The following is a 57671-nucleotide window of genomic DNA, read 5'->3' as shown; positions in this document are numbered from 1 at the left end:
ATGCAGAATAGTAAACCCTTGATAATCAGCACACTTAGGATCAGCGCCCTGCTTGATTAACATTTTAAGAGCATCCAGATTATCCGCGTAAGCTGCCGAAAGCAGAGGTGTTCTGCCTTCACTATCCAGACAATTGATATTGGGGGTAGCTTCACAGCAAGATTGTACCATTGCGGCGGTACCGTAGCGCGCAGCATAGTGTAAAGGAAGACAAGCATGCCCATCGGCCAATTCAGATACGCCTTTTATAGAAAGCAATGTGTTAAGCGCGTCTGTTTGACGATTCAAAATCGCGGTGTGCACAGGGTAAACAAAGGCACGATTTTTAATAAAAGCAAGTTCAGGATTGGAAGCCACTATTTGATCCAGCAATTGCTTAAAGCAGTTAATAGCCAAAAGATGCAAGATCGTATTTCCGTCAGCATCCGACAGGCTAAAAATTTCTGGCGTTAGCGGCAAAAGTTCTCTGGCTATTTTTTCCTTGTTCTTCATTAAGTGTTCATCATGCAGTATAGGAACAAACAAAGCGTTCTGAATAGCTAATTGCTTTTGTTCATTGAGGTTATGAGGATTTGCTCCTTTAGATAAGAGAGCCTTGACTGTATGAACATGTCCCTTGGTAGCAGCTTTATGCAAGGGGGTCATGCCGTATTGTGCGGCATCATTAATTGCCGATTCAGAGGTTCGCGGCAAAGCAGCAATAAAACGATCATATCCTTGTTGGGCGGCATAATGAATAGCGTTTAAATTGCCATAAGCTGGTACCGGTTTTGCCAGATCCTCGGGTAAGTGGGCGCTAAAATTAGCAAGATAATTTTCAACAAAAGCTAAATATTTACTATAGATTACCGCAGCACTGCCTTTAAAATGTGCGTCTTGAGAAATATGTTCACGACACCAGGTTTTGATTGTGTCAAGATTTGATTCCTGTTCGTAAGAGCTCGGTAAATTCAGTTCATTACAAAGATCTTTAAAACTGATAGTCATAATTTTTCCTCACTGGTATCTGTTTCTAATTATTGCTTGAATTGATTTGTGATTCATGCTCAGGTTTTTTCACATATTCTGGAGATTTTATCACATTCAGTATTCCATTAAATAATACTAAGTGTTGCAATGTTAATTTTAGACCAAATCAATGCTTTATTTATTTCTTGTTTGCTGTTGCAAGGGTATGTATCAAATGGCACTTACTTAAGCTGTTTTTGTAGCCCGGTCTGCTTGCAGCTGTCTCTATGATCAATGATCACTTCTTTNCCATTCCCCGATCTACGTCGTCCTGAGCGCGTCTTTTTGCGCGAAGGATCTCCAAATATTGGCACTATGCCGCTTTCAGGAGATCCTTCGCGCAAAAAGACGCGCTCAGGACGACGAGGATCTGTTAGTGAGGAACGAGTTTTGGATGTAGCACAATGCCGTAGCCCGGTCTGCTTGCAGCCGGGATCGAAATGGAACGATGCCGGCGCAAGCAGACCGGGCTACGGCTTTATTTAATCAGGAAAAGTACGCAATTATCCGACAAGATAATTGCGTATTTTAGGTTATATATCTATATTTTCTGCATCAAGAGCGTTGGTTTCAATAAAATCTCTTCTAGGCTCTACATGATCGCCCATAAGAGTAGTAAAGATTTCATCTGCAGCCACAGCGTCCTCAATACTTACCTGGAGCATACGTCTTGCCTCAGGATCCATAGTCGTTTCCCATAATTGATCCGGGTTCATTTCACCAAGACCTTTATAACGCTGTATGGTTTGACCTTTTTTAGCTTCATCCATCAGCCAATTCAATGCTTGCTCAAAATTTTCTACAGCGCATGTCTTTTCACCCCGCTGAACATAAGCTCCTTCATCTACTAAGCCAGATAATTTAGAACCTAAAGCAACCATTTCTTTATAATCCTTGGAATAGAAGAACTCGGCATTCATAGGAATATAATGATCCATACCGTGTTGAGTAACAATAATTCTTGGTATATACAGATTGGATTCAGGAAGCTCATGTATTTCTACTGAATATTGTTCAGTTTTACTGTCCACTTGTTGCAGACTTAAATCCAGTTGCTTACACCAGGCAGCGATTTTATCCTTTTGATTTAAATCATCATTTTGAATCACTGGTAAGTAAGCCACTCGTTTCAAAATGTCCGTAGGATATCTGCGCTTATAGCGTTTGGTAATCTTTTCTACCCTTCTGAATTGATGTACCAACTCTTCTAAAGCCATAGAAGTAATTGCTGGCGCATCTTTGGCTGGATAAAAAGCAGCACCATCCAAAGCACTTTGTGTCAAGTAATCAAACAGAGCTTCATCGTCTTTAACATATTGCTCTTGCTTGCCTCTTTTCACTTTATATAAAGGAGGTTGAGCAATATAAATGTAACCTCGTTCAACCAACTCTCGAGTTTGTCTGTAGAAGAAAGTTAATAGCAGAGTTCTGATATGTGAACCGTCCACGTCCGCATCGGTCATGATAATGATCCGATGATAACGGACTTTATCCGGATCATATTCATCAGGCCCTATGCCACAACCCAATGCTGTAATTAATGTCGCTACTTCCTGTGAACCAAGCATTTTGTCAAAACGTGCTTTTTCAACGTTTAATATTTTACCTTTGAGCGGTAAAATAGCCTGGAATTTTCTATCACGCCCCTGTTTCGCAGAGCCTCCCGCAGAATCTCCCTCCACCAGGTATAATTCTGATAAAGCAGGATCTTTTTCCTGACAGTCTGCCAGTTTTCCAGGTAAGCCAGCAATATCCAAAGCACCTTTTCTACGCGTCATTTCCCGTGCACGTCGTGCTGCTTCTCGGGCTCGGGCTGCATCAATTATTTTTGCTACTATTGCTTTTGCAGCAGCTGGATTTTCCAGAAGAAAATCATTGAATTTTTCAGCTACACTTGATTCAACTACAGATTTTACTTCGGAAGAAACTAATTTATCCTTGGTCTGTGAAGAAAACTTGGGATCAGGAACTTTAACTGAAAGAACAGCGGTTAATCCTTCACGAGCATCATCTCCAGTTGGAGATACTTTTGCTTTTTTGGCATAGCCTTCATTCTCAATATAACCGTTCAGAGTTCTGGTTAGAGCAGCCCTGAATCCAGCCATGTGAGTACCACCATCACGTTGGGGTATGTTGTTAGTGAAGCAGAATAATGTTTCCTGATAAGAATCATTCCATTGCATGGACAGTTCAACAGTAATTCCATCTTTTTCAGCATTCATTGAGAATACTTGCGGAATAATTGGCGTTTTGTTTTTATTCAAATGCTCAACAAACGCAGTGATTCCACCTTCATAATGGAAAGTATCTCCTTTCTGAGTACGTTCATCAAATAAATGGATGCACACACCCGAGTTCAAATAGGAGAGTTCTCTTAATCGTTTTGCCAGGATATCGTAATGAAATTCGATATTGGAAAAAGTAGCGGCACTGGGCTTAAACCAGATTTGCGTGCCTGTTGAAGTCGCATCACCTGTTTCAGCGATGGGCGCATCTGGAACCCCATGGCGATAATGCTGTTCATGTATTTTTCCATGCCTGCGAATCAGCAGGTGAAGCTCTTCTGATAAAGCATTAACAACCGAGACGCCCACACCATGTAGTCCACCAGATACTTTATACGAATTATCATCGAATTTTCCACCGGCGTGCAAAATAGTCATAATAACTTCTGCAGCAGATCGGCCTTCTTCTTTATGAATATCTACAGGAATTCCTCGTCCATCATCTTTAACTGTAATGGACTCATCAGTATGGATAGTAACAAAAATTTCTTTACAGTGACCGGCCAAAGCCTCATCTATAGAGTTATCGACTACCTCAAAGACCATGTGGTGAAGCCCAGTACCATCGTCTGTATCACCGATATACATTCCAGGTCTTTTTCTTACTGCATCTAACCCCTTTAGGACCTTAATATTATTTGAATCATAACTGGCGTCAACGCTCATTGGGACCCTCTTTACCCTATTGTGGTATTTTTTGAATGGCTCTAGTATAGCATCATTTGCCGCGGGTTTATATCCACTTGAGGAACTTTGGACTTACAGCATATTCAGCATGTTTTACTTCGATTTATTTGTTTCACGTGAAACATTTTACAGCGTAATCAAGGTTTTCATGCAGCAAGGCCAAGAAGCCACGTCAGAAAACCTTGATTACGCTGTCGCTCTGAGTGATCCTCTCATAATTTTAACCTGTAAAAAGATGCAAATAAGCAGGATGATCAGCGCAAGTAGCCCCTCCACCTCCGGGGGAGGGTGCCCGACAGGGCGGGTGGGGGGATCAAAAAGAGAACTCATTTAAGGTAGAAAGCTCTAAAACAAAATGGTCTATTTGATAGAAACTCCTTTTTTGATCCCCCCATCCGCCCTGTCGGGCACCTTCCCCCGGAGAGGGGAAGGCGATCCTGCATAGTTCTGAGGGGTACTCAATATGAGAGGATCACTCAGCGCTGTCGCTACATCAAGGCTACAGTTTTTTAATATACTCATTTTTGAATCATTCTTGACTCACAATCCCGTCGTGTATGTTAAATAAGGTAAATGCTTTATTAAGATCATAATCATCTTCATTTATAGGGTTAATGCTGGTAATCACATATTGGCCTTTGTGTTGCATTAAATAGTTGAGTAGCTTCTTAAGATGGATGTTATCCAGTTCTGCGGATAAATCATCAAAAAGATACAGACAATTACTGCTTAGCAAATTGCCCTGTGCTAATTTTAATGCGATCAAAATTATTTTTTGCTGTCCGCGAGATAAGATATTTTTTGCTTTATTTTCATTACTCTCTATGTATATATCAGCCTGATGAGAACCATACTGTGTGTATTGCTTTTGCTTATCACTCGGAAATGAATCTTCCAGAATTTTTAGCAGATCCTTTCCGGTATTACGCTTATCCCAACCTTTAAAGTATTCTATAGCACAGCTAATTTCAGACAATTGGCTTAATACCTTGTAAAATTCTTCTTTCCAGCATTTAAAATACTCTTCACGTAAATAATCCAACTGTGTTGCCAATTCACACAGTTGCTTATCCCAAGGAATAAAGTGCGAATAAGGTGAGTTTGTTTTGAGTAATGCGTTTCTCTGCTTAAGTACTCTTTTGTATTCTTTCCAAAGAACAAGATACTCAGGTTTCACGTGAAACAATCCCCAATCAAGAACACTTCTACGAATGGATGGACCTGCATCTATAATCTGGAAAATATCTGAATAAAAAATTTGGCAAGGTAGGGCATAAGCCAATTGGCTTGTGGTAGAACAAGGTAAATTATCTAATCGTATTTGAGTTGGACTAGAAGATGACTTTTGAATACTAATCGTTTTTTGCGACAGGGATCTGGCAAAAACAGTCAATGTATCCTGATCATGGGAAACAATAGGACTAATCTCACGAGATCGAAATGAATGACCGCAACTTAATAAATAAATAGCTTCAAGAACAGACGTTTTACCGCTACCGTTGGTACCGATAATAAAATTAAATCTGGGGTGCAGAGATAATTGCGCGAAAGCTATATTCCTCAAATGATGAATTTTTAAATCGGATAAAATCATAGCTGCCACTTGAGATGATAAGATAGAATAGCAATCGAGCACTTAAAAACCAAATTGGCTCAAAAAGCACCCACATACAAAATTAAATATCAAAATAAACAATTAAAATTAGATCTTCATGGGCATAATAATGTACTGGTAATTCTCATTATTCAAAGATTCAATAAGGATACTACTGTCAGTAGTCGACATTGACAATCTTATCTGACCATCACCAAAATGATTTAATACATCCAGCAAATAAGTGGCATTTAAACCAATTTTCAATTCGTCTCCCTGAGTTTCAGCAACCAAGGTTTCCACGGCTTCTTCCTGCTCGTTATTATTAGCAATTAAAGTCAATTGATCGGGCTGCAAATGCAACATGACCGCTTTGGACTTTTCATGGGCTAAAATAACAATTCTGGCTAAAGAGCGCTTAAAAGTAGCACAATCAATAGTGATTTGCTTATCCTGTTCTCTGGGAATTGCTTTTGCATAAGGGGGAAAACGCGCTTCAATTAATTTTGAAAGAAAAACAAACTGACTACTGATTAATTTGAAATGAGATTTACCCGCGGCAAGCAACACATGTTCATCATTAATGCAATTGAGCAGCCTTAACAGTTCCTGAACTCCCTTTTTAGGCAACAAAAGTTTATTTTGACTGGTGTTGTCACAGGAATAGCGCGAAATAGCCATTCTATGACCATCAGTAGCAACTGCTGAAATAAGATTAGGTTCAAACTCAAGAAACAAACCATTAAGAAAGACACGAACATCTTGCTGAGACATGGCAAAATGAGTAGATTGCAGCAATTGCAATAGAACCAATCTTGGAATGCTCAGTTCCACATCATTGCACTCATCTTCACTCAAAGGATAATTTTCAGCCGGTAACGTGGTGAGTTTAAAAGAGCTTCGTCCTTGTTTTATGGTAACTATACCTTTATCAAAGACTATATTAGGGCTGGTATTGTCATCAAGAGAACGAATAATATCAATAAATTTTTTAGCAGGAACAGTGATACTTCCAGAGGTTTGAGTTGATTCGCAAGCTACCTGAGCAGAAATTTCTATTTCCAGATCAGTCGCTGTAATAAACAATAGTCCATCGGCTAATTTCAATAAAAAATTAGACAAGATTGCCAGGGACTGTTTTTTATCAACAGCACCAGCAACAGTAAGTAAAGGAGCAATTAAATCTTCCTTTTTTATGGCTAACTCAAACAAGACAAACTCCTAATTAAGAAGACAAAATTCGCATTAAGTTCTTATAATCTTCAGCAAAATCACTATCATCCTGTACTAATTCTTTAACCTTGCGGCATGCATGAATCACCGTGGTATGATCCCGACCACCAAAATGGTCTCCAATTTCAGGTAAACTGTGATTGGTAAGTTCCTTACTTAAGGCCATAGCCATTTGGCGAGGTCTGGCAATAGAGCGACTACGGCGCTTGGATAAAATATCCGCTACCTTCACTTTATAATATTCAGCAACCGTTTTCTGAATATTTTCTATAGTAACCAGTTTATCCTGCAAAGCCAAAAGATCACGCAATGCTTCATGAACAAATTCAATAGTAATGGGCTTACCCGTGAAATGGGCATTAGCTATAACACGACGTAATGCTCCTTCAAGTTCTCTCACATTAGAACGAATACGTTTCGCAATGAAGAAAGCTACTTCATAAGGTAATTCAATATTGGATTGCTCTGCTTTACTGATAAGAATGGCAACGCGTGTTTCTAACTCTGGTGGCTCTACTGCTACAGTTAATCCCCAGCCAAAACGGGATTTAAGCCGCTCTTCCATCCCTTCAATTTCTTTAGGATAGCGATCACTGGTAAGAATGATTTGTTGCTGTCCTTCAAGTAAGGCATTGAATGTATGAAAGAACTCTTCTTGAGAACGATCCTTTCCAGCAAAAAACTGAATATCATCAATCAATAAGGCATTTAAAGAACGATAAAAACGTTTAAATTCATTTATAGAGTTAGTTTGCAAGGCTTTAACCATATCCGCAACAAATCGTTCTGAATGTAAATAAAGTACTTTCGCTTCAGGATTATTTTTAAGTATATTGTTTCCAATCGCATGCATTAAATGCGTTTTACCCAAGCCTACGCCGCCATAAATAAAGAGCGGGTTGTAAGCATCGCCTGGACGCTCAGCCACTTGCATGGAGGCAGCCCGTGCTAACTGGTTTGAATTTCCTTCAACAAAGCTATCAAATATAAATTTCTTATTCAGATGGCTGCTTTTATAATCAACAGTTTTTTTGTTTACAACTTTACTACTGGCAGCAGGACTCGAAACAGACGTTGGAGACTCAACAGTCGCAGGAACAGATTCAATAGCCTTTGTACCAATTTCTATAGATACAGACTGAATATCATCACCACAAAATTGGTTGATCAGTTCCTCTATTCGAGTGAAAAAATGCTTTTTAACCCAATCGACAACGAAACGATTAGGGGCTAATAAAACCAAACGCCGCTCATCAGTATGAGCCTGTAAAGGACGCAACCAGGTATTGAATTGTTGAGCAGAATATTCATCTTGCAACAAACCCAGACATTTTTGCCAAACAGTTGCTGACACAACAAAACTCCTCATATAACTAAGGGTGGAAAAAAGATTGTTACAACTAATTATCCACGGCTATAAATAGTGCCATTGAAAGCACCTGGACAGCAAGATAATTGTATAGAATTAATTAAGAATAAATAAATGTAAAAATTTACAACAAAACAAGACAGAACAATCTTTTACCATTCAAAAGGCAGATGATTATACTCAGGCTTCCAGGAAACGCCAAGTTATCCACACAAAAAAATAAAAGGGATCAATTCATTTTGGTCAGATTAGGGTCTGACAGAAAAATAAAAGCTATGGATAACTTGCATTAAAACACGGGTATAAGATGATTATAACCACTAGCACAAATAAACTTAGAAACATACAAACAAGCTAATCACACTTTAAAAGACGAGTTACCAACACTTTTAAAAACAAGATATCTTATTGATATATAAAACAAAAATAAATTTATCAACAGACATTTGCTTACCATATAATAAGAATAAGTTTTTAAATATATATAAAACTATATTTATTAGCGAAAACCATTTATCCATTTTTAAAAACATTTTTGTCTTGCAATAAACCAAATGAAAGGTATCAAACCAAAAATAAAAGATGTGTATAAACACCTTAAAACACATATATATTAAAGTGGATAAAACGAAGAAAAAGAAAGAGGCATTAATTTATTAACAATAAAAATACGAGATCTACCTGAGTTTTATACACGTTTCAAAACATATAACTTATTGATTTAAATATTTAATTTAAAATTATAAACAGACTTTTAAAAGCTAATAATAAATAAAAAATAAATATCTTAAATATTTAAATATAATTACTCAGCCAGCACATTTAAAAAATTAAACAAAAAATAATCAACTATCTAAATTGACAGTAGAAAGAAAGTTAACTATCATTGCCAGCCTCATAAATTTATAAACAGGTTCATCATGAAACGCACCTTTCAACCAAGTAATTTAAAACGTAAACGCGATCATGGTTTTCGTGAGCGTATGGCTACACGTGCAGGTCGATTAGTTATTAAACGTCGTCGTGCCAAAGGACGTAAGCGTTTATCTGCATAAGTGTTTGCTTTTAAAAAAACACAACGATTATTGACCAAAATTGAATATGATCTTGTGTTCCAACAAGCAAAAAAAATTGTAACAACCGAATTTATTCTTCTTTTCAGAGAAAATAACTTAGGTCATGCGCGTCTGGGGCTTGCGTTATCAAAAAAAATGATAGCTAAAGCCCATGACAGAAACCGCATTAAGCGGTTGATGCGTGAAGGTTTTCGGCAAGCGCAGTTACCTGCTGTAGACATGATTTTTTTAGCTCGGCAAGGTATAGCAAAGCAAACAAATTCAGGTCTAACCACCCAATTGAGTAAAACATGGGAAAAATTAACCTCATGCTTCGAGAAATAGCTTGCTTCCCAATAAAAATATATCAATATTTGATTAGCCCATTGATTAAACCATGCTGTCGCTATTATCCTAGTTGTTCACAATACGCTGAAAGTGCAATTAAACAATATGGCATAGCCAAAGGTTTATGGATGGCTTTAAAAAGATTGTTACGCTGCCACCCATGGTCGCGTGGCGGTTATGATCCCGTACTCCCTAACGATGAGAAGCTTTGATGGATATACGACGCATTATATTATATACAGCCCTTGCCCTGGTTGGTTTATCACTATGGAATAATTGGCAGGCAGATTATCCTGCTACTCAACCTATAGCACAACAACCAGTAAGCCAGTTAAATAATGATGGGCATTTATTACCTGATATAGCACCTGTAAATACTGGCTCTGATGAGACCAACATACCTACTGATGCTGGTCAGTCGCAAATGGTTGCTACCAATCCTTCTCAATTAATCCAGGTAAAAACAGATGTCCTGGATGTCGCTATTGATTTGAAGCAAGGTGATGTTGTTTCGGGCTTGTTGCTTGACTATCCCCTTAGTGTAGAAGATAAAGGCAAACCATTCCCTCTTTTACAAAATGATGCAAAAGAACGTTATGTGGCAAACAGCAGTCTTGTTGTGGCTAAAGGTCCATCTGTTCAATCATTGAACTTCGGATTTACATCAGACAAGCTGGAATATCAATTAGAACCTAATCAAGACCAACTGATAGTTACTCTTGATGGTAAAAATGCAGATGGGTTAGATGTTAAAAAAGAATTTATTTTTACCAAGGGCAGTTATTTAATCCATGTTAATTATAAAGTATTAAATAATGGCGATACTCCCTGGAAAGGATATTTAAACACACAATTGCTGAGAAGCTCCCCTAAAGAGGATAAATCAAGTGTGTTTCATGTAGGTTCCTACACCGGTGCATCCTATTCAAATCCTGGCGTACATCGTTATCAAAAAGTAAGCTTTAGCGATATGAGTAAATCCAATCTTAATGTGGATGCAAAAGGTGGCTGGATCGCCATGCAACAACATTATTTTCTCAGTGCCTGGGTTCCTGATGCGACAAGTGACAATAAATTTTATACTTTGGCTAATCAGGGGGATTACACAGTAGGTGCAATGAGCCAGCCTCTTTCCGTTGAACCCGGACAGCAAAAAGAAATTGGATCCAGATTGTATATAGGTCCTGAAATTACCAGTGTTTTAAAAGAAATATCTCCTTCCCTGGATTTAACCGTAGACTATGGAATCTTATGGTTCCTGTCTTCTTTGTTATTTTCCTTAATGAAGGCTATTTATAATTTTGTTGGTAACTGGGGTTGGTCAATCGTTTTAGTGACGGTACTCATTAAACTTGCCTTTTATCGCTTGTCAGCGACCAGTTACAAATCAATGGCTGGTATGCGTAAATTGCAACCTAAATTACAGGCCCTGAGAGAGCGCTATGGTGATGATAAGGCGAAAATAAGCCAAGCCACTATGGAACTTTATAAGCAGGAAAAGGTCAATCCTTTAGGTGGTTGTTTGCCTATAGTGATTCAGATTCCAGTATTTATTGCTCTTTATTGGGTTTTATTAGAAAGCGTTGAATTAAGACAAGCACCGTTTATATTCTGGATTAAAGATTTGGCATCTCCAGATCCATACCATGTGTTGCCTTTAATCATGGGTGCGACCATGTTGATTCAACAAAAATTAAACCCTGCTCCACCAGATCCTATGCAAGCCAAGATAATGATGTTTTTACCGATATTATTTACTGCTTTGTTTTGGAATTTCCCATCCGGCCTGGTGTTGTACTGGATAGTGAACAATACGCTGTCCATCATGCAGCAATGGTACATTACCCGTAAATATTCTGATGACAAGCCGGTTAAAAAACTGGTAGCAACAGCAAAGTAAATGTCTGAAGATACTATAGTCGCCATAGCTACCCCACCAGGAAGAGGTGGGGTAGGCATTATCCGAATATCAGGGCCTAAAGCTTATGCAATAGCTTTTGAACTGAATTGCCAAAAAGAATTGAAGCCACGTGTTGCATCTTATTGCAGTTTTTACAATGCAGATAAAGAACTCATTGATCAGGGGTTAATGCTTTATTTTAAAGCACCTCACTCGTTTACTGGGGAAGATGTCATTGAGATTCAGGGGCATGGTTCCCCTGTTGTCCTCGATATATTAACCAGGGAATGTGTCGCTTTAGGCGCTCGATTAGCACGTCCAGGAGAGTTTTCCGAACGGGCGTTTCTTAATGATAAAATTGATTTAACCCAGGCTGAAGCCATTGCAGATTTAATTAATTCCAGCTCTCAAACGGCAGCCCGGATGGCGCTAAGATCTTTGCAGGGTGATTTCTCTGCCAAAATCAATCAGCTGAATGAAGAGTTGATTTATTTACGCCTCTATGTAGAAGCAGCCATAGATTTTCCTGAAGAAGAAATCGATTTTTTAAATGATGGGAAAGTAGCCCATTTACTGCAAGCTATTCTCGACAAGCTAAACGAAATCAGGGCTCAGGCTAATCAGGGTGTGCTTTTGCGTGAAGGACTGTCTTTAGTGATTGCTGGCAGGCCTAATGCAGGTAAATCTACCTTAATCAACAATCTTGCGGGTAAAGAAATAGCCATCGTCACTGAAATAGCCGGCACCACCCGTGATGTAATGCGCGAACATATTTTACTTGATGATATTCCTTTGCACATCATTGATACAGCCGGATTACGTGAAAGTGATGATCCTGTGGAAAAAGAAGGCATCAGGAGAGCATGGCTTGAATTGAACCATGCTGATTGTGTTTTGCTGGTTGTTGATGTGAATGAGCCAGAGCAACAAAATAGTTTAACTAAAGAAATAAGGGAAGCATTACCCGATGAGGTTCCTATCATTACTGTCTTTAATAAAATTGATACTTTAAATCTTCCTGCGAAAGCAGAACATCATAATGTCTATGTTTCGGCAAAATCCGGTTTGGGAATTACTGAGCTTAAATCCACGATAAAACAATTAGTAGGTTATCAGCCGAATGAAGGGCAGTTTTTGGCGCGCCGGAGACATTTACAGGCTTTAGACGAGGCAAAACATCTGTTAATTACAGGTCAAACCCAATTAGCAGAACACAGGGCTGGTGAACTTTTAGCAGAAGATCTGCGTTTGGCTCATCAGGTACTTTGCGAGATTACAGGTGAATTTACCTCTGATGATTTATTAGGAAAGATCTTTTCAAGTTTTTGTATTGGAAAATAGCATTTTCCTGTAGCTGTAACCCGTTTTAGTGAAGCGTAATACGAGATCACCTACCCTAGGAACCACTGCCATTAAGTTAAGCGCTACTCCGCCGTCCCGCGGCTTGTCCGAGCGTAGATCCCTGGATCCCGCGGACAAGCCGCGGGACGGCGGAACTCCTTAACTTAACGTGATTTTCGGATAAGAAGCTTGTTTTATCCAGTCGTTACTTCGATGCCGTTCGGGCTGAGGAGAGGCGGTAGCCTCGTCTCGAAGCCTTAGCACCATGCCAAGGCTTCGAGACAGCGCTATCGCGCTTCCTCAGCCCGAACGGCATCGAAGTAACGACTGGCTCAAACAACTTTCTTATCCATAACTCACGTTAACTTGATGGCAGTGATTTCAGGAACTTACCCCTCTGTTCAATATGTAAAAAAAGAAAGCAATATATCTTGTCAAATTCAAAATCAAATGATAACGTACTACAAATAAAACTTCCTGTTCATTTTTTGTGAGTTGTAATTATGGAATATGCAAGTCAAACAGCAGCCTTTCGTCGTGATAAACATCAATTTTTTGCTCAAATTTCTTCTGTTAAGAGTAAAGAAGACAAAGTTAAAATGGCGGATGACCGAGCAGCAACCACTGGATATTCCTTTCTTTTAGAAAATCAAAAAAATATCGAAACTGAATTTACAGAACTATTTGACATATTACAAAAACAGGATGATGAAAATAAAGAAGCATTTTGGTTGTATTGCTACTACTGCGCTTCGCTGCTTGAGGCTTACCACAGAGCTTATTCACAAAGTGCTAATGATTTTCAGGCGGCAAAGGAAAAAGAATACGCTAAATCAAAATTACGTATTAAAGATCGTTTGAACGGTATAAAGAAACAAAATGATCCTGATGAGCCCTTTATCGATTCTTTGTATCATTCTTTTATTGGCGGATTTAATAATCTGTTTACCTCCCCCCTTCATATATCCAAAGTCAGGGATTATGTAGCTTACGCCAATTTATGCCGTATTTACGCAACCTTTTGCCGCCTGACTTTGACCACTGGTTTTACCTTAGCCAAAGAGCTTGAAATTATAGATAAACTGGAAGCGCTTCTTGGTACACATATAGATGTGGATAAAATAGTATCGGTCTTGCAGGCACCTGTAGGAGTATTCAATTATTTAAGTGTTGGCTTCTTCCTTGCCCGCTTTGTTATTGATGCCGGGCTATTGATTAAACATACTTTTTTCCCAACGGAATTAGAACAAGGTGCTGTAAATGGTTGTGACCTAAGTAAACTGGACTATTTGCCTGGGGCTGCATCAATTGAAGCATATCGTAATTCTTACATCCTGATTCAAAATGAGGAAAGCAATGAACTGGAATTATATTATGTTCCACGAAATGGCACGATAGAACGCTTGAATATCGAGAAATACAATGCATTTAAAACTAATTTGCTCAAGAGAATGAATAAAGTGCAATCGGTGCGATTATCTGCTCAGGAAGTCAATGATTACATTACTGCATATACACAGCATGTCCCTGAAGTGACTACTGCCTATGACCGCTTTAAACAGGAGTTTTATAAAAGGCACTGTAATTTTGCCAATGACCTGGTGTGGGCAACGGTTAATGGCTTATGCAATTTTAATTATTTATTTAATATTTCTGCTCCTGTCGCTGGATACATCACTTCTGTCTTTTTAACCTTTGATGTGTGCATGACCTTGTATAAATGCCATTTGGCAGAACAGGAATATTTGACTAAAAAAGCGCAATACCTGCAGGAAAGGAACGATTACAATAATCCTGACCTGTTTGGCAAGATGACCAGTGAGCAACGTCGCTTACACATCGAAATGCTGGACAAGCAACTTGTTGAATTGGAAATTAACTGGCAGACCAATCAATCCACTTTTTATTTTGTTGCTGCCGCAGCTGTATTATTGGCAATGGGTTTCACTGCTGCAACGCTGGTGAGTCCTCCTTTACTGGTTCTTGCTTCTTTCTTTGTATGTACGGTTGCGGTAGCGATGTATCTTTCTACCGATGCTTACTCCAAGTACAAAGAAAAGGAACTTTATCTGGAGCATGCTCAGTTAACTAAAAAAGATCTTCCTGTCTCTCTGAGAGAATACGATGTAGCTCTGAAAGAATATGAATATGCGCGCAATGATTTTATTTTTACTATGGTAAAAAATACAGTGATGCCCATTATATTAATCACTACTTTTGCTATTTGCTGGCCGGCAGCACTGGTATTAACAGCAATGTACGTGGGTTATGAGATTTATCATGCACACAGCCAGCATTCAGATAATCTTGCTACCAAGCAGTTAGCTCTGTGCGCTCCGGAAGATGATGCAAGATTGTTACCATGTGCTTGTTGAACCTTGATTACATCGTAAACATTTGTGCACCCAACTGTTCCGCTCCCTCACGGTCGCGGCTCGGATTCCTTTAAATAACGTGAGTTCGGGCTGAGGAAGCGCGATAGTTTGTAGCCTGTATTAGCGGAGCGTAATACAGGATCGAAGTGATACTTTCCCGTATTACGCTTCGCTAATACGGGCTACGACGCCGTACCACGCCCCTGATTCTACGTCGTCCTGAACGCGTCTTTTTGCGCGAAGGATCTTCAGATGCTGGCACAATGCTGACTGCAGGTTTTTACTAAGTTTCAGGATACATTGCCCTGATCGCAGCGATATCCTTTTCACTTAATTGCACACGCTGTCCTATTTCTACACCTTCAACCAAAGGAATAATGGTCTTTTCGCCATTCCTGGAAAAAGCATACTGACCGTAATGCATTATGGATTTGAAATCATACTCACCAAAATCTTTACCATCCGTCAGGTGTTGATCAAAATTATGCTTATGATCTTCCTCTATATTTTCCCAGGCAATACGAACGAAAGAGTTTCTGTCTGCTCTTGATTGTTCATGCCATAAGCCCAGAGCATGTCCTATTTCATGAACTGTATTCATTGTAGTACAGCGTGGTGCCAGATTGATTTCTTGCATGCCCCCTTTTCTTCCTACATAAGAAGCACAAGTTGTTCCTTCCGCATGAATAAACGAAATATAATCACGATGGTCATAGCGATTTTTTGAATTCAATTCAACAAACTCTATATTACTGTGCTTTTGCCAATGATCTATGGCCTGATATATAGCTAATTTATTGATAAAAGGTAAATCTTCAGACACCTCGTAAGGAACAACACCATTAGGCCAGCGTGTACCACCTACTTTGGGGGTAATTACAGCCCCTGGGTTATTCAGGTTTGCTACCTTTCCAATGATAATATCGCCCTCTGCAACCGCAAATTCATCCATTTGTTCATAGACTACCGTACGGCTTCCCATTACCGGATCTGCTACAGTGACATGGCCCAAGGTTGTTGCATTGGAAGAAGATAAAAATAATGCAGAATAAAGCAATCCCGCAGTTTTTAAAGCTGTTTTCATTGAAAAATCCTTAATTTTAGAAAAAACTGACAGTCCTTTTCTAATGACCTATGTTTCAAAAAATGTCATTAGAAAAAAGAGTGTATAAAAAGACTGATAAAATTTCTATGGCGAATTATAAAGAGTATGAGCCGTATATCATTTCTCAATGATTACACGGCCACTGCTTCCTTTTCACAATGGTGCTGGTATTCTTGCATTGCTTTCAGACGCTTTCTGTATTCAATTACGCGCTTATCCATTACCGCTTTCCATAAGGGAGGAAACAAAGCCAGAACCATCATTCCCAGATAACCGGACGGGAGCTGAGGGCTTTGGTCCATATGCCGTAACACCTGATAAGGCCGTGCGCCGTAAGTATGGTGATCTGAATGGCGCTGTAAATGAAAGAGGATGCTATTACTTAACCAATGATTGGCATTCCATGAATGGTAAGGATTCACTTTTTCATATTCCCCATTGGGCAGTTTTCTTCTTTCAAGGCCATAGTGTTCAATATAATTGACTATTTCCAGCGTCAATATAGCGACCAAAGATTGCAACAGGAAAAAACCTAAAGCATTTAAGCCGCCCAAAATAAAACAAAGTGATGCTATAGCCACAGGAACAGTGATAATCCACCAGAAATGATTGCGTATATTCAACAGAGAGATACCTTTGCGATGTAAGCGTTTCGTTTCAAGATGCCAGGCAGATTTAAAAGAGCCTGTTATTGTTTTAGGCAAAAAATCATAAAGGCTTTCACCTAATTGCGCTGTTGCAGGATCTTCCGGTGTAGCTACGCGGACATGGTGTCCTTTAACATGCTCTATGAGAAAATGGCCATAACACACACTGACCAGCAATGTTTTACTTAGAAATTGCTGGAGTTTACTGTTTTTATGCATCATTTCATGCGACAAATTAATTCCTACACCGCCAGTTACCAGCCCTATAGACATGGTAAAACCAAGCCATTCATTCCATGACAGGGAATGAGTACTGACAACATAAGCGCCATAAGCAATTAATGCCAGTTGCATCGGGACATAAGCATAAGTGATGTATTTGAAAAAATTATCTTTAATGAGAACTGATTCCTGTTCCTTGGATGGATTAAGCGTATCACGGATAAATGCATCGATTAGAGGTACCAGGGCAAATACTATCATAAAGGGGATAAAGCTAAGCCATCCTCCCAATTGCAAAGCAAATATGGGCATCAAAACCAGTAAATACGCCATCAAAAAACAGTACTTTTTCACCAAGCTCATAATCAAATCCCTATTTTGACTAACATATATACAATATATAGGATATTTACCAGGTTTTGCTTGGCTTCAGGGGACATAAAAAAGTGATTAGAGGACAATTTTGCTCATAAAGCAGCTTTTAGTCTTAAAGCAGCCTCATAAAGGTCGTTTTTGTTCCCATTTGTTATTTTACAGGCCAAAGAAACGGCTTGTTTCAAAGGCAACTCCTGCAACAAAATGGAGAGCAGTTCTGTATGAGGATTTTTATCCACAGGATCGGAGCATGGCGGGATTATTAAAACAAATTCTCCCTTAATATGTCCGGGATCGGAGAGTAACCAGTCTTTAACCTCAGATACGGTTCCGGAAATAAAACGTTCAAAAGTTTTGGTCAATTCTTTTGCCAAAACAATGTGGCAGTCTGATCCATAAACCTCAGCAACATCATCAAGGCATTCAACAATCCGGTGTGTGGATTCATAAAAAACCAAAGTGTGTGATTGTTCTTGCAAAGAGGTCAGTTTGCTTTTTCGCGCAGCGTGTTTGGCAGGAAGGAAACCCGAAAAAATAAATGAGTCACAAGGTACTCCTGCGGCACTTAAGGCCGTAATTAAAGCGCTGGCTCCCGGGATAGGAACAACAGGAATCTGGTTCATTCTGGCAAGCTTGACCAGAGGAAATCCCGGATCGCTGATCAATGGTGTGCCAGCGTCACTGATTAAGGCTATGGATTTTCCAGCCAGAATTTGTTCAATGATGTGCTTGCTTTTATCTCCTTCATTGTGTGCATGAAGAGAGCTTAAATTGTTTTTAATTCCCAAAGCAGTCAATAATTGCAAGGAGTGACGGGTGTCTTCAGCGAGAATCATATCAACAGATTTTAACGTAGCCAAAGCCCTTAAAGTGATGTCATCCTTATTCCCTATTGGTGTCGCAACGATATAGAGAGTTCCTATGCCTGTTGCTAGTGAGTTTGTCATAGTTTATCCTCTTGCGTTATTGCGTAAATGGCGAATTCACATGTTAATAAAAATAATTAAATTTCGCGTCTTGTTTTTGCTGGCCTCCAGCCTTTTTCTTTGCCAGTGCACCACAGCAGTTAATTCATCTGAACCTGTTGCTTTGGCTCCCGTTAAAAAGAAAGCAACCAATCCTTATCCCTTACCTACGGCAACTTATCTTGCTTTGGCTAAAAAACAGGATGGCGCGGAACAACAAAATTCATTAATTTTAGCCGCAGGCCGGGTGATTTCGGAAGGACAATGGCGCCAAGGTTCAGCCATTTTAGCACAGACCAGTGATTTATCTGATGCTCAGGCAGATGAAAAAAATTTATTGTTAGCCCAAATAGGCGTATTACGTAATAACCCTAAAGAGGCCTTGGCAAAATTGGCTTTAATTAAAGAGGTTGCGCAACTACCTCCCCACTCCCGGATTCAATATCATGAACTATTGGCACAGTCTTATCGTCTGACGGACAATATTACCTTTTCGGTGCTGGAACGAATTAAATTAGAACCTCTGCTGGTTGACGAAGAAAGCCAAATGAAAAACAGAAGGACTTTATGGCTTACTTTAATCAATTTACCTACACCAGAGTTAAATACAATTGCCGTGGAAAACACAAATAAGCCTGAATTATCGGGTTGGGTACAATTAGCGATTATTTCCCGCAAATATCATGATAACTCCCAGTCATTGCTCGCAGCACTGGATCAATGGCAATCGCAATTTGCCAATCACCCGGCAAATCAGATTTTACCTAATCCTTTAGACAGTATCATCAACAAGATGTTTGCAAAGCCCAAAAAAATAGCGCTCTTGCTTCCCTTAAGTGGCGGCCTTTCTGGGCCTGGTAATGCCATACGAGAAGGATTTATGGCAGCATATAAAACAAATGGCAGCTCAGATACAGAAATTAAGACCTATGATACAAACAAAGGCGATATCAGTGAGAATTATCTCCAGGCCATTAAAGATGGGGCCGAATATGTAGTTGGCCCATTAACCAAAAGTCATGTAGCTACAATTGCCGCAATGGAGCATCCTGTCCCGACTTTGTTACTCAATGATTCTGATGTAAGCCTGCAGAATAATTCGTATCTGTTTGGGCTCTCGCCTGCCTATGAGGCTACTCAGGTTGCGATAAAGGCAAAGAGTAAGGGCTATAAACGTGCCTTGATTATTGCCCCTCAAAATGAATGGGGCGTAGAAGTAACCAAAGCCTTCGCCAACCAATGGAAAGAAAGTGGCGGACAGGTTGTTGATACTTTTTCATATGGGGCTAATGGCGATCTGAATAAAGGCATGAAAGAGTTCCTGCGTATTACAGAAAGTCAGGCAAGAGAAAAGCAATTAAAAGAAGTGATTGGTTATAACGTGCAATTTACCACCAGCCGCAGGCAGGATTTTGATATGATATTCTTGTTGGCTTATCCTTCCAAAGCCAGGCAAATCATGCCTTTGTTAAAGTATTATTATGCCGGTGATGTGCCTGTATATGCTACTTCCAATGTTTACGCCGGTAACGCCAATGCATTGAAAGATAAAGATTTGGATGGGTTGATTTTTTGCGACATTCCCTGGGTTTTTTCTCACCAGATGGGGGCAAGAAACTGGCCAGAACAATTTAACAGTTACAATAGATTATACGCTTTGGGTATGGACAGTTATGCTTTGGCCACTCAGCTCAATCAATTAATACTCTTTCCTGCAGACGGCAGTAGAAACAGTAATGGAACTTTATATTTAAAACCGTCACAACAGGTGGCCCGGATTCTTGAATGGGGACAGTTCAGACAAGGGCTAGCTCATTCTTTAGGCAATACAGTATAGGATAGACAATTGATTACGCAGCAAGCAGGGCAGCAGGCCGAGCAAAAAGCATTACACTATTTACTGGGACAAGGTCTGAAGTTGGTCACCAGAAATTACAGTTGCCGCATGGGTGAAATTGATCTCATTATGAAGGATGGCGCTCATTTGGTATTTATTGAGGTTCGCTCTCGCTCAAATATGAATTTTGGTGATGGTGCGATGAGTATTACTTATGCAAAAAGACAAAAAATAATAAAAACAACTTCGTTTTATATGATAAAGCATAATATACAAGAGAAATTTCCTATCCGTTTTGACGTGATTGCGATTAATGGAAAATCCGGAGCAATGAGCTGGATAAAAGATGCGTTTAATGTTGATTATTAATTATGAAAGTAACCATTCACCAGGATTTTGTATCTTCTCCTGGCACGTCGTCCTGAGGCGTCTTTTTGCCGAAGGATCTCCTGAATGTGGCACAATCCAGGATCTTGCCACATTCAGGTCCTTCGGCAAAAAGACGCCTCAGGACGACGTACCAAGAGGACGTGCCAAGAGGAGATACAAAATCCTGGTGAATGGTCACTTATGAAATAAAAAAGGTTAAAAAATGGTTCAAATGGAAGAAAGGGTAAGGCACCTTTTTGGTGTTAATATTGAAACAAAAATTGCAGTTGCGGATGCCTTGTCTGATGCTATTGCACGGGCTGGTCAGCGATTGGTAAACTGTTTGCTTAATGAAGGTAGAATTCTGATTTGCGGTAACGGCGGCTCAAGCGCTAATTGCATGCATTTCGCAAGCTCCATGCTGAATCATTTTGAAGTGGAAAGGCCTCCCCTTCCTGTGTTTAACTTAAGTGCTGATCCGACGTGTCTGGGTTCTTTTGCTAATGAACACCATTATGCCCAGGTGTTTGCACGCCAGATTCAGGCACTGGGGAGAGAACAGGACGTCTTGTTGCTTTTAACTACTTCAGGTAATTCAGACAGCATGTTGTATGCCTTGCACGCAGCGAATGAACAAGGTATGGACACTATCGCGCTTAGCGGGCGTGATGGAGGAGTTCTGGCTAACCATTTAGGGCCAGAAGATATAGAATTGCGAGTGGCTTCCGACAGTGCGGCCAGAATAAGAGAATTACACTTGTTCATATTACACTGTTTTTGTGATTTAATTGATCAGTCGTTGTTTGGTCAGGTTTTAGGGTAATAAAAATGAAAATAAATTCCAGAATTAAAGCCATTGCCGTGTTATTGGCAAGCACTATATTAACGGGCTGTGTGGTCGCGGTTGTTGCGGGAGCTGCAGCTGGTCTTGTTTACGATCGCCGCAGCGTTACCACTTTAGAGGCAGATGCCCGTCTCTTTCATGTCATCCATAAAGGAATCGTGTCTAATCCCCAGTTCAGGGACTCACGGATACTGGTCACCAGTTTTAACCGTGTTGTATTACTTGTAGGGCAAACACCGACTGCATCCCTTCGTGTTGTTGCCGAGCGAATTGCTCAAAGCGCCCCTGGAGTTAAACGAGTTTATGATGAAATCAGTGTGGATAACCCTCTGCCCCTGACCCAGCGTAGTAAAGACAGTTGGATCACAGGCCAGGTAAGAAGCAATATGCTGACCAGAAAAGGTCTGGAATCTGGTTCCATTCGAATAGTCACTGAAAATGGGGTGGTGTATCTTATGGGTATAGTGACTCAGGAACAGGCCTCTCTCTCAGTTGATGTTGCCCGTCGGATTAACGGGGTGAGAAAAGTCGTTAAAATATTCCAATACATTCGTTAATATGCTGAAACAAGGACGTCTTATTGCAACATATATCAGCTGTTGCCTTTCTAAAATGAAATGGCAACAGGCTCTGCTTGTTGTTTTACTCGCTTATGGCTTGTCGGCCTGTGTGGGTAGTCTCTGGACTGGGGCTTCTTTGGTTTATGATCGGCACGATGTCTATAAAAAATTAAATGACTATCACTTATTAGTGCAGGTTAATGATGTTCTGGCAGTAAACCGAACGTTTAATCAGTCAAGTTGCGTCCTGGATATTGCCGTATTTAATGGCGACATTTTGATAGCCGGGCATGTTCCTGATGACACTCTGTTTGATGAATTACGAAATCGACTTGCCAAATTGCGGGGTTATCGCCGCCTGTTTAATGAGGTCAAAGTGAAGGCTGTGCCATCAAATAATATGCAGGATACCTGGATAACGACTCAAATAAGAAGCCGGATTTTTGCTGATGCCTCTATAGACCCTAATGCATTCAAAGTAATTACTTCCGATCGAATCGTTTATTTAATGGGTGATGTAAAACCAGACGAAGCAGAAAAAGTAGTTACTATGGCAAGATATACGAAAGGTGTGGATAAAGTAGTCAAAGTAATGAAATATTTTACCTACCAAAACTGATAAAATCCTTTTAGAATATGGCCTGATAAGAATCAGGCCATTAGCCGCACGTCCAATCCAGGAAGTGGCTAACCTGGGAGGATTAACATATACTTTATCAATGGATTCGTCCTTTATCCAGTCGTTTACGCATTTTTCTTAATTTAAATTCACGTAATAGTCCAGTCGACCCGTTTAAAACAGATTCTTCGTCTTTTCCATTACTTTGATTACATGGGTGTGATCTACAATGTTTCCGGTATGAAAGGTGATTCTTGTTGTGTTTATGGTCTAATCCATCGCTGTAACGATTGATCATTTTTTCGCGCATGCTAGCTGCGGTAAGTTGTATTCTCTCAGACATATTTCATTTCCTTTGCGAGGTTTAACTAAAGCTACTTAAGCATCTAAATAAAATGTTAAGCCCTACATCTTATATTATAGCCTGTTAAAATGAATCTCGCCGTTGATTATTCAAAATGTTTGATTTATACTTCGCGCGGTGAAAGTTAGGTGAATATGTGAACAAACAGCTGAATAAGCGCGGAATCATGCGATTGTGGCTGGTACAGACAGGCATTACAATGTCTCTTGCTGTGCTTTGCGCGGTTGCATTTAATATAAATGCGGGGATTTCAGCATTACTTGGTGGTGCGGTATGTATTATTCCAAATGCATATTTTGCCAGCAAGCTATTTAAATATCAGGGTGCGCGCGCCGCAAAGCAGATAGTAAACAGCTTTTATAAAGGCGAGGCACTGAAAATAATTTTGTCCATATTCCTGTTCACAGCGGTATTTTTATTATACAGGATTACACCGCTTGCGTTCTTTTTATCGTATATTTTGGTACTCATGACGCATTGGTTTGCCCCATGGATAATTGTTAATAAACAGAATAGGCCCGAAAGTGACTGAAATGGTATCTAGCACAAACTATATCAAGCATCATCTAACGTACCTCACCTACAATGTGAGCGATATGACTCTGGGTTCATCCGGTGGTTTCTGGACCCTTAATCTCGATACGTTATTCTTTTCCATAGTATCAGGAATATTCGTTGCCTCCTTAATGTATTTTGGAGCTCGGAGAGTAACAACTGGTGTGCCTGGAAAATTACAGAATTTTGCCGAACTCATGCTTGAGTTTGCCGATAATCAGGTAAAAGATTGCTTCCATGGCAAAAATAATCTGATAGGTCCTCTGGCGTTGACTATATTCCTATGGGTATTCGTAATGAACTTCATGGATATTGTACCGGTCGATATTCTGCCTATGCTGGCTCAGGCTGGTGGTGTTCATTACCTCAAAGTAGTACCTACCAATGACCTGAACATGACTTTTGGCTTGTCCTTGTCAGTGTTTTTACTCATTATTTTTTATAGTATCAAAATAAAAGGGGCTAAAGGGTTTGTAAAAGAACTCACTTTGCAACCTTTTAATCACCCAGCGTTTATTCCATTTAACCTGTTGCTGGAATTGGTAGGCCTGATAGCCAAACCTATTTCCCTTGCGTTACGGTTGTTTGGAAACTTATATGCTGGCGAATTAATCTTTATTTTGATAGCGTTACTCACCTTAAATGCGGCAACTTCTTCACTGTTAAGTACGGCGACTTTAGGCATAGCACAGTTTTTACTGTCACTTGCCTGGTCAATTTTCCATATTTTGGTGATTACACTGCAAGCATTTATTTTCATGGTCCTGACTATTGTGTATTTAAGTCTGGCACACGAAGAACACTAACCGATTTATTTTTCATCATCCATTTTAAAGGGGATAAATATGCAAGCTGCTGAGTTAATAGCACAAGTTCAAAGTATGACCGTTATTGCGGTTGCGTTGTTAATAGGTCTAGGTGCATTAGGTACCGCGATAGGCTTCGGTTTGCTTGGCGGCAAATTCCTTGAAGGCTCTGCTCGTCAACCTGAAATGGTTCCTATGTTGCAAGTAAAAATGTTTATCGTTGCTGGTCTTTTAGACGCTGTAACCATGATTGGTGTTGGTATCGCATTATTCTTTACCTTTGCTAACCCTTTCCTTAGCAGCCTGGGTTCTTGATAACACTTAAACGGGGCGCGCCAATGCGCCCTAATTGTTACAGGAGATATTACTTTGGATATTAATTTAACATTAGTAGTACAAATGCTGGTTTTCGCAGCTTTTGTTCTGTTTACTATGAAATTAGTCTGGCCTCCACTAGCTAAAGCTTTGGAAGAGCGTCAGGAAAAAATTGCGGATGGTTTGTCTGCTGCTGAGCGTGGCCGCAGAGAACTGGAGCTGGCTCAACATCGTGTTAAAGATGATTTAAAACAAGCAAAGGCTCAGTCTGCTGATATTATTGATAAAGCGAACAAACGTGCCTCTCAAATTATTGAAGAAGCGAAAGAAGCAGCGAAACGTGAAGCTCAAATTCAGGCAAAACTTGCTCATGAGCAGTTAGCGCAGCAAGTGAACCATGCCAAAGAAGAACTTCGCAAGCAAGTCGCTACATTGGCTATATCTGGCGCAGAAAAAATTCTTATGCGTGAAGTGGATGCCAAAGCGAACAGCGCACTGTTAGATAACCTGATAGAAGAGATTTAAAATGTCTGATAGCACCACTATAGCCAGACCTTACGCTAAAGCAATTTTCGAGCATGCACTTGCCGAAAAGAATCTGGCGCAATGGTCTGAACATCTGTCACTGCTCGCACAAGTCGTATTAAATCCTCAGGCATCACAATTTATCGGAAACCCGTCCTCAACTGAAGAGCAACAAATTGAGTTGCTGCAATCTGCATGTGGTGGGAAAGATAATAAGTCATTAAACAATTTAATTACTTTATTAGCTTCTAATAAACGACTGATGTTACTGCCTGAAATTAAAGCACTTTATGAAGTGCACCGAGCAGAGCAGGAAAAGACGCTTGATGTAGATGTAATCAGCTTTTCTACAGTATCAGCGGCACAACAACAGCAATTAATTGATTCTTTAAGTAAACGATTACAACGTAAAGTGTCATTAAATATAAGTATTGATCCCTCCTTGCTTGGTGGTGCAGTGATTCGAGCAGGCGATTTAGTTATCGATGGTTCAGTTCGGGGCAAGCTTAATAAACTTAGCACCGGCTTGGCCGCTTAATTTAGAGGATAGTTTTCATGTCAGAACAAGTAGCGTTAAATCCTTCTGAAATCAGCGAATTAATCAGAAAAAAAATTGATCAGTTCAGCGTGGTATCTGAAGCGCGTAATGAAGGTACAATTGTAAGTTTGAAAGACGGTATCGTTCGTTTACATGGCCTGGCCGATGCAATGGCTGGCGAGATGATTGAATTTCCTGGCGGAGTTTACGGTTTAGCACTTAACCTGGAAAGAGATTCTGTTGGTGCGGTAATCCTTGGTGATTCTTCTACTCTGGCTGAAGGTCAAAAAGGTAAATGTACTGGACGTATTCTTGAAGTACCTGTTGGTAAAAATCTATTAGGTCGTGTTGTTGATGCATTGGGTAACCCTATTGATGGTAAAGGCCCTATTGATGCTGATGGCATGTCACCAATTGAAAAAGTGGCTCCTGGTGTTATTTCTCGTAAATCAGTAGATCAACCTGTGCAGACCGGTTTGAAAGCAGTTGATGCGATGATCCCCGTAGGACGTGGCCAGCGTGAATTAATCATTGGCGACCGTCAGACAGGTAAAACAGCTATTGCTATTGATGCGATTATCAACCAGAAAGGTACTGGAGTTAAATGCGTTTACGTAGCGATTGGACAAAAAGCTTCTTCAGTTGCTTCTATCGTCCGCAAGCTGGAAGAGCACGGCGCACTTGAGCACACTATTGTTGTAGTGGCTGGTGCTTCTGACTCTGCTGCATTACAGTTCATTGCCCCCTACTCTGGTTGCACCATGGGTGAATACTTCATGGAACGCGGTGAAGATGCGCTGATTGTTTATGATGATTTAACCAAACAAGCATGGGCTTATCGTCAAATTTCATTGTTGTTACGCAGACCGCCAGGTCGTGAAGCTTATCCTGGGGATATTTTCTATTTGCACTCACGTCTTCTGGAAAGGGCTGCTCGAATCAATGCGGAAGAAGTTGAGCGTTTAACTAATGGTGAAGTAAAAGGTAAAACAGGTTCATTAACTGCTTTGCCAATTATTGAAACACAAGCCGGTGACGTATCTGCATTCGTACCAACGAACGTAATTTCTATTACTGACGGACAGATTTTCCTTGATGTTGACTTATTCAACTCAGGCGTAAGACCAGCAATTAACTCTGGTTTATCTGTATCGCGGGTAGGTGGTGCGGCGCAAACCAAAATCATGAAAAAACTTGGTGGTGGTACTCGTCTGGCTTTAGCGCAGTTTCGTGAGTTGGAAGCCTTCTCCCAATTCGCTTCTGATCTTGATGACGCAACCCGTAAGCAGTTAGAGCGTGGTCAACGTATTACCGAACTCATGAAGCAGAAACAATATTCACCTTTCTCTGTTGCAGAAATGGGTATTAGTCTGTTTGTTGTTGAAAAAGGTTATTTAGATGACATTCCTGTGAACGAAGTCAGTGCATTTGAAGCGTCTCTTCATGACTACATGCGCAGCTCTCATGCAGCGTTATTACATGCAATAAATGAAGCCGGTGCTTACGATAACGATATCGAAGCAAAATTGAAAAAAGCTGTAGAAGAATTCAAACGTACGGCTAGTTGGTAAGTTATTGTTTCCTGGAAGTAATTCCAGTGAGATAAGGTCATCCCAATTCATGGGATGACCTGAAAACTCAATTTAAAGGCGAAGTAAGATATGGCTGGAGCAAAAGAAATCCGTACGAAAATTTCGAGTATTAATAAAACTCGAAAGATTACCCGTGCGATGGAAATGGTGGCAGCAAGTAAAATGCGTAAAACGCAAGACAGAATGCGTGCATCTAAACCGTATGCCAATAAAATTTATGATGTAGTAAAGCATATTGCTCGCGCGAATTCAGAATACAGACATCCGTTCATCAGTGAACGTGAAGTGAAGCGCATTGGAGTAATTGTTGTTACTTCTGACCGAGGACTCTGTGGCGGTTTAAATTCGAATTTGCTTCGTGAAACCATTCGCAGTATCCGTTCCTGGAAAGAACAGGGCAAAGAAGTTGATGTAGCTGTAATCGGCCGAAAAGGTCTGGCGTTCTTTAAACGTGTCGGTGGAACTATTCTGGGTTCTATCGAACATTTAGGAGATACACCTGGTATCAACGATTTTATTGGTATCGTTAAAGTAATGATTGATTCATATTACAACGGCAGCATTGATGCCTTGCATATTGTATACAATGAATTCGTTAACACCATGACGCAAAAGCCGACGGTAAAACAATTACTTCCCCTGCCAAAATCGGAAGATGACAGCAGTACCATGGGTCATCATTGGGATTATATTTACGAACCTGATGCTAAAGATTTACTTGATGATCTTCTGGAGCGCTACATTGAGTTGCAGGTATATCAAGGGGTTGTTGAGAACATTGCCTGCGAGCAAGCTGCAAAAATGATTGCGATGAAAAACGCAACAGACAACGCAGGTGAATTAATTAAAGAATTTCAATTGGCTTATAACAAAGCACGACAAGCTGCAATTACTCAGGAATTAGCAGAGATTGTCGGTGGCGCAGCCGCTTTATAAGAGGGTATATAATGAGCTTAGGAACTGTAGTAGAAGTAATTGGTCCAGTAGTGGACGTTGAGTTTCCCCGTGATGGTGTGCCAAAGGTTAATGATGCATTGACTCTGGTTGATGGGGATTTGGTATTTGAAGTCCAGCAGCAGTTAGGTGATGGCGTTGTCCGTACTATTGCGATGGGTACAACAGACGGCCTGAAGCGCGGATTAAAAGCGAATAACACCGGCAAACCGATTCAGGTTCCAGTAGGTACTAAAACTCTGGGCCGTATTATGGATGTTTTGGGTCGTCCTGTAGATGATGCTGGCCCAATTGGTGCTGAAGAGCACTGGTCTATTCACCGTAAAGCACCAAGCTATGAAGAACAGGCTGGTGGCCAGGAACTTCTTGAGACAGGTATTAAAGTTATTGACTTGCTTTGCCCCTTTGCCAAAGGTGGTAAAGTCGGTCTGTTCGGTGGTGCCGGTGTGGGTAAAACCGTAAACATGATGGAATTGATTCGTAATATTGCGATTGAGCATAGTGGTTACTCAGTATTTGCCGGAGTGGGTGAGCGTACTCGTGAAGGTAACGACTTCTATCATGAAATGAAAGATTCTAACGTACTGGATAAAGTATCTCTGGTTTACGGTCAGATGAATGAGCCACCAGGAAACCGTTTACGTGTTGCTTTGACTGGCTTGACCATGGCTGAAAAATTCCGTGATGAAGGTCGTGACGTACTGTTGTTTATCGATAACATCTACCGTTATACACTGGCAGGGGTTGAAGTATCAGCGTTATTAGGCCGTATGCCTTCAGCGGTGGGTTACCAGCCTACTCTTGCTGAAGAAATGGGGATGCTGCAAGAGCGTATTACGTCAACCAAGACTGGTTCTATTACTTCTATCCAGGCAGTTTACGTACCAGCGGATGACTTGACGGATCCATCACCTGCAACTACCTTCGCTCACTTGGATGCGACCGTTGTATTGTCACGTCAAATTGCCGAGTTGGGTATTTATCCTGCGGTTGATCCTCTGGATTCTACTTCTCGCCAATTAGACCCATTAGTTGTGGGCCAAGAGCATTACGATACTGCCCGTCGTGTACAGCAAACCTTACAACGATACAAAGAATTGAAAGACATTATCGCGATTCTGGGTATGGATGAGTTATCTGAAGAAGACAAACGTGTTGTAACACGTGCACGTAAGATTCAACGTTTCTTATCTCAACCTTTCTTTGTTGCTGAAGTCTTTACTGGCTCTCCAGGAAAATACGTATCCCTTAAAGATACAATTAAAGGCTTCCAGGGCATCCTTGCTGGCGAATATGATGATTTACCTGAACAGGCATTTTACATGGTCGGAAGCATCGAGGAAGCTGTTGCTAAAGCGAAAACCTTATGAGGCAAGCAGACATGGCTATAACAACGCACCTGGATATTGTTAGTGCGGAACATGAAATATTCTCCGGTTTGGTTGAGATGGTTGTTGCTACCGGAGAGTTAGGTGAAGTGGGTATAACACCTGGTCATGCTCCTTTGTTAACATTATTAAAGCCTGGTGAAATCAGAGTCACATTGCCAGGTGGCAATTTGGAAATCTATTACGTTCAGGGCGGTATGCTAGAGGTTCAGCCTCATTGCGTGACCATACTTGCAGACGTAGTAGAACGAGCAGATCATCTGGACGAAGCTGCTGCTTTGGCTGCTAAAGCTCAGGCTGAGGCCGCAATGGCGAACAAAGGTGGCGACATAGATTATTCTGTTGCTGCCGTTGAATTAGCTCGTGCTGTCGCTCAAATCCGCGCCATTCAAAAAACAAGAAAAAGCATTAAATAACATAAGTAATCCTGATACCTTTGTAGCCCGGCCTGCTTGCAGCCGGGAACAAAGCATGCTTATTAACCCGGCTACAATCCGTTGACTCTTCTACACATCGTACGTCGTCCTGAGCGCGCCAAAAGACGCGCTCAGGACGACGTGAATTGGCTAATGGCAAAGATGTGATCAAGAGTCAGTGTCGTAGCCCGTATTAGCGGAGCGTAATACGGGACATTGCCACTTCGATCCTGTATTACGCTCCGCTAATACAGGCTACAAACTGTGTTACCATGCACAGATCAACAAATTGTGGCGGATTTACAAGAAGTTATACAACTTATTCTATGTTCATGCACAAAGTTATCCACAAGGAAAATTAATGTAAAATAAATTGGCATAAAATTTTTTGTTATATTTCAATAAGTTAAAAAAATAATTGCCGTCAGGAAAAAATAAGTAAAAAGTTATTCACAATCTGATGATGCATCTCTTTCTAACATTATGAATATTTTGTTAAAATTGCTTTGCAGTATTTACCTTTATTGCACTACGATGATTAAATAGTGATAAAACCACAATGAATAAACCAACCATGAATGAAGCAACTGAGCGAAAGCCACTTACCGAATTTACTGAGAAAGCTTATCTTGACTACTCTATGTATGTCATTTTGGATCGGGCCTTACCTAATATTGCAGATGGCCTGAAGCCAGTTCAACGCCGCATTGTTTATGCTATGTCAGAGTTGGGCTTAAAGGCTACAGCGAAATATAAAAAGTCAGCGCGAACGGTAGGGGATGTATTAGGTAAGTTTCATCCTCATGGTGACAGTGCATGTTACGAAGCTATGGTTCTAATGGCACAACCCTTCTCCTATCGCTATCCATTTATTGATGGACAGGGAAACTGGGGTTCCCCGGATGATCCCAAGTCCTTTGCTGCCATGCGTTATACTGAATCGAGATTATCTCCTTATGCTGAAGTGCTTTTAGGGGAATTATTACAGGGAACAGTCGATTGGGTTGATAACTTTGACGGCACCTTACAGGAACCGGCCTTACTCCCTGCCCGTTTACCTAATATTTTATTAAACGGTGCTACAGGTATTGCGGTCGGTATGGCCTCTGATATCTTGCCCCACAATTTAACCGAAGTTGCTAATGCTTGTATCCATTTACTGGACAATCCCTCTGCAGATCTGGCGGCACTGCGCGAACATGTTAAAGGTCCAGACTTTCCAACTTCTGCAGAAATAATTACACCTCAGGAAGCAATTACCTCAATGTATGAAACCGGTAATGGCTCTGTCAAAATGCGGGCCATTTACAATCAGGAAAAGCAAAACATCGTCATAACAGCTCTGCCCTATCAGGTTTCTGGTGCGAAGGTTATTGAGCAAATCGCATTACAAATGCAACAGAAAAAATTACCCATGGTCGAAGATTTACGCGATGAGTCTGACCATGAGCATCCAACCCGTCTGGTCATTATTCCGCGCTCTAACCGCGTTGATGTGGAATCATTGATGTCCCATTTATTCGCAACAACAGATTTGGAGCGTAGTTACAGGGTTAACTTTAATATGATAGGCCTTGATGGCAAACCACGAGTCAAAGGATTGGTTCAAATTCTGACCGAATGGCTTGTCTACCGGGTTGCAACCGTCAGAAGGCGTCTGGAATACAGATTAGCAAAAGTATTAGAACGCATCCATGTTTTGGAAGGCTTGTTAATTGCATACCTTAATATTGATGAAGTAATTGCTATTATCAGAGAGCATGAAAATCCCAAACAAGGATTAATTGCCCGTTTTGATTTAAGTGAACGGCAGGCCGAAGCAATTCTTGAAATGAAATTGCGCCATTTGGCAAAGCTTGAAGAAATTAAAATACGTGGTGAGTTGGACGAGTTAAGTGATGAGCGCGACTCCATTCAGAAAACACTTGCCAGTGAAACCCGTTTAAGAGCTTTAGTGAAACAAGAAATTATTAAAGACAGGGATGAGTTTGGTGATGTGCGCCGATCTCCAATTATAAGCCGCCAGGAAGCACAGGCTTTAAAAGAAGAAGACATATTACCTAACGAACCGATCACTGTGGTTTTATCTAAAAACGGTTGGGTCAGAGCAGCTAAGGGCCATGATGTAGTGGGTACTGAATTAAGTTATAAGGCTGGTGATGAATTTAAGGCACAAGCCTTAGGGCGCTCTAACCAGCAAATCATTTTTATTGATAGTGAAGGAAAGGTCTACTCTTTACCTGGACATGCCCTGCCTTCTGCTCGAGGCCAGGGTGAACCACTGACTGGCAAGCTAAATCCGGCAGAAGGTATGCACTTTGAAGCAATGGTTGGAGGGGAGCCGGAACAGAAAGTATTATTGGCCAGTGATGCGGGTTATGGCTTTGTCGCCAAGGTGGGTGATTTGTATGTCAAAAACCGTAACGGAAAAGCCTGTATCAAATTGTCACCAAATAGCCGCATCCTTCCGCCGCGGCTGATGTCTGTCAGTGAGGGAGTTTTTGTCGCCTGTGCTACCAGTGTGGGTCGATTGCTCGTTTTTCCTATTAGCGAATTGCCAGAGCTATCTCGTGGCAAAGGTAATAAATTAATCAGTATTCCCTCGGCCAAAGCAGCATCAAGAGAAGAATACATCATTGATTTACAAGTTTTAACCGACGCAGACTCCCTAACGGTCCATGCAGGAAAACGCCACTTTACCCTTAAAGGTGCAGATTTGGATCATTACAAAGGCGAAAGAGGACGCAGAGGAAACCGTTTACCAAGAGGCTTGCAAAACGTAACCCATTTACAGGTAACAGCAGCGGCAGAATCTAACCCAGGTTAAACAAGCAGGGGCTGTAGCCCGGTCTGCTCGCAATTGATCTTTGCCATGCCCCGATCTACGTCGTCCTGCGTCTTTTTGCGCGAAGGATCTCCAAATACTGGCACCATGCCGCTTTTAGGAGATCCTTCGCGCCAAAAGACGCGCTCAGGACGACGTAGATCGGAGTGTAGTAAGAGACAGCACGTGTAGCCCGTATTAGGCGCCAGCCGTAATACGGGATCGAAGTGGTAATGAATTCATTCCATATACAGCCTTGTAGCCCGGTCTGCTTGCAGCCGGGATCGTGCCCATTCGATCCCGGCTGCAAGCAGACCGGGCTACAAATACCGTTATTGAGATGTTTCCCGTGAAACAATCATTACTGCCCAAATAAATTGGCGATATCTTGCTTCTGTTCTTCACTTAACGACGTAATAGGCAAGGTAGCTAAACCAGCCGCCTTATATAAATTATTCACCACTGGATCCCCTATTGCCTGCAGATGCAAAGCAAGTGTTGCTATATCCCCTCTCATTAATGGGCCTGTAAGTGCATCCCTAAGATCTTGAGCCTGTTGCATATTATCAAGATTACCCTGCATCAGATGACACATCATTGACCGCGCCTGTTGCTGGCTTATTCCCGCTTGCTCTAACAAGGCCTCGCTGCATGAAGCTAAGGTAATTAAATAATTTGAAGCAATGACAGCCGCCGCATGATAAATAACTTTTGCCTCCGGCTTAATGCGAATCACATTAGCGCCTAATTGTTTCAATGCAAAATCCAGCCAATCACAGACAGCAGCATCACCCTCCATCACACAATCAACCTGCAGGAGCGCATCTGCTGATAAATAACCTGTTTTAAATGCTTTCAAGGGATGGCAGCTGGCTACAAGGCAGCCCTGCTTTTTCAGAGGGGCGAGTATGGCTGAATTTAAAACACCACTACAGTGAATTATAAAACTGCCTGGCTTAATTTGCGCATGTTCCATCAGATTTGCAACCACAGAAGCAATAGAATCATCATTACAGGTAATCCAGGTAATATCTGCAGGAGGTAATTCTGATAGCGAAGAAATCACCTTGCCTGTATTTATTTTGCTGCATAATTGCTGCGCTGATTCTGGCGAACGATTGTATATACCCTGCAATGATGCCAGTTTGGCCGTCGAAAAAGCCAGAGCAATATTATTGCCTAATCGCCCTGAGCCTATAATGTTGTAATTCATCTTTTGTTTACTTACCAATGTTGGGAAAAATAATAATGATCTCTGACTTCCTCCTGAATTGCTGTTGCAGAGATACCTTTCCTGAATTGAGGAATAAGTTTTATTGCCCCGGAAAGCCTTTGCTGAATTATGTCAGACAATACATGTTTCCCTTCTCCTGACAGGTTATAAAAATCACTATTCAAATGCGCTTTTAATTCAGGAGCCTGTACTAAAGAATCAAGGCTGATCCCATTATAAGCATCCTCAAAAGCCTCTTCCAGCAAATGGGGATTTTCAGCCATATTCCTTTCTGCCAGAGTTAAGGCCTGGGTAAATCCCTCCAGCATCTTTTGGCTAACCGGGTCATTTTCAGACATGTCGAACAGGTCAGGAATAATAGTATGAGGCAGCAAAGGGGCAACTAATCCATCAAAGGGTAATGCGTGGGCATGACGGTAATGGTCTCTGTAATTTTTGCCGAAAAAGGTATAATCAATCTTTTTTTGGGGTACGAAATGAGGATCATCCAGTGCCAAGGTGTCGTTGTGCCTTCCCTTGTAACTGATGTGAACGCCACAACCAAAATCAACAATAGCTGCCATCCTCTTGTCATTAGTAACACAATAACCTGAATTTAATAATTTGGAATTTAATAAATCCCACAGGTTAAACACTAAGGCCACAGCATAGAGCTGACCAACAATCTGGGCTTCTTCCGCTGTCAGGCACAGCTCGGCCCTTTTCGGCAAATGGGTGACATCAAACAGCGGCGCATGTGCCTTTATCACATCCTTGTTCGCCAGAAACTCGCAAAAACTATTCATAAAGCGAGAAAGTATCCAGATGGATTTATCCTCACTGACATGTAAAAAGGTATCAGGAGCCTGTACTGCACCACGAAATAATTTCTGTACCATACGCGGAACCAGAATTTCAAGAAAGGCGCGCTCCAACTGTAAAGAAAAAATATGGGCTGTTGTCCCAGGCGTTGGGTTTTTTAAGCTTTCTTCACTGAGGTAACCCCTAAAAACATCTTCAACTGTTAGTTCATCCGGTGTTTTAGCCAGGTAAAATACCCCGTGTTGATCTTCCTGAATGGTCTTTTCTGTAATTCCTTTCGAAAGGGATGAGGCAATAGTGCCAGGCAGACGACCTCGGGGAGAGGCAAGTTCCAGATTATTACGAAGTTTGGGCATAATAACATCCTCCAAATATAAGTAACAGGTGGGGTCAAAGACCGTTATAACACATTAATTCTTTTTGTAACGATTCAATGGCAATTTTTTTAACATAAAAAGCAATATATGAGTATAAATTGTAATGTCAGGTATAAAATCAGAAAATTTTACTTAAATTTGAATTTTCTGATTGTTTTTGTTGCGAAAAAAGTGCAGGATGGAATTTCGGCAAAAATTCAGGATGATACTATGAAAAAACGGATTGTTTCATTACTTGTCATTTCGGCTGTTGCTTCATCGATTCACGCCGCTACGCAAAGTATGGTTTGGGGAGACGCCAACAAATCTCTGCCACCAGTTAAACAAAACCCTTTAATCAAAAAGGGCGTAATCAAATCAGTTGCTGGCAAGCAAAGTGATTATGAATTGCAATTGCAAGACGAATCTAAAGGGAAAACCAGACATACCCGCTACCAGATTACCTACAAAGGGATCCCTGTTTGGGGCTACCAGGTTATTTACCACTCTAAAGACGGCGGTAAAGAAACGGTAACCGGAATGAATATTACCGGAATTGAAAAGGATGTGCACAGCATTAACGGCGTTTTTTCTGCCAGCGACATAGAGAAAAAAATTCTTGGTACGGTCCGCGACCCCATCAAATTTCAGAATACAACTAAAGTTATTTTTATTGATAATGATAATAAAGCGCACCTGGCTTATCATTTATCCTATTACAGCAACAGTAAAAAAACGCGCATCAAGGCTCCCAATTACATTGTTGATGCCAATAGTGGCGAACTATTAAAACAATGGGACGAGGTGCGTCATGAGCGGATAGGTCAGGGGTTGGGTGGAAATGCTTTCCCTCTTCCCTATCGTAGCGGCATGTTCCAGCATGGCAATGCCTTACCCGGCCTGCCCTCTTTGGGAAAGTTTGATGTTTCGGTCAAAGACGGTACCTGTACGGTTGAAAATGATTCAATAAAAGTAATGAATCTAAGGAACTACAATTTGGGATATGATGTGTTCCCCATTACTACCTTTGCAGAATCCATGCTGAAGTTACAAGCATTTTCTTACCCCTGTGATGATACGAACTTGTATTTAAATTACGCTGATGGCGCCACTGGCCCGGTGAATTATGCCTTTTCTCCCGTAAATGACACCATGTACTTTGCCCAACAGACTCTGGATATGTATGAGAAGGTGTATGGCGTCAAAAAACCTATAGGCGATGATTTGCCATTGCGTGCCTATACTCATTTGGGCGATATGGATAATGCCTTTGCCGTTCCAACCATTATTGTAGATGGAACCCTTGTAGCGCATCAGCAGATTGTTATTGGTAATGGCAACGAGTTCCTGACTGCTCCTGCCCAATCAGTATTGGGGCATGAATTATCCCATAATTTTACCGCATTACATTCTGGCCTGATGTATGAAGGGCAGTCGGGCGGTATTAATGAATCTTTTTCTGATATGGCCGCAATTGCTTTACAAGAGTACCTGCGCCGTGATTATCCCTGGTATTGGGATGGTGAAGACTGGACTATAGGGCGTGAAGCAGTAAAAGGCGGACAGCCCATGCGCTATATGGATGATCCCGCTAAAGACGGGTTTTCTATTGGCAATGCTGCTGATTTTACTGACAAGCTGGATGTCCATGGTAGTAGCGGGGTATTTAACCGGGCGTTCTATTTGTTGGCTCACAAACCGGGTTGGTCTATTCAAAGGGCATTTCAGGTCATGGTTGATGCCAATATGAACTATTGGTCTCCTATCGCCTATTATGATTTTGCCGCTTGCGGTGTCATACAGGCAACCATAGACAGGCGTATGGATAAAACACCCGTAATTGAAGCATTTGCAGAAGTTGGTGTTGTTTGCCCCATGCACAAGGCTTGATCAAGCCGTAGCCTGGTTCACGTCGTCCTGAGCGCGTCTTTTGGCGCGAAGGATCTCCAAATACTGGCACCATGCCGCTTTCAGGAGATCCTTCGCGCCAAAAGACGCGCTCAGGACTTGGGAAATCCCCACGAAATTTTCCCTTGAGCCTGTATTGTGACTCGCTAATCAAGAGTACAAAAGAGCATCATGCCAAGAAAACCGAGCCGCGACCGTGAGGGAGCGGAACAGTTCGATGCACTCCCTTGTTGATTACTCATTAGGTGTACATCCAAAATTTCCGCTCCCTCACGGTCGCGGCTCGGTTTTCTTTAGGTAACTGAGAGCATAAGCAAACAGAAGAGGTAGTGCTGATAAATAAATCATTTTCGGGGAGATACTTCAGCTCAGGACGCCGTGGATCGGGTAATGGCTAAGATGTGTAGAATAGTCAGCTGTAAGCAGACCGGGCTACTATTTATATTTATTTTCTAAAAAACTTACTATTCACTGATAAATTTGGTTATAATATTCGCAGTTTGTAGTTTTGAGAGTATTTACTATGGCTTTTTTAGTACAAGGAAATGCAGAGCAGATTTTTCAGGCATTTGGGCAGGATTGTGTAATAAAAGTCTACGATGATGCCGATGATCTGAGTACAATTAATAAAGATCTTCCCCGCACTCCTTTCCTGGGTACAGAAGCTCAAGCCAAGACTTTTATTAATACCTGGCGCACAGGGAAAGTTTTTTCACAGGGAAATACTTCTGGAGGAAGCCTTTGCCTGCTTTTAGGTAATGAAAACCCGCCATTAATGCAAAAAGATGAAGAGATCATGGACTATGCAGCCAATTACGTCAGAGATGATTTTGGCTTTGTTAATGACAAGCAAGAACCCTGTGGTTTAATGTTACTTTATCGGCGTGACCATCCTGATCAATGGCTGTTGGGTTTTACCGTTAATAGTCATTTAGAGCCTAAAGACAGGACAGTGATACTTTTGTCCGGGTTTGATTTAGCGCCTTACATCAAATCAAACATGCATGGGGTAAAAGTAGTCCAGACGGATGTATTTGACAACCCATTGATGGAACAAATTGATTTACCCATTATCCGAGATTTCCTACAGAATAAAATTAAAGCAGAACAGGAAGAAATTGATCCGGATTTTGCTGAACTGTCCTTGTTACCCACCTTTATCCGGAATACAGAACTGAATCCTGAACTGGTTAATCCTAATCGTGCCCGTGATTTAATTATTCAATACAAATTGCATTTATCTCCAGTACTGTTAAGGGATTATCTCTCTGAGAATGGTAAATTGCGACCGGTATTAGAAGGTTTGACCCTGACTGAAGACGAAGCCCTTGATAAAAGCATATTACAAATGGTTCTGGTTTTTTATAAGGATGGTGTTTTGGAACAAAGCCAGAATGTACTGCAGAATCATGACTTTATAAGAGATATGCGGGCACTGATGTGGGATGAAGAGCAAATTCGACTGCTTCCTGTTTTAGTTACCAAACCTTACAGCCGGGATTTAGTGCAATCCATTCTTATCAACCCGGCTTATTATCATTCTTATGCTTTGCTCGCCGAATTGGGAATTACCCAGCATTTTCAGGAATACTTCGCTTATCCGGAAAAAAAGGAACAATTAAGTTTTATTGATGCCTTAGGTGATGAAAACAGTAAGAAACTATGTCTTATTTTTTGGGGAAAAGGTCATTTTACTTTGCAGGAATTAAAGGAACTGGTTGCTGCTACGGAAAAATATCCCATGTTGGCTGCTACCCTGATTGATTTGGATCAGACTAAAACAGTAATTTCGATTAAAGAGTTGCAAAAGTTGGCATTAAGGCCGCAAATACACTTGCAAAAAAGCATTGCGTATCACTATTCTGCTGAGTTTAAGGACTATCAGTTAAAGAAATCAGATTTAAAAAATCTGGATGAAAAAGAGCTGATTGAATTAAGCCGTTCCCTGGACGTATTGAGAAAAGCAGGGATAACTCAGGCCGATGCCTACAAACTGGTATTGAAGCAGAATAATCAAGGACAGATCCTGCGTATGTTCTTACCCGGTTTGGCGTTGGTTGAAAATACGAATCACAGGAATGAGTTAATTAACCTTCTTTATAAAGGCATCCAAAAGGGCATTCCGACTCAGGGTAAAGCTGTTCTCGAAATGAAAGACACCGAGTTGCTGCCTTTGGCGCAAGATTTATATACACGATACATTTGTGTGAATCAAATGCAGGAATTGAAATTTAACAATGAAATTGTTGCATTAGCTGCTGCTAATAATGTGCAGTCAGACAGATTCAGGCAGATTATTTTAAAGGTGGAAGCTCAATGCAAAGGCATTCATGAACGTTTGCTTAAATCCTCCTCAGACAGAGATAAAGTGGGTAAGTGGCAACGAGCCGATGAAGAGTATAGAAAGACCATATATTGCATTGCTTACGACGGAATTACTCAATCAGGCGTTGATTTATCTGCCAGAATTCATGAAGCGGAAAAGAATATTTTAAATATAGTTGATCCAGAAATAACATCCTGGCTGCAAAAAGTTTTAATTGTAATCGCCAACATTCTGATTACGACCTTTACTTTAGGTTTTGCTAATGATGTCAAGAAGAGAAATACTGGCAATTACTGGTTTTTTACCCAGACCCCATCGGGTGAAGAAATACGTGCTCTGGATAAAGAAGTGCTCTCATTTGTTGAAGACACAGATGCAGCGCCAGCAGTAGCACCATAGTAAGGGCAGTAACAAACCTTTAGCAGGCTTGCTCCTACTCTCATTAATTAAAGGAAACCGAGCCGCGACCGTCAGGGAGCGGAACAGTTGTATGCGCACATACTTTATTTCCCACACCTACTACATAGGTCGAGCGACACAGGGCTCTGTGCCTCAACAAAAATTCCGCTTCCTGACGGTCGCGGCTCGGTTTCCTTAAAATTAACGTGAGTTCGGGCTGAGCACACTGCCTTTAAGTTAAAAGAATTAATTTAAAATAGGCGTAGCCTTGATTTCGCTATCACTGCATCAAGGCTACAGTTTTTTATCTATTTAAATCAATCTTCTTATCCATAACTCACGTTAAAATTACTGAACACATGGAATTTAAGTTTTTCCCCTTCCGGAAATCAATCACTCCAGTTTTCTGATAAAATTGCTAAAATAATCAAACAGTTATTTTTAATCTGTCCAACTTTCGTCACAAAATGATCATAACTTGATCTAAAAAAATCGCTTATTAACAATTTTGTATTAAAAATATTCTTGAACTTCTTAATTATTTCTGCTTAATATGAGGCTTATAAAGGACTGATTTGATTTAAGGGATTTGATATATGGGGTTGCCCAAGAAAGCACTTAGGGAAAGTCAATTACAATTATTAACTGCCGGATCTGCAGTTAATGATGGCTCTCACCAAATTTATCGAGTGACATTCATTGAGAATAATGTTCCGGTCTCTGCTTTTTTTAAAAAACTCGATCCCAAACATCATTATCCTGAACTACTGGCAAAAATCAGCGTTGCTGTTTCTTTATTCAAACGATTATTCCAAGGTAAAAACTCAGCTGAAGAGCGATTGGTCTTTGATGATAATGACAGGCTGGTCGGCACCTTGTCCATTGCCATTGATGGCTTTAAGCCCTTTAATTATTCCAGTGAGCCCGTTCCTGTTGATCCGGTCACAAAAGAAAGAGTCATACCCAGCACTAAGACCCTGCTTAGAAAAAAGTTTATAAAAATCCTTTTCGGCAGATGGTTTCTTGATGATGACGATCCTCATCCTCATAATGTGGGATTTAAAGAGGACGAGGATGAGTCTGCGGATATAGATTTCGATATGTTTCTGTATTGGTTTACGATCCATATGAAAGAACCCCGGCCTATTATTGGCGTTCCTAAAAAGAGAGTGGAACTGACTGTTGCTGATTGGGAAGCTTTCCCCAGGGTTAAGGACTCCAAGCCTTACCACTGGGCTACTTTCAGACATCCAGGACAGGAAACCTTGCCAGGAGTTATTCCCTCACAACTTTTAATGCAGGTTCTTCCCAAAAGTTATGCGGATCCCTCCCAATTTGAGCAGTTAGCTCATGAGCAGGAGGCCCATGAGCAAAAATTCGCCGCAGCATTAAGCGCACTACTTACGTTTCATCCTGACATGGTAAGAAAACGTTTGTACGATCTGTTCGGCGACATGACCTTGAATTATACCTCTCTGGATAATACAGATGTAAATTTGCGCATTAAATACGAAACGGAATTTCCTCAGTTATGTAATGAGCAAACCAATATAAAACCCTTTATTGATTTCATGATGGATGTATATCAAAAGCATTATGATAATTTATATCGTGTCGTAGTGTTTTATATGGGTTGTGAAAATAATGGTTACGGAGTTCCTTTGTCTGCCACCAGTTCTATGCTGTATCACAAGCCCTCATTTTACAGAGACATCCTCTCCTGGGCAAAAGAACAAAATGCGACTTTGTACAGTAAAGAAGATAAAACGGCGCAATACGATCCGGTTGAGCTGCAAAAGCGCTATCATCAGGTATGGCGGGATGCTTATGCTCCAAGTGTCAGAGATTTGTTACATCAAACATATCGTTTGACCAATGAATTGCTTTGCCAGGTTTCTTCTTCGAAGCAAGATATAATCGAGATAGAATGTAAGAAAATTACCGATGACAGTTTAACCAGTGCCTGGGAGTTATTTGGTATCATGCCAGAATTGTCACTGGAGGAGGTGCTTCCTTTAATTAATGTGGATAAAGACAGTAAATTGCGTGAGGCTTTGCTGCTTCTTGTTGAATTTACAAGTAAATTCCATGATGTGGTTAAAGCTTATTACAGTAAAGAGCGAAGAGATTTAACTGAAGAGGATAACCTGCTCTTTTCTGATCAACTGACTCAACTTTATTCAAATTATAATTTAAAAATTCGTCAAAGCCTGGCTCATACCAGCACCCATGCCAGTGTGTTTAACGTCATTGCTTCCCGATTAAAATTAATTACCGAACAAGTTAATTTCAAGCTTCATTTAACCACTACAGATGAGTTGATGCAGGATGCGGTGAAAACGGTTGCGACTAAAGACGTACTGCCGCACACTCACGATGAGGAAATTAAAAAGTTCAATGATTTCTTATTCCTTTGGGCAAAGAGTCTTGCTCCTGAAGATTTAAGCCAATACATTAACGACATCATCGACAAACATTACGCCCCGATAGTTCCCGGATTATTAACCGCTCGCCATAGAACCCAACCGGTTAAAGATTTCTTATTGGCAAGTATGAACGATAGTGGGGACAATCGACTTGCTTATATATTAAGCTCTGGTAATGAGGATACGGGCGCATTAAATACGCTGCTTATCCAGCATCTTACGCCACATATGCTGCAAACTTATCCATTGCTTAGTGTCCGCAACGCGGTTCGTGAAGGTACCTTTACCAAGGATATTGCGATATTCACCAAATCGGCAGTAAATTTCGCTAAATACGACAGTCGTTTTACTCATCTGTTTAGTCCGGAAGGGATGAAATTATTTTATCAGACCATGTATCAGTGGATTGACTCACTGGACAGTAAGTCATTTAAGAAGATAATGCAGGATTCTTTAAAAGAGTATGAAGCCGGATTAAGCGTATTAAGTGGATGGTGGGGTAATGGTTCCAGAAGGACTGAGGTTGAAGGCTATTGCAGCAATTCAGGTCAATCCAAAGCAGTTGCCCTGACCTTTCTCAAAGGTGCGGATACCTCTACTCTAAACGGTATTTTATTTAATAATATTATTACTGCAATGAAAGCGAACATCAGTAAAAATGCTGAGAAACAACAAATACCCGGGAACAAACTGATTTTGAAATATAATGCCACAGAGCATAAAGCCTTTTATTTTGATGGCTTAAAAACCCATGCCGTAGCTCCATCACACAAACAGGATGTTCATGCTACCAACAGTTCAGCCATGTCGGTCGGCGCGCTTTAATTCATCATCAAGATTGTAGCCCGTATTAGCGAAGCGTAATACGGGATCAACATTGTCAGTTGTATCCCAACCATTATCTTTTTGTGACAATCACTATTACATTAGGTTATGATTCTATTTTCAAATAAATGAGTACGTGGGATGTCTTTTGATTTATTAAAAACCGCGCCGCAATACATGATACCGCAACATAAAATGACCACACTCGCTGGTTGCCTGGCTAATGTTAAAAACAACCGAGTAAAGAATTATATAATTCAACGTTTTATCAATAAATATCAGGTGAATATGGCCGAGGCCCTGGTTGAAGATCCTGCGTCTTATGCCAGCTTTAATGATTTTTTTATTCGTCATTTAAAACCGGAATGCCGCCCTTTGGCGCAAGCGGATATTGTTTCTCCTGTTGATGGTTGCGTGAGTGAAATTGGCGCCATCAAGGATGGGCAGTTAATTCAGGCTAAAGGGAAATTCTATTCTGTTCAAGAGTTCCTGGCTTGTGAAGAAGACGTTGCCAGACAATACATTGACGGGAAATTCGCTACTTTATATTTGTCGCCTAAAGATTATCATCGCGTACACATCCCTCTGGATGCCAAACTGGTTTCTATGACCTACATTCCCGGCGCCTTATTTTCTGTGCAACCCACTACTGCACGAGTAGTTCCCCGCCTCTTCGCCCGCAATGAACGTCTCGCAGTATTTTTTGATACTAATGTTGGTCCTATGGTGATGGTTATGGTAGGAGCAACCATAGTCGGCGCCATAGGCACCAGTTGGCATGGTGATATAAAGCGGGAAAAGAAGAAAATCAGTTTCGACTACGCCCAGGCCACATTTAATACTTCATTCTCCCAAGGCGATGAAATGGGCTATTTTAAGCTGGGCTCAACTGTGGTTTTAATGTTCGCCAATGGGGAAAAAGTTCACTGGAATCCGTCTTTGGAGGCAGGAAGTGCCATTCGGTTTGGCCAGGCTCTTGGTGACGTTAAATAATGCTGTTATGACATTCTCGGCTCCAGGTTCGTCCCCGGCTCCACGTTCATCCCCAGATCTACGTCGTCCTGAGCGCGTCTTTTGGCGCGAAGGATCTCCAAATACTGGCACCATGCCGCTTTCAGGAGATCCTTCGCGCCAAAAGACGCGCTCAGGACGACGTGGATCGGAGGGCGACATAGATCCGGGGACGACATGACAACTATTGAAAAATAAGAAGAAATTTAATTTATCGTGCAGGCTTTAATGATTTATCAAGAAATGTAATTAATGGTACCGAGAAGAGGACTCGAACCTCCACGGGGTCACCCCCACTAGCACCTGAAGCTAGCGTGTCTACCAATTCCACCACCTCGGCATAGGCAGGTAAGTTACGCAAATTATGTGAATATGTCAACCAATTTTTTAAGTAGAATAAGGATATCCTGCTTTTAAAATACGTTCCCTGACACCTTCCCATTTGCTTTCAGCGGGGGGAAGCTCTATTGCTATACACATTGCATTGGAAGCATCCCCTTCCCGCAGTTGATAATATAAATCGTAAGCTGCCTTTTCAGGGGTTTTGGTAAGAAGATGAAAGTTTTTTTCATCCACGCTTGACGGTTGCTGGCTGGCTATAACGTACACATCACCATCCCTCTTGTTGCAAAAATTCGCCAATGTTTCATAACGGTCAAAATAATACAGATTCTTTTGCGGTTGGTAATGGTGATCCAACTTGCCGGGGACGCGGATGGTATTACCATCTTTGGTTAAATGCTGGGTTGAAATGACCTTGGCAATGGCTTTTTCATCAATCATGCCATGACGTAAAATTCTATAGCCTGCGGGGTTTGTTGCATCAACTATAGTTGATTCAATCCCTACAGTGCATCGCCCACCATCTAAAATCAATAATTCCTTATCGGGGAAGGACTGCTTTACATGCTGGGCTGTGGTCGGGCTTATTTTGCCAAAGGGATTAGCCGATGGAGCAACAACCGGTATGTCGAGTTGGTGTAACAGTTTTTGGGCTACGGGGTGAGCCGGGCATCTTACTGCTATGGTAGATTGGCCGCCAGTAATCAGGGGGTTAATCTGATTTTCCTTGCAGCGGAATATCAAAGTCAAAGGCCCTGGCCAAAATTTTTTAATAAGCAGTTGGGCATATGCAGGAACATCTTCAGCCAATTCATTCAGATCCCAATCTTCTGCGATATGTACAATCAGTGGATGATTCAAGGGTCTGTTTTTCATAGCGAAAACGGCTTTAATGGCTTTGTCTTTATTAATGGGCGCGGCTAATCCATAAACAGTTTCTGTTGGGATGGCAACGGGTTTTCCGTCTTTTAAATCAAGAACTGCCCGATTAAGATTGGTGGTAATAAGGGACATATAAAACAAGCCGGCAAGAAGTATAAAAAATTACCATTATTTTTACATAATTCAGGCTGTTTTGGAATAGAGTGACACGATATTGTAGCTGTATCAGAGGAGTTCCGTCGTCCCGCGGCTTGTCCGCGGGACGACGGAGTACCTGGCATTGCCTCCAGGAAAGGTGGGGATTGGTTGTCATTTAAACCCGTATTACGCTCCGCTAATACGGGCTACTGTTACCTACACATATTTCTCATACTGCGGTATCCACATGGTTTCTTCTACCGCAGCACTGATTTCACTTTCCGACATGGGATTGATATGCCCTTCTTTAATGCCCATGGCGATGACTGCCTTAGCTATATGTTTGCTGACGTCTCTGATGGTGGATAACTCGGGAAGCAAACGTCCTTCACCTGTTTTTACAGCAGGCGCCAATTCACTTAGAGCCATTGCTGCGGCCATCATCATTTCATCAGTGACCCTTTTGGCCTTGCCTGCAACAACGGCCAGGCCAATCCCTGGAAAAATATAAGAGTTATTGCATTGGGCAATCTCTATGCTGCGGCCGTTAATTGAAACTGCATCAAAAGGGCTGCCTGTAGCAATCAAGGCTGTTCCATTAGTCCATTTTAATAAGTCTGCTGGAATTGCTTCCGCGCGGGAGGTTGGGTTAGACAATGGGAAAATAATGGGTGTTTCGCAATAGCTGGCCATGGTTTTCACAATCGTTTCGTTAAACTGGTTGGGTTGTCCTGAAACCCCCAGAAGAATGGTTGGCTGGGCATTGTTCACCACATCCAAAAGGCTTATGGTGTCCGGGTGTTCCAGCTTCCAGTTGATTAGCGAGTCCTTTTCCTGAGCTAAGCCCTTTTGGAATGGCAACAAATTATTCATGCCATTATGTAATAAACCTTGTCTGTCCACCAGATAAAAGCGCGATCTGGCTTCTCTCTCGCTAAGCCCCTGATTCATCATAGCGTGCACTAATTGTTCGCTAATACCACAGCCCGCAGAACCAGCTCCCAATAAAGCAATGCGTTGATCTTTTAAAGGAACACCAGACACTTTCGTTGCAGCAACAATAACGGATACCGCTACTGCGGCTGTTCCCTGAATGTCATCATTAAAGGTACACAATTGATCTTTATAACGTTCCAGCAAAGGATAAGCATGCTGCTGGGCAAAGTCTTCAAATTGTAATAAAACATCAGGCATGTGTTTTTTTATGCTTTGAACAAAGTGATCCACAAAATCATCATAATCCTTTCCAGATATCCGGGGATGTCTCCAGCCTATGTATTCCGGATCGCTCAGGCGTTCCTGGTTATTGGTTCCAACATCCAATATGATGGGTAAGGTTTCTGCAGGAGGAATGCCACCGCAACTGGTGTACAAGGACAATTTGCCAATGGGGATACCAAGACCTCCGGCTCCCTGATCGCCCAAGCCCAGAATACGCTCGCCATCTGTAACTACTATGACGCTAATTTTACGGGTTAATGCCAGGTACTCGATAATGCTGTCCATTTTATCCTTTTCAGGATAACTTAAAAATAAACCACGGGGCTGTCGGTAAATATGGGAAAATTGCTCGCAGGCCTGTCCTACTACCGGTGTGTAAATAATCGGCATTACCCCTTCCAGATTTTCAATGATAAAACGGTAAAAAAGAACCTCATTCCTGTCTTGCAAAGCACGTAAATAAATGTGTTTTTCCAGAGGGGTTTCTTTGGCACTGTAGGCATCCTGGCAGCGGATGACTTGTTCGGCCAGCGTTTCTACAGCCGGGGGCAATAAACCATGTAATTCAAAACTGTCTCTTTCCTCACTGGTAAAAGCAGTACCTTTATTGAGCAAAGAATCTCTTAACAACGTCTTTCCCTTTTGTGTTATTTTTACCGTCATTGCGTGCTCCCCGAGATGATTTTTTATGGTCTTTGAATTTGGTTTATTTCTAGTGTAGTTGATTTTTATAGGTTTTGTGGGCTTACCCCGTTTTTTGCCTTTTCTTCCTGGCCAGCTTAGAATAAATTTTAAATGCATCCGAATGGGAATTTATCGTGCTGCTTTCATTAGTGGAAAAAATGATTGATGGGTATTTTGCGTTAATGCCGAGGCAAAAGCCCTCCCCATCATCCATCAAAGCAGCACGAATCATTGCCCACAGAGGTGCTCATAATAATGCGCGGGGTATTATTGAAAATACATTGCAGGCATTTAACATCGCCCGGGATGCTGGTTGCTGGGGAATTGAATTTGATATACATGCTACCCGTGATTCTGTTTTGGTCGTCAATCATGATCCCACCTTAAAACGCCTATGGGGGCATGATGTGGCTATTGCCGATCTCGGTTTTTCTGATTTAAGGGCTCTTGAGCCAGGAATTCCCTCCCTTGCAGAAGTCATTGCTCAGTACGGTCGCGTGATGCATTTGTTTATTGAATTAAAGACCCCTTTTGCTAATGAAAAAGCTTTGGCTGCGGCTTTGAGTGAATTAACACCGGAAGAAGATTATCATTTGCTGGCTTTAGATGTGCCACTTTTCAGTTCTTTGTCACTGTTTCCCAAAAGTTCATTAGTGTTGGTTGCCGGACCCAATAATGTTCAGGAGTTTTGTAATTTAAGTATTAGTGAAGGATATGGTGGCGTTACGGGCAGTTATCTCTTGTTGACCGATAAAAAAATAGCGGAATTAAAGTCAGCCCATCAACGGTACGGGGTTGGATTTGTTAATTCACGCAACTCTTTATACAGGGAATTAAACAGGGAAATAAACTGGATCTTCACCAACCAGGCAGTGGCAGTTTGTCAGGATATGCGGCAATTAAATCTGAGTTGAACGAGATGTCGCAGCCCGTTAAGGCATACTTCTGCATCTTTAACTTAACGTGAGTTTCGGATAAGAAAGTTGTTTGAGCCAGTGTTTCCCTCGATCCGTTCGGGCTGCGGAGCGGCGGTAGCCTTGTCTCGAAGCCTTAGCACCATGCCAAGGCTTATATTTGTCCTGTTATTTTGCAGTTCAGTCAAAATTTGATCTGCGATAAAATAAAGAATACAATTAAGTCAAATAACTTGATGGAAAAAAAACACATGTTTTCTTTCGACACAGAAGAGCCTATATTCAAATTAGCTGCTGAAGGAAATCTTGTAGAATTAAAAAACAAGATTCTTGAGCAACCCGAACGCCTCCATGCAAAAGCCAGTAATGGCAGCAATTTATTGATGTTTGCCGCTGAATCGGGGCATATTGAAACCGTTCAATGGCTTCAACAACAAGGAATCTCATTAGCCGAAAAAGGAGTATCAGGAAAGACTGCGCTTTTATTTGCAGCCGGAAACGGGAGCACTAAAGCCGTCAAATGGTTACTGGACAATGGAGCCTCCCTGGAGGAAAAAGATGACGATGGATATACTGCTTTATTTCTGGCAACGCGGAATGGCAAATACGAGGTGGTAAAATATCTGTTAGGTGTCGGAGCCGCTCCATCGGAACAAAAACAATTTTGGCTATACTCCGCCGCCAATGCCAGGTATCCAATAATCCGGTTTTTATTAGAACAAATAAATGGTCAAGGAAAACTCCCGTCATTGGAAACGCTGTCACAAAAGATAGTAGCACCCGTGAGTGTGGCTCTCGTCTTGCCTTATTTGTCTCCTGAACAAATCATAAACTTTATTACCATCATGCGGGAAAAGGCTCCTACTCTCATAGAGAAAATGAGTGCCGGCGATTTCCGCAAGATTTGGGATTTTACCGGTGTAGAGCAAAAGCAAGCCATTATTACCGCGATGGGGGAGCAAGCAATTCAAATAATAGCGACTCTTAAAACGTCTTATTTTAATTCCGTAGTCGACATGATGACTCCAGAACAAAAAAGGGCAGGGCGAACCGCAGAACAACATCGCAAAGCTATTGTTAGTGAGTTGCGCAAAACGAGTCTGGCACAGCCTATGAGCCTGGAAGAAGCAAAAGAGCAGGTATCAAAAACGGGCAAAAGTATTCTACACACGGTAGCTAATGATGTAATGTTCCTTACTTATCCTGAGCAATCTACAGTCAAACAGGAGATGCTCACGCGTGTTATGATAAGAGAGCCCCTTAATTATGGAACATTCGAAACGACTCTTAACCATCTTCACGGATTGGGGATTAATCTCTTTAACGCCATACATAGCGCAAAAACACCTGCTGAATTTGGGGTGATTTTACGTGATTATGCTCCAGAACAAATGACTCAGATCCCTCAGGAAATAAACAGATTATCTGGCTTAATAAATACGCAAGATGATCTAAGGCGTATTTTACGCAATCTTGAGCCAAAACAAATCAATGTGTTGTGTGGCATGTTGGGAGAAAGTCTTTTAAAGGTTACAGGATCAATAGAAAAATATTGCGTTATTCTGGGGCGACTCAATTCCGAACAAACAGGGGCATTCATCGAAAGCCGTATCGAGCATTTATCTGCATTGATAAAAACTACCGATGATTACGATAAAATTTGTGAATACCTTACTAACCAGCAAAAAGCATGGTTGGCTCGCTCTCTTCATGTTGAGGATCCAGAACTGTTATCTGCAATTAACCTCTCTATAGAGCAGGATGCAGAGCATCCGGCTACTGTAAGAACGCATGGTTTTTTTAGTTTACCTCAGAAACCTGCTTCACCCTCAACTGAAATTACAGCTGATGAGAATCCGTCAACCAATCCACCTGAAATAAAAGGGAGCGGTTCTCATTGAGATGATGTAAAGAATCGTAGCCCGGTCTGCTTGCAGCCGGGATGACGCGGGTACTCCCGGCTGCAAGCAGACCGGGCTACGTTTTTTTATATATTTAAATCAATCGCTTATTGCAAGCAGACCTTTTACTTCTCTTCAGCAGTAAACTGATTGATGGTTAATGTTAACCGTTTTACTAACTCATCAATTTCATCTTCGCTGATAATCAGTGGTGGTAAGAGCCGGACTACTGTATCGGCAGTGACGTTAAATAATACGCCATTAGTCAGGCCAATTGTACGCATGTCATTGGCAGGTCTGTCGAGCTCAATACCTATCATAAAGCCTTTGCCGCGAATGGCTTTTACATTGGGGTGTTCGCCCAGGTTGCTAATCAATTTATCCATTAGCAACGCACTGTTTTTTGCTACTTTTTCGCAGATTTTATCGCGCTCAATGACCTCAAGAACCGTAAGTGCAGTAGCACAGGCTAATGAATTGCCACCAAAGGTTGAACCGTGGTTTCCAGGTTTAAAGAGATCTTTCGCTCTCTTGCTCATTAAACAGGCGCCTATAGGCATGCCGTTACCCAAGCCCTTGGCCGTAGTTAAAATATCCGGCTGAATACCATAATGCATGTAAGAATAAAGTGTTCCAGTGCGACCATTCCCTGTCTGGATTTCATCTAAAATAAGCATCCAGTCATTTTGTTCGCACAATTGTGCCAGAGCACGCATGTACCCTTCTTCCGCCGCATAAATTCCGCCCTCGCCCTGAACAGGCTCTACCATTACCGCAACAACATCTTCCCTGTTAGCCGCAATAGTATGAATCGCGTCCAAATCATTGAAAGGCGCGCGAATAAAACCGGGAACCAGTGGCTCAAAACCAGCCTGGACTTTCCGGCTTCCTGACGCAGTCAAGGTTGCCATGGTTCGCCCATGAAACGCACGCTCCATGACAATAATAGAAGGTGTTTCAATTCCCTTTTTATGGCCAAAAAGACGCGTTAATTTAATCGCAGCCTCATTCGCTTCAGCTCCTGAATTGGCAAAAAACACCTGATCCATACCCGACATTGCGGTGAGTTTTTCTGCCAGTAATTCCTGTTCTTTAATATGGAAGGCATTTGAAGTATGCAGAAGCTTTGCCGCCTGCTCCTGAATCGTACGTGTTACATCTGGGTGAGCATGGCCTAACCCACAAACCGCTATCCCGCTTAAACCGTCAAGATATTCCTTTCCTTCATCATCGTATAACCAAACACCCTTTCCATGTGTGAAGGTTACTGGCATGGGGTTGTAGGTCGTTATTAAAGCCATGTTATCTCCCTTACTGAATAAAAATTTATTTCAAATTACTGTTCACAAAATCCCAGTTTACTAAAGCCCAGAAGGCACTGATATAATCAGGGCGTAGATTGCGATAGTCAATATAATAAGCATGTTCCCATACGTCACAGGTTAACAAAGCAGTTAATCCTTCTGTCATTGGCGTTCCTGCATTGCTGGTGCTGATGATTTTTAATGCGCCAGAAGCATCCTGAACCAGCCAGGCCCAGCCAGAACCGAAAGTAGTAGCTGCTGCTTGAGTGAATTGTTCTTTAAATGCCGTAAAAGAGCCGAAATTTTTGTTAATGGCTTCTGCTACTTTTCCTGTAGGTTCGCCGCCGCCATTTGGGCTCATGCTATGCCAGTAAAACGTATGATTCCAGACTTGTGCCGCGTTATTGAAAACTCCGCCTTTTGATTTCATGATAATCTCTTCAAGGCTCATGTTTTCAAATTCAGTTCCAGGGATCAGTTTATTTAAATTGTTTACATAGGCGCTATGATGTTTGCCATAATGATATTCCAGCGTTTCTTTGGAAATATGGGGAGCCAGGGCATCCAATGCATAAGGTAATTGGGGTAGAGTAAAAGTCATGATAATCTCCGTCATTCGTAAAGCGCTAAGTGTAGCAGGATAGGTACGATATTCAATGCTATTTTGGCGTATGAAAAAGCATCGTATCCCTCTTAAAATCGATTCGTCACATTTTGCTTACATCATTACATTTGAAAGAAGAGGCAGGCCTGTAGTTCCACTGCCATTAAGTTAAGGAGTTCCGCCGTCCCGCGGCTTGTCCGCGGGATCCAGGAATCTCACTCCGAACTTAGATCTCTGGATACCGCGGACAAGCCGCGGTACGGTGGAGTATCGCTTAACTTAATGGCAGTGGCCTGTAGTTCCTTTCAGGCAAATTATCCTTTATTGCAAATGTAGTGTATACTATTAGTCCAGTTTGGCTGATTCGTCAATTTGACTTACTTTAGTTGCGAGCTTGTCGGGTTTTCGCCATAATTGATGTGTTTATTTATTAAAAGGTGCATAAGTGGATACTTTAGATAAAATTAAAAAGCAAATTGCTGACAATGCAATCATGCTTTACATGAAAGGCACACCGAAGATGCCCCAATGTGGATTCTCTGCGCGCGCGGTTCAGTGCATAGAAGCCTGCGGAGTGAATTTTGCCTATGTGGATGTTCTGGCTAATCCTGACATTCGTCAAGTTTTGCCTCAAGTTTCTGATTGGCCTACTTTCCCTCAGTTGTATGTAAAGGGTGAATTGGTTGGCGGCTCTGATATCATCGCTGAAATGTTTCAGCAGGGTGAGTTAGAACCTATGCTACGTGATGCGATTGCTGCATAATTACAATAATAAGCACGGGTAACCCCCGTGTTTTTGCAATGGAGATCATAGAATGAGTGTATTAGTTGGTCGTAAAGCGCCAGATTTTACTGTGGCTGCAGTGATGGGTAATGGTGAAATTGTTGATAAATTCAATTTACACGAGCACTTAAAAGGCAAATATGGACTGGTATTTTTCTATCCATTAGATTTTACCTTCGTATGTCCTTCCGAGCTTATTGCTCTTGATCATCGTATTGATGAGTTCAAAAGCCGTAATGTTGAAGTGGTTGCTGTTTCTATTGACTCTCATTTCACTCATAACGCATACCGCAATACTTCAACTAAAAACGGTGGTATAGGCCCAGTTCGTTATACTATGGCTGCTGATATGACTCACAGCATTTGCCAATCTTATGGTGTTGAGCACCCAGTTGCAGGCATTGCGTTCCGCGGTGCATTCGTAATTGATACTAACGGTATGGTTCGCTCACAAATCGTTAACGATTTGCCAATAGGCCGAAATGTAGACGAACTTCTGCGTATCATTGATGCCGTACAATTTTTCGAAGAGCATGGCGAAGTATGTCCTGCTGGCTGGAAGAAAGGCGATGCCGGTATGAAAGCTTCTCCTCAAGGCGTTGCGGCTTATTTGTCTGAGCACTCTGATTCGCTGTAATCCTGAATAGAACCGATCGTAGCCCGTATTAGGCGTAGCCTTACGGGCTACAACAATGACATGTTCCGCCATTGATTTGCCATAACACAAAATAATTCCGCTGTTTTTTCTGCATCATAAATTGCCGAGTGCGCCTCATTAGGATCAAAGTGGATTTTTGCCGCATGTGCCGCTTTAGCTAATACGGTTTGGCCATATACAAAGCCACCAAGTGTTGCGGTGTCAAAGCAGGTAAATGAGTGGAATGGTGAGTTCACCCCTGTTCTTTTAACCGCTTCTTTAATAAACAATAAATCAAACCAGGCATTATGTCCTACCAAAACGGCACGTTGGCAACGCGATTTTTTGAGCGCGGCAAAAATGGGTTGGAACAAGCGCTCCAATGCTACCTTTTCATCAACTGCAAAACGCAAGGGCTGAAAAGGGTCGATTTGATTGAATTCCAGTGACTTTTGATCCAGTACTGCACCAGAAAAAGGTAATACATGTTCAAAATGACTTTCTCCCTTATACAATATTCCTTCTTCATCCATGTTTAGCAATACCACACAGACCTCAAGAAGCGCGTTGCTTTTCGGGTCCAGCCCAGCCGTTTCCACATCAACTACCACGGGTAAAAAACCACGAAACCGTTCTTTCATGTTCTTGCTTAAAATACTGTCATTTGCTGTCATGTATACTCCAGGGAAGTGTCTCACCGGCTCCCATAGGAATCACCTGATTTGAGCCAAATGGCATGGAATGGGGAATGGCTTGCGGTGATTTGATTAATTCTATTTGTTCCTGATTAACGGGTAATTGATAAAATTCTGCGCCAAAGCGGCTCATAAAGTGATTTAACTTATCAAGCTTACCTTGCTCATCAAACAGATGTGTATAAAAGGCAAGGGCAAAAGGCGCTGAGTAAATGCCTGCACATCCGCAAGCACTTTCTTTAGTGTGCACTGCGTGTGGTGCGCTGTCTGTTCCTGCAAAAAATTTGGGATTTCCGCTGGTGGCGGCAACTTGCAAGGCCAATTGATCTTGTTCATGCTTTAAAATGGGCAGGCAGTAATAATGTGGCCTTAAGCCACCGGAAAGTAACTGATTGCGATTATAAAGCAAATGATGAGGGGTAATGGTGGCTGATACGGTTTCTGGTGCCTGAGTTACAAAATCCACCGCAGCTTTGGTTGAAATATGCTCCAGAACGATTCGCAATCTGGGAAAGTTGGCGACTATGCCTTTTAAATATTCATCAAGAAATAAGGCTTCCCGTTCAAAAATATCGCTGTGCGTTACTTCGCCATGAATTTGCAGCACTAAATTGTGTTCTTGCATCACTTCATAAAGAGGATAAAGTGCCTTTAATGATTTGGCTCCTGCTTCAGAGTTAGTGGTAGCCCCGGCGGGATAAAGTTTGGCTCCTAAAATATAAGGTATTGATGCGGCTTGTTCCAATTCATTTGCCGATACCGATTCGTTCAAATAAAAAGTCATGTAGGGACTAAATGAATGCCCTTCAGGTATCCGCGCTATAATTCTGTTTCTATAATTTTGAATTGATGGCAAAGTAGTAAGAGCGGGTTTGAGATTGGGCATTATCAGTGCGCGTGCAAAATGTTGGGCTGTAGCTGGAACAGTATGTTGCAACAGGTCTTCATCTCTAAGATGAACATGCCAGTCATCGGGGCGATTGATAATTAGAGTTTGCATTATAAAGGTTCCTGCATTATTGCCGATATACAAGAATATCACGAATCAGGTCTCTGGGATGAGCAAAAAATGGCATTTGGTCATAATAAGCGCAAAATAACAAAAAATGTTCTGGCAGGATGCGTGCTATTGATCAACACCAGTATGGCCGCTCCTCATGTCAATTACGCAAGTCCCATGGGAGAGGAAAAATGGCGCATGAGTGGCAATCCCATTCGTTGTGGCCTTTCCCTGGCTATACCCAATTATGGTATTGGATATTTTGAACAATACGCCACCCAATCACCTCATTTTATTTTGCGTAAATGGGATCAGGTATTGCGAGATCTGCCCGCTCAGGTGATTGCAAAGCCCCCTGTCTGGAAGCCTTTATTACCAAGAACTTATGTAGTCGCTAAAACCTTCGTCAAGCCTGGGGAATATGGCCTTTATCTGGGACGTGAACCTACCCTTAAGTTACTTACCTTTCTATCTCAGGGATACCAGGCCAATTTTAATTATCTCTCAGAGCAGGGTTTTAGCATCACTGTTGCCCTGTCACCCATAAAATTCCAAAAGGTTTACGCGCAATATCAGAAATGTATTGGAAATTTACTTCCTTTCAATTATGACGATGTGAAAGAGACGGTGTTTCATTTTGGTGTGGACAGCAGATTTTTAACAGATGAAGATAAAAGCCAGTTAAGGCGTATTGCCCAATATGTGGCGGCTGATGGACAGATTGAAGTCGTCCGGGTAGTTGGCTACGCCGATGACAGTGGTCGCAAAGGCTACAATAATGCTATTTCCCAATACCGGGCGGAGGCCATAGAAAACTATTTGCTGCGATTAGGTGTACCTAAATATAAATTATCAGTGACGTGGTATGGTGCCTTGAAGCCTGTGGCCAGAAATGATACTGACGATGGACGTGCGGCAAATCGACGTGTGGTGGTGGATTTAATCAGAAAATAAGGCTGATAGAGTTAAGACCCGATTCGTGCCATTCCCATATCTACGTCGTCCTGAGCGCGTCTTTTTGCGCGAAGTTGATCTCCAAATACCGTCACCATGCCGCTTTCAGGAGACGTAGACCGGGCTACGACCAATGAAAAATTTATAGCGGAAATTATGACTTTTACCTGAGTTTTCATCTGATTCAAGGCGTCTTTATGAGCAATGACATAGTGTCCAAAAAATTTACCCTGTGAGTAAAATAAATATATCCTCATGAAAATATTCATTTTTTTTTGCGATTTTCTTGACATATTCAAAATCACTGCAGATACTCATAACGTTGCATGCTTCGAACCTGAGCGACGAACGCGTGCTATTGACAACTCCAAGCTGTGGGTTATCAATAAAATGGAACTCTAAATAATAATCTAGTGGAGACAAGGCATGTTTAGTTTAAAAAGAACAGCAGTAGCAGTACTCGCTTTAGGAAGCAGTGCAGTATTCGCTGGTACTATGGGCCCAGTTTGCACGCCAGGTAATGTAACAGTACCATGTGAAAGAACTGCATGGGATTTCGGTGTATCAGCCCTATACTTACAATCAAATTATAACGCTGGTTGGGGTTACCACAGTGCTACAGACATAAACGGCTACACCCATTATAACGATTGGGATGGTGACTGGAACTGGGGCTTCAAACTGGAAGGTTCTTACCACTTCAACACTGGTAACGATCTGACTGTTAACTGGTACCATTTAGATGCTGACACTGATGGCCACTACTACGATGAAGTATACCGTGGTTACACACACAACAACAAATGGGATGCAGTTAATGCTGAATTAGGTCAATTCGTTGATTTCAGCGCTAACAAGAAAATGCGTTTCCATGGTGGTGTTCAATACGCTCGAATCAAAGCTGATGTAAACAACTACGAAAACACTGTGTTCTTAACTAACCACAATGCTGAGTTCAGCGGTTTCGGTCCACGTACTGGTCTGGATATGCACTATGTATTCGGTAACGGCTTTGGTATTTATGCTAATGGCGCAGCTGCAATTCTGGTTGGTACTAGCAAGTTCAACGATGGTGTGAACTTATTCAATGGTTCCAAGAACTCTATTGTTCCAGAAGTTGAAGCTAAATTGGGTCTGGACTACACTTATGCAATGGCTCAAGGTGATTTAACTCTTGATGCTGGTTACATGTGGTTCAACTACTTCCATGCAATGCATACAACAGCTACTAACCTGAATGGTGGTGTTCTGTCTGAAACTGATTACTCAGCTTCTGGTCCTTACATCGGTCTGAAGTATGTTGGTAATGT

Annotated in this window: 48 protein-coding genes and 1 tRNA gene (1 of these 49 running past the window's edge); 31 read left to right on the top strand and 18 right to left on the bottom strand. The window is 41.5% G+C overall.

What is annotated here, in order from left to right; translation table 11 throughout:
• The 5 genes from B094_RS0105095 to dnaA form a co-directional block, all read right to left on the bottom strand.
• Positions 1-987, bottom strand: the 5' portion of a protein-coding gene (locus B094_RS0105095; protein ID WP_018576722.1) for an ankyrin repeat domain-containing protein. Its footprint begins 183 nt before the window's first position; only the first 987 of its 1170 coding nucleotides appear in the window; it begins with the start codon at positions 985-987; its stop codon lies beyond the left edge, outside the window.
• A gap of 554 nt (positions 988-1541) precedes the next feature.
• Complete coding sequence (gyrB, locus tag B094_RS0105090; RefSeq protein ID WP_018576721.1) at positions 1542-3959, bottom strand: DNA topoisomerase (ATP-hydrolyzing) subunit B; 2418 nt, start codon at positions 3957-3959, stop codon at positions 1542-1544.
• Positions 3960-4509: 550 nt separating this feature from the next.
• The gene (gene recF / locus B094_RS0105075) at positions 4510-5574 is read right to left on the bottom strand and encodes a DNA replication/repair protein RecF (protein WP_018576718.1); all 1065 of its coding nucleotides are present in this window, start codon (positions 5572-5574) and stop codon (positions 4510-4512) included.
• Positions 5575-5682: 108 nt separating this feature from the next.
• A complete protein-coding gene (gene dnaN / locus B094_RS0105070) occupies positions 5683-6786 on the bottom strand; it encodes a DNA polymerase III subunit beta (protein WP_018576717.1) in 1104 nt (367 codons plus the stop codon).
• A 13-nt stretch (positions 6787-6799) separates the two neighbouring features.
• The gene (gene dnaA, locus B094_RS0105065; protein ID WP_018576716.1) at positions 6800-8161 is read right to left on the bottom strand and encodes a chromosomal replication initiator protein DnaA; all 1362 of its coding nucleotides are present in this window, start codon (positions 8159-8161) and stop codon (positions 6800-6802) included.
• Positions 8162-9096: 935 nt separating this feature from the next.
• Between dnaA and rpmH the strand changes: the two genes are divergently transcribed.
• The 6 genes from rpmH to B094_RS0105040 all read left to right on the top strand — a co-directional run bounded on the left by rpmH (position 9097) and on the right by B094_RS0105040 (position 15195).
• Complete coding sequence (rpmH, locus tag B094_RS0105060; RefSeq protein WP_006869475.1) at positions 9097-9231, top strand: 50S ribosomal protein L34; 135 nt, start codon at positions 9097-9099, stop codon at positions 9229-9231.
• On the top strand, positions 9232-9576 hold the full coding sequence (gene rnpA / locus B094_RS0105055; RefSeq protein WP_018576715.1) for a ribonuclease P protein component: 345 nt from the start codon (positions 9232-9234) through the stop codon (positions 9574-9576).
• Positions 9543-9791, top strand: a complete 249-nt coding sequence (gene yidD, locus B094_RS16790) for a membrane protein insertion efficiency factor YidD (RefSeq protein ID WP_081621036.1) — start codon at positions 9543-9545, stop codon at positions 9789-9791. The genes rnpA and yidD overlap by 34 nt, the downstream gene beginning before the upstream one ends.
• Complete coding sequence (yidC, locus tag B094_RS0105050; RefSeq protein WP_018576714.1) at positions 9791-11479, top strand: membrane protein insertase YidC; 1689 nt, start codon at positions 9791-9793, stop codon at positions 11477-11479. Before yidD ends, yidC begins: the two co-directional genes overlap by 1 nt.
• Entirely contained in the window at positions 11480-12820 is a 1341-nt protein-coding gene (mnmE, locus tag B094_RS0105045) for a tRNA uridine-5-carboxymethylaminomethyl(34) synthesis GTPase MnmE (protein ID WP_018576713.1), read from the top strand.
• Positions 12821-13323: 503 nt separating this feature from the next.
• Positions 13324-15195 carry a hypothetical protein gene (locus tag B094_RS0105040; protein WP_018576712.1) on the top strand — a complete coding sequence of 624 codons (1872 nt, stop codon included), beginning with the start codon at positions 13324-13326 and terminating at the stop codon, positions 15193-15195.
• Between the two features lie 283 nt (positions 15196-15478).
• Here the strand turns inward: B094_RS0105040 and legP are convergent, their stop codons facing one another.
• From legP to rsmI, 3 genes are all read right to left on the bottom strand, one after another.
• Positions 15479-16279 (bottom strand): Dot/Icm T4SS effector Zinc-dependent metalloprotease LegP, encoded by an 801-nt coding sequence (legP, locus tag B094_RS0105035; protein WP_018576711.1) that lies wholly within the window; start codon positions 16277-16279, stop codon positions 15479-15481.
• Between the two features lie 152 nt (positions 16280-16431).
• Positions 16432-17532: an alkane 1-monooxygenase gene (locus B094_RS0105030; RefSeq protein ID WP_018576710.1), complete on the bottom strand. Its 1101-nt coding sequence runs from the start codon at positions 17530-17532 to the stop codon at positions 16432-16434.
• Between the two features lie 104 nt (positions 17533-17636).
• Positions 17637-18491 carry a 16S rRNA (cytidine(1402)-2'-O)-methyltransferase gene (rsmI, locus tag B094_RS0105025; protein WP_018576709.1) on the bottom strand — a complete coding sequence of 285 codons (855 nt, stop codon included), beginning with the start codon at positions 18489-18491 and terminating at the stop codon, positions 17637-17639.
• A 40-nt stretch (positions 18492-18531) separates the two neighbouring features.
• Here rsmI and B094_RS0105020 point away from each other — a divergent pair, with 40 nt between their 5' ends.
• The 5 genes from B094_RS0105020 to B094_RS0104995 all read left to right on the top strand — a co-directional run bounded on the left by B094_RS0105020 (position 18532) and on the right by B094_RS0104995 (position 22738).
• Positions 18532-20346, top strand: coding sequence for a penicillin-binding protein activator (locus B094_RS0105020; RefSeq protein WP_026253893.1), 1815 nt, complete (start codon positions 18532-18534; stop codon positions 20344-20346).
• A gap of 12 nt (positions 20347-20358) precedes the next feature.
• Entirely contained in the window at positions 20359-20715 is a 357-nt protein-coding gene (locus tag B094_RS0105015) for a YraN family protein (RefSeq protein WP_026253892.1), read from the top strand.
• 223 nt (positions 20716-20938) lie between these two features.
• Positions 20939-21538: a D-sedoheptulose-7-phosphate isomerase gene (locus B094_RS0105005; RefSeq protein ID WP_018576705.1), complete on the top strand. Its 600-nt coding sequence runs from the start codon at positions 20939-20941 to the stop codon at positions 21536-21538.
• Between the two features lie 5 nt (positions 21539-21543).
• Positions 21544-22116 carry a BON domain-containing protein gene (locus B094_RS0105000; protein WP_018576704.1) on the top strand — a complete coding sequence of 191 codons (573 nt, stop codon included), beginning with the start codon at positions 21544-21546 and terminating at the stop codon, positions 22114-22116.
• A 55-nt stretch (positions 22117-22171) separates the two neighbouring features.
• Complete coding sequence (locus B094_RS0104995) at positions 22172-22738, top strand: BON domain-containing protein (protein WP_040524038.1); 567 nt, start codon at positions 22172-22174, stop codon at positions 22736-22738.
• A gap of 97 nt (positions 22739-22835) precedes the next feature.
• On the opposite strand, the gene B094_RS0104990 is transcribed toward B094_RS0104995, so the two are convergent.
• Complete coding sequence (locus B094_RS0104990; protein WP_018576702.1) at positions 22836-23081, bottom strand: hypothetical protein; 246 nt, start codon at positions 23079-23081, stop codon at positions 22836-22838.
• A 157-nt stretch (positions 23082-23238) separates the two neighbouring features.
• Here B094_RS0104990 and B094_RS0104985 point away from each other — a divergent pair, with 157 nt between their 5' ends.
• From B094_RS0104985 to parC, 10 genes are all read left to right on the top strand, one after another.
• Positions 23239-23634: a F0F1 ATP synthase subunit I gene (locus B094_RS0104985; protein WP_018576701.1), complete on the top strand. Its 396-nt coding sequence runs from the start codon at positions 23239-23241 to the stop codon at positions 23632-23634.
• A 1-nt stretch (position 23635) separates the two neighbouring features.
• Entirely contained in the window at positions 23636-24463 is an 828-nt protein-coding gene (gene atpB, locus B094_RS0104980; protein ID WP_026253890.1) for a F0F1 ATP synthase subunit A, read from the top strand.
• A 39-nt stretch (positions 24464-24502) separates the two neighbouring features.
• Positions 24503-24778 carry a F0F1 ATP synthase subunit C gene (gene atpE / locus B094_RS0104975; RefSeq protein ID WP_010948671.1) on the top strand — a complete coding sequence of 92 codons (276 nt, stop codon included), beginning with the start codon at positions 24503-24505 and terminating at the stop codon, positions 24776-24778.
• Between the two features lie 54 nt (positions 24779-24832).
• Positions 24833-25303 carry a F0F1 ATP synthase subunit B gene (locus B094_RS0104970; protein ID WP_018576699.1) on the top strand — a complete coding sequence of 157 codons (471 nt, stop codon included), beginning with the start codon at positions 24833-24835 and terminating at the stop codon, positions 25301-25303.
• Between the two features lies 1 nt (position 25304).
• Positions 25305-25841 (top strand): F0F1 ATP synthase subunit delta, encoded by a 537-nt coding sequence (locus B094_RS0104965; RefSeq protein ID WP_018576698.1) that lies wholly within the window; start codon positions 25305-25307, stop codon positions 25839-25841.
• Between the two features lie 17 nt (positions 25842-25858).
• Positions 25859-27412, top strand: coding sequence for a F0F1 ATP synthase subunit alpha (gene atpA, locus B094_RS0104960; protein WP_018576697.1), 1554 nt, complete (start codon positions 25859-25861; stop codon positions 27410-27412).
• 90 nt (positions 27413-27502) lie between these two features.
• Positions 27503-28369 carry a F0F1 ATP synthase subunit gamma gene (atpG, locus tag B094_RS0104955; protein WP_018576696.1) on the top strand — a complete coding sequence of 289 codons (867 nt, stop codon included), beginning with the start codon at positions 27503-27505 and terminating at the stop codon, positions 28367-28369.
• Positions 28370-28380: 11 nt separating this feature from the next.
• Positions 28381-29757, top strand: coding sequence for a F0F1 ATP synthase subunit beta (atpD, locus tag B094_RS0104950; RefSeq protein WP_018576695.1), 1377 nt, complete (start codon positions 28381-28383; stop codon positions 29755-29757).
• Between the two features lie 11 nt (positions 29758-29768).
• Positions 29769-30191, top strand: a complete 423-nt coding sequence (locus tag B094_RS0104945) for a F0F1 ATP synthase subunit epsilon (protein WP_026253889.1) — start codon at positions 29769-29771, stop codon at positions 30189-30191.
• A gap of 559 nt (positions 30192-30750) precedes the next feature.
• Entirely contained in the window at positions 30751-33018 is a 2268-nt protein-coding gene (parC, locus tag B094_RS0104940; protein WP_026253888.1) for a DNA topoisomerase IV subunit A, read from the top strand.
• Positions 33019-33376: 358 nt separating this feature from the next.
• Here parC and B094_RS0104930 read toward each other — a convergent pair whose 3' ends face one another.
• A complete protein-coding gene (locus tag B094_RS0104930; RefSeq protein ID WP_026253887.1) occupies positions 33377-34228 on the bottom strand; it encodes a Rossmann-like and DUF2520 domain-containing protein in 852 nt (283 codons plus the stop codon).
• A gap of 11 nt (positions 34229-34239) precedes the next feature.
• On the bottom strand, positions 34240-35406 hold the full coding sequence (locus B094_RS0104925) for a hypothetical protein (RefSeq protein WP_018576690.1): 1167 nt from the start codon (positions 35404-35406) through the stop codon (positions 34240-34242).
• 231 nt (positions 35407-35637) lie between these two features.
• Between B094_RS0104925 and B094_RS0104920 the strand changes: the two genes are divergently transcribed.
• The 4 genes from B094_RS0104920 (at position 35638) to asd (ending at position 44283) form a co-directional block, all read left to right on the top strand.
• The gene (locus B094_RS0104920; RefSeq protein WP_026253886.1) at positions 35638-37296 is read left to right on the top strand and encodes a M4 family metallopeptidase; all 1659 of its coding nucleotides are present in this window, start codon (positions 35638-35640) and stop codon (positions 37294-37296) included.
• A 541-nt stretch (positions 37297-37837) separates the two neighbouring features.
• The gene (locus B094_RS15740) at positions 37838-40039 is read left to right on the top strand and encodes a hypothetical protein (RefSeq protein WP_018576687.1); all 2202 of its coding nucleotides are present in this window, start codon (positions 37838-37840) and stop codon (positions 40037-40039) included.
• A 596-nt stretch (positions 40040-40635) separates the two neighbouring features.
• Positions 40636-43290: a hypothetical protein gene (locus B094_RS0104905; RefSeq protein ID WP_018576686.1), complete on the top strand. Its 2655-nt coding sequence runs from the start codon at positions 40636-40638 to the stop codon at positions 43288-43290.
• Positions 43291-43431: 141 nt separating this feature from the next.
• The gene (asd, locus tag B094_RS0104900; RefSeq protein ID WP_018576685.1) at positions 43432-44283 is read left to right on the top strand and encodes an archaetidylserine decarboxylase; all 852 of its coding nucleotides are present in this window, start codon (positions 43432-43434) and stop codon (positions 44281-44283) included.
• A gap of 271 nt (positions 44284-44554) precedes the next feature.
• On the opposite strand, the gene B094_RS0104895 is transcribed toward asd, so the two are convergent.
• From B094_RS0104895 to B094_RS0104885, 3 genes are all read right to left on the bottom strand, one after another.
• Positions 44555-44641: transfer RNA gene (locus B094_RS0104895), tRNA-Leu, on the bottom strand.
• A 47-nt stretch (positions 44642-44688) separates the two neighbouring features.
• On the bottom strand, positions 44689-45657 hold the full coding sequence (locus B094_RS0104890) for an L-threonylcarbamoyladenylate synthase (RefSeq protein WP_018576684.1): 969 nt from the start codon (positions 45655-45657) through the stop codon (positions 44689-44691).
• 222 nt (positions 45658-45879) lie between these two features.
• A complete protein-coding gene (locus tag B094_RS0104885) occupies positions 45880-47547 on the bottom strand; it encodes an NAD-dependent malic enzyme (protein ID WP_026253884.1) in 1668 nt (555 codons plus the stop codon).
• A 155-nt stretch (positions 47548-47702) separates the two neighbouring features.
• Between B094_RS0104885 and B094_RS0104880 the strand changes: the two genes are divergently transcribed.
• Both B094_RS0104880 and B094_RS0104875 read left to right on the top strand, forming a co-directional pair.
• A complete protein-coding gene (locus tag B094_RS0104880) occupies positions 47703-48482 on the top strand; it encodes a glycerophosphodiester phosphodiesterase (protein WP_018576682.1) in 780 nt (259 codons plus the stop codon).
• Between the two features lie 251 nt (positions 48483-48733).
• Complete coding sequence (locus tag B094_RS0104875) at positions 48734-50383, top strand: ankyrin repeat domain-containing protein (protein ID WP_018576681.1); 1650 nt, start codon at positions 48734-48736, stop codon at positions 50381-50383.
• 125 nt (positions 50384-50508) lie between these two features.
• On the opposite strand, the gene B094_RS0104870 is transcribed toward B094_RS0104875, so the two are convergent.
• Together B094_RS0104870 and sodB are read right to left on the bottom strand one after the other, a co-directional pair.
• Positions 50509-51684, bottom strand: a complete 1176-nt coding sequence (locus B094_RS0104870) for an aspartate aminotransferase family protein (protein WP_018576680.1) — start codon at positions 51682-51684, stop codon at positions 50509-50511.
• Positions 51685-51709: 25 nt separating this feature from the next.
• Positions 51710-52288: a superoxide dismutase [Fe] gene (gene sodB, locus B094_RS0104865; RefSeq protein ID WP_018576679.1), complete on the bottom strand. Its 579-nt coding sequence runs from the start codon at positions 52286-52288 to the stop codon at positions 51710-51712.
• Between the two features lie 496 nt (positions 52289-52784).
• On the opposite strand from sodB, the gene grxD reads away from it, so the two are divergent.
• On the top strand, positions 52785-53054 hold the full coding sequence (gene grxD, locus B094_RS0104860) for a Grx4 family monothiol glutaredoxin (protein ID WP_237762248.1): 270 nt from the start codon (positions 52785-52787) through the stop codon (positions 53052-53054).
• A 52-nt stretch (positions 53055-53106) separates the two neighbouring features.
• Positions 53107-53712, top strand: coding sequence for a peroxiredoxin (locus tag B094_RS0104855; protein WP_018576677.1), 606 nt, complete (start codon positions 53107-53109; stop codon positions 53710-53712).
• Positions 53713-53759: 47 nt separating this feature from the next.
• Here B094_RS0104855 and rnt read toward each other — a convergent pair whose 3' ends face one another.
• Both rnt and pyrC read right to left on the bottom strand, forming a co-directional pair.
• Positions 53760-54386: a ribonuclease T gene (gene rnt / locus B094_RS0104850; protein ID WP_018576676.1), complete on the bottom strand. Its 627-nt coding sequence runs from the start codon at positions 54384-54386 to the stop codon at positions 53760-53762.
• A complete protein-coding gene (pyrC, locus tag B094_RS0104845; protein ID WP_018576675.1) occupies positions 54373-55407 on the bottom strand; it encodes a dihydroorotase in 1035 nt (344 codons plus the stop codon). Before pyrC ends, rnt begins: the two co-directional genes overlap by 14 nt.
• Before the next feature lie 69 nt (positions 55408-55476).
• Here pyrC and B094_RS0104840 point away from each other — a divergent pair, with 69 nt between their 5' ends.
• Complete coding sequence (locus tag B094_RS0104840) at positions 55477-56361, top strand: flagellar protein MotY (RefSeq protein WP_026253883.1); 885 nt, start codon at positions 55477-55479, stop codon at positions 56359-56361.
• Positions 56362-56787: 426 nt separating this feature from the next.
• Positions 56788-57671 (top strand): Lpg1974 family pore-forming outer membrane protein (locus tag B094_RS0104830; RefSeq protein ID WP_018576672.1); only part of this gene is annotated, 884 nt, incomplete at its 3' end.

The organism is Legionella shakespearei DSM 23087 (assembly GCF_000373765.1).
Classification (GTDB): domain Bacteria; phylum Pseudomonadota; class Gammaproteobacteria; order Legionellales; family Legionellaceae; genus Legionella; species Legionella shakespearei.
Note: the sequence above shows the minus strand (reverse complement) of the source record. Positions and strands in the feature narration are given on the sequence as shown.

Bases quoted from the DNA above. Each gene is read 5' to 3' on its own strand.
- gyrB (WP_018576721.1), bottom strand. From the start codon at position 3,959: ATGAGCGTTGACGCCAGTTATGATTCAAATAATATTAAGGTCCTAAAG.
- recF (WP_018576718.1), bottom strand. From the start codon at position 5,574: ATGATTTTATCCGATTTAAAAATTCATCATTTGAGGAATATAGCTTTC.
- rpmH (WP_006869475.1), top strand. From the start codon at position 9,097: ATGAAACGCACCTTTCAACCAAGTAATTTAAAACGTAAACGCGATCAT.
- yidD (WP_081621036.1), top strand. From the start codon at position 9,543: ATGGGAAAAATTAACCTCATGCTTCGAGAAATAGCTTGCTTCCCAATA.
- yidC (WP_018576714.1), top strand. From the start codon at position 9,791: ATGGATATACGACGCATTATATTATATACAGCCCTTGCCCTGGTTGGT.
- mnmE (WP_018576713.1), top strand. From the start codon at position 11,480: ATGTCTGAAGATACTATAGTCGCCATAGCTACCCCACCAGGAAGAGGT.
- B094_RS0105040 (WP_018576712.1), top strand. From the start codon at position 13,324: ATGGAATATGCAAGTCAAACAGCAGCCTTTCGTCGTGATAAACATCAA.
- legP (WP_018576711.1), bottom strand. From the start codon at position 16,279: ATGAAAACAGCTTTAAAAACTGCGGGATTGCTTTATTCTGCATTATTT.
- B094_RS0105030 (WP_018576710.1), bottom strand. From the start codon at position 17,532: ATGAGCTTGGTGAAAAAGTACTGTTTTTTGATGGCGTATTTACTGGTT.
- rsmI (WP_018576709.1), bottom strand. From the start codon at position 18,491: ATGACAAACTCACTAGCAACAGGCATAGGAACTCTCTATATCGTTGCG.
- B094_RS0105020 (WP_026253893.1), top strand. From the start codon at position 18,532: ATGTTAATAAAAATAATTAAATTTCGCGTCTTGTTTTTGCTGGCCTCC.
- B094_RS0105005 (WP_018576705.1), top strand. From the start codon at position 20,939: ATGGTTCAAATGGAAGAAAGGGTAAGGCACCTTTTTGGTGTTAATATT.
- B094_RS0105000 (WP_018576704.1), top strand. From the start codon at position 21,544: ATGAAAATAAATTCCAGAATTAAAGCCATTGCCGTGTTATTGGCAAGC.
- B094_RS0104995 (WP_040524038.1), top strand. From the start codon at position 22,172: ATGAAATGGCAACAGGCTCTGCTTGTTGTTTTACTCGCTTATGGCTTG.
- B094_RS0104990 (WP_018576702.1), bottom strand. From the start codon at position 23,081: ATGTCTGAGAGAATACAACTTACCGCAGCTAGCATGCGCGAAAAAATG.
- atpB (WP_026253890.1), top strand. From the start codon at position 23,636: ATGGTATCTAGCACAAACTATATCAAGCATCATCTAACGTACCTCACC.
- atpE (WP_010948671.1), top strand. From the start codon at position 24,503: ATGCAAGCTGCTGAGTTAATAGCACAAGTTCAAAGTATGACCGTTATT.
- B094_RS0104965 (WP_018576698.1), top strand. From the start codon at position 25,305: ATGTCTGATAGCACCACTATAGCCAGACCTTACGCTAAAGCAATTTTC.
- atpA (WP_018576697.1), top strand. From the start codon at position 25,859: ATGTCAGAACAAGTAGCGTTAAATCCTTCTGAAATCAGCGAATTAATC.
- atpG (WP_018576696.1), top strand. From the start codon at position 27,503: ATGGCTGGAGCAAAAGAAATCCGTACGAAAATTTCGAGTATTAATAAA.
- atpD (WP_018576695.1), top strand. From the start codon at position 28,381: ATGAGCTTAGGAACTGTAGTAGAAGTAATTGGTCCAGTAGTGGACGTT.
- B094_RS0104945 (WP_026253889.1), top strand. From the start codon at position 29,769: ATGGCTATAACAACGCACCTGGATATTGTTAGTGCGGAACATGAAATA.
- parC (WP_026253888.1), top strand. From the start codon at position 30,751: ATGAATAAACCAACCATGAATGAAGCAACTGAGCGAAAGCCACTTACC.
- B094_RS0104930 (WP_026253887.1), bottom strand. From the start codon at position 34,228: ATGAATTACAACATTATAGGCTCAGGGCGATTAGGCAATAATATTGCT.
- B094_RS0104925 (WP_018576690.1), bottom strand. From the start codon at position 35,406: ATGCCCAAACTTCGTAATAATCTGGAACTTGCCTCTCCCCGAGGTCGT.
- B094_RS0104920 (WP_026253886.1), top strand. From the start codon at position 35,638: ATGAAAAAACGGATTGTTTCATTACTTGTCATTTCGGCTGTTGCTTCA.
- B094_RS15740 (WP_018576687.1), top strand. From the start codon at position 37,838: ATGGCTTTTTTAGTACAAGGAAATGCAGAGCAGATTTTTCAGGCATTT.
- B094_RS0104905 (WP_018576686.1), top strand. From the start codon at position 40,636: ATGGGGTTGCCCAAGAAAGCACTTAGGGAAAGTCAATTACAATTATTA.
- asd (WP_018576685.1), top strand. From the start codon at position 43,432: ATGTCTTTTGATTTATTAAAAACCGCGCCGCAATACATGATACCGCAA.
- B094_RS0104890 (WP_018576684.1), bottom strand. From the start codon at position 45,657: ATGTCCCTTATTACCACCAATCTTAATCGGGCAGTTCTTGATTTAAAA.
- B094_RS0104885 (WP_026253884.1), bottom strand. From the start codon at position 47,547: ATGACGGTAAAAATAACACAAAAGGGAAAGACGTTGTTAAGAGATTCT.
- B094_RS0104875 (WP_018576681.1), top strand. From the start codon at position 48,734: ATGTTTTCTTTCGACACAGAAGAGCCTATATTCAAATTAGCTGCTGAA.
- B094_RS0104870 (WP_018576680.1), bottom strand. From the start codon at position 51,684: ATGGCTTTAATAACGACCTACAACCCCATGCCAGTAACCTTCACACAT.
- sodB (WP_018576679.1), bottom strand. From the start codon at position 52,288: ATGACTTTTACTCTACCCCAATTACCTTATGCATTGGATGCCCTGGCT.
- grxD (WP_237762248.1), top strand. From the start codon at position 52,785: ATGCTTTACATGAAAGGCACACCGAAGATGCCCCAATGTGGATTCTCT.
- B094_RS0104855 (WP_018576677.1), top strand. From the start codon at position 53,107: ATGAGTGTATTAGTTGGTCGTAAAGCGCCAGATTTTACTGTGGCTGCA.
- rnt (WP_018576676.1), bottom strand. From the start codon at position 54,386: ATGACAGCAAATGACAGTATTTTAAGCAAGAACATGAAAGAACGGTTT.
- pyrC (WP_018576675.1), bottom strand. From the start codon at position 55,407: ATGCAAACTCTAATTATCAATCGCCCCGATGACTGGCATGTTCATCTT.
- B094_RS0104840 (WP_026253883.1), top strand. From the start codon at position 55,477: ATGGCATTTGGTCATAATAAGCGCAAAATAACAAAAAATGTTCTGGCA.